Source organism: Pseudomonas sp. B21_DOA (assembly GCA_030544685.1).
Taxonomy (GTDB): Bacteria; Pseudomonadota; Gammaproteobacteria; order Pseudomonadales; family Pseudomonadaceae; genus Aquipseudomonas; species Aquipseudomonas fluorescens_AO.
On sequence record CP086683.1, the window covers coordinates 2,938,460 to 2,996,130 of the forward strand.

35 protein-coding genes, 1 other RNA gene and 11 pseudogenes (2 of these 47 running past the window's edge) are annotated in these 57,671 nt (G+C 60.5%); 22 read left to right on the top strand and 25 right to left on the bottom strand.

The genetic code is table 11. From position 1 onward, the window contains the following. Positions 1 to 288 carry the final stretch of a quinone-dependent dihydroorotate dehydrogenase gene (locus LJU32_13495; protein ID WKV90994.1) on the top strand. The gene continues 732 nt to the left of window position 1, outside the view, so 288 of the gene's 1,020 nt are visible here — the last part of the coding sequence; its start codon lies beyond the left edge, outside the window; the stop codon is at positions 286 to 288. Positions 289 to 583: 295 nt separating this feature from the next. Here the strand turns inward: LJU32_13495 and LJU32_13500 are convergent, their stop codons facing one another. Further along, on the bottom strand, positions 584 to 799 hold the full coding sequence (locus LJU32_13500) for a ribosome modulation factor (protein ID WKV90995.1): 216 nt from the start codon (positions 797 to 799) through the stop codon (positions 584 to 586). A 529-nt stretch (positions 800 to 1,328) separates the two neighbouring features. Here LJU32_13500 and rlmKL point away from each other — a divergent pair. Together rlmKL and LJU32_13510 are read left to right on the top strand one after the other, a co-directional pair. Next, positions 1,329 to 3,598, top strand: a pseudogene (gene rlmKL / locus LJU32_13505) (bifunctional 23S rRNA (guanine(2069)-N(7))-methyltransferase RlmK/23S rRNA (guanine(2445)-N(2))-methyltransferase RlmL). A 145-nt stretch (positions 3,599 to 3,743) separates the two neighbouring features. Then, positions 3,744 to 6,127: pseudogene (locus tag LJU32_13510) on the top strand (diguanylate cyclase). Positions 6,128 to 6,272: 145 nt separating this feature from the next. Here LJU32_13510 and dacB read toward each other — a convergent pair. Next, positions 6,273 to 7,733 (bottom strand): D-alanyl-D-alanine carboxypeptidase/D-alanyl-D-alanine-endopeptidase, encoded by a 1,461-nt coding sequence (dacB, locus tag LJU32_13515; protein ID WKV90996.1) that lies wholly within the window; start codon positions 7,731 to 7,733, stop codon positions 6,273 to 6,275. A gap of 233 nt (positions 7,734 to 7,966) precedes the next feature. Here dacB and LJU32_13520 point away from each other — a divergent pair, with 233 nt between their 5' ends. Next, entirely contained in the window at positions 7,967 to 8,311 is a 345-nt protein-coding gene (locus tag LJU32_13520) for a YggL family protein (protein WKV90997.1), read from the top strand. Positions 8,312 to 8,443: 132 nt separating this feature from the next. Here LJU32_13520 and LJU32_13525 read toward each other — a convergent pair. Then, positions 8,444 to 9,633: pseudogene (locus LJU32_13525) on the bottom strand (benzoate/H(+) symporter BenE family transporter). 353 nt (positions 9,634 to 9,986) lie between these two features. Here LJU32_13525 and LJU32_13530 point away from each other — a divergent pair. Next, positions 9,987 to 10,749, top strand: a pseudogene (locus tag LJU32_13530) (GntR family transcriptional regulator). Positions 10,750 to 10,923: 174 nt separating this feature from the next. Here LJU32_13530 and guaD read toward each other — a convergent pair. From guaD to xdhA, 4 pseudogenes are all read right to left on the bottom strand, one after another. Continuing rightward, positions 10,924 to 12,226, bottom strand: a pseudogene (guaD, locus tag LJU32_13535) (guanine deaminase). Positions 12,227 to 12,239: 13 nt separating this feature from the next. Continuing rightward, a pseudogene (gene xdhC, locus LJU32_13540) lies at positions 12,240 to 13,096 on the bottom strand (xanthine dehydrogenase accessory protein XdhC). A 143-nt stretch (positions 13,097 to 13,239) separates the two neighbouring features. Next, a pseudogene (xdhB, locus tag LJU32_13545) lies at positions 13,240 to 15,638 on the bottom strand (xanthine dehydrogenase molybdopterin binding subunit). After that, positions 15,631 to 17,084, bottom strand: a pseudogene (gene xdhA / locus LJU32_13550) (xanthine dehydrogenase small subunit). The pseudogenes xdhB and xdhA overlap by 8 nt, the downstream one beginning before the upstream one ends. A gap of 267 nt (positions 17,085 to 17,351) precedes the next feature. On the opposite strand from xdhA, the gene LJU32_13555 reads away from it, so the two are divergent. The 5 genes and pseudogenes from LJU32_13555 (at position 17,352) to LJU32_13575 (ending at position 26,642) form a co-directional block, all read left to right on the top strand. Beyond that, entirely contained in the window at positions 17,352 to 18,011 is a 660-nt protein-coding gene (locus LJU32_13555) for a GntR family transcriptional regulator (protein WKV90998.1), read from the top strand. 2 nt (positions 18,012 to 18,013) lie between these two features. After that, on the top strand, positions 18,014 to 21,502 hold the full coding sequence (smc, locus tag LJU32_13560; GenBank protein WKV90999.1) for a chromosome segregation protein SMC: 3,489 nt from the start codon (positions 18,014 to 18,016) through the stop codon (positions 21,500 to 21,502). A 225-nt stretch (positions 21,503 to 21,727) separates the two neighbouring features. Continuing rightward, positions 21,728 to 22,591 (top strand): cell division protein ZipA, encoded by an 864-nt coding sequence (zipA, locus tag LJU32_13565; GenBank protein ID WKV91000.1) that lies wholly within the window; start codon positions 21,728 to 21,730, stop codon positions 22,589 to 22,591. Between the two features lie 139 nt (positions 22,592 to 22,730). After that, positions 22,731 to 25,087: pseudogene (ligA, locus tag LJU32_13570) on the top strand (NAD-dependent DNA ligase LigA). Between the two features lie 274 nt (positions 25,088 to 25,361). Then, positions 25,362 to 26,642 carry a putative zinc-binding peptidase gene (locus tag LJU32_13575; protein WKV91001.1) on the top strand — a complete coding sequence of 427 codons (1,281 nt, stop codon included), beginning with the start codon at positions 25,362 to 25,364 and terminating at the stop codon, positions 26,640 to 26,642. 83 nt (positions 26,643 to 26,725) lie between these two features. On the opposite strand, the gene LJU32_13580 is transcribed toward LJU32_13575, so the two are convergent. Beyond that, positions 26,726 to 27,559: a hypothetical protein gene (locus LJU32_13580; protein ID WKV91002.1), complete on the bottom strand. Its 834-nt coding sequence runs from the start codon at positions 27,557 to 27,559 to the stop codon at positions 26,726 to 26,728. A gap of 399 nt (positions 27,560 to 27,958) precedes the next feature. Here LJU32_13580 and ffs point away from each other — a divergent pair. The 3 genes from ffs to LJU32_13595 all read left to right on the top strand — a co-directional run bounded on the left by ffs (position 27,959) and on the right by LJU32_13595 (position 30,753). Continuing rightward, positions 27,959 to 28,054, top strand: an RNA gene (gene ffs / locus LJU32_13585) — signal recognition particle sRNA small type. A gap of 201 nt (positions 28,055 to 28,255) precedes the next feature. Beyond that, positions 28,256 to 28,771 (top strand): hypothetical protein, encoded by a 516-nt coding sequence (locus LJU32_13590; GenBank protein WKV91003.1) that lies wholly within the window; start codon positions 28,256 to 28,258, stop codon positions 28,769 to 28,771. A 20-nt stretch (positions 28,772 to 28,791) separates the two neighbouring features. Further along, complete coding sequence (locus tag LJU32_13595; GenBank protein ID WKV91004.1) at positions 28,792 to 30,753, top strand: hypothetical protein; 1,962 nt, start codon at positions 28,792 to 28,794, stop codon at positions 30,751 to 30,753. Between the two features lie 107 nt (positions 30,754 to 30,860). Here the strand turns inward: LJU32_13595 and LJU32_13600 are convergent, their stop codons facing one another. Next, positions 30,861 to 31,610, bottom strand: coding sequence for a transporter substrate-binding domain-containing protein (locus tag LJU32_13600; protein WKV91005.1), 750 nt, complete (start codon positions 31,608 to 31,610; stop codon positions 30,861 to 30,863). 145 nt (positions 31,611 to 31,755) lie between these two features. Between LJU32_13600 and dnaX the strand changes: the two genes are divergently transcribed. The 5 genes from dnaX to LJU32_13625 all read left to right on the top strand — a co-directional run bounded on the left by dnaX (position 31,756) and on the right by LJU32_13625 (position 37,566). Then, complete coding sequence (dnaX, locus tag LJU32_13605) at positions 31,756 to 33,840, top strand: DNA polymerase III subunit gamma/tau (GenBank protein ID WKV91006.1); 2,085 nt, start codon at positions 31,756 to 31,758, stop codon at positions 33,838 to 33,840. 66 nt (positions 33,841 to 33,906) lie between these two features. Then, a complete protein-coding gene (locus LJU32_13610; protein ID WKV86926.1) occupies positions 33,907 to 34,245 on the top strand; it encodes a YbaB/EbfC family nucleoid-associated protein in 339 nt (112 codons plus the stop codon). 261 nt (positions 34,246 to 34,506) lie between these two features. Next, on the top strand, positions 34,507 to 35,541 hold the full coding sequence (locus LJU32_13615) for an NADP-dependent oxidoreductase (GenBank protein WKV86927.1): 1,035 nt from the start codon (positions 34,507 to 34,509) through the stop codon (positions 35,539 to 35,541). Positions 35,542 to 35,607: 66 nt separating this feature from the next. Next, complete coding sequence (recR, locus tag LJU32_13620; protein ID WKV86928.1) at positions 35,608 to 36,210, top strand: recombination mediator RecR; 603 nt, start codon at positions 35,608 to 35,610, stop codon at positions 36,208 to 36,210. Between the two features lie 207 nt (positions 36,211 to 36,417). After that, complete coding sequence (locus LJU32_13625; protein WKV86929.1) at positions 36,418 to 37,566, top strand: acyl-CoA dehydrogenase family protein; 1,149 nt, start codon at positions 36,418 to 36,420, stop codon at positions 37,564 to 37,566. A 151-nt stretch (positions 37,567 to 37,717) separates the two neighbouring features. Here LJU32_13625 and LJU32_13630 read toward each other — a convergent pair whose 3' ends face one another. Together LJU32_13630 and fnr are read right to left on the bottom strand one after the other, a co-directional pair. Next, entirely contained in the window at positions 37,718 to 38,266 is a 549-nt protein-coding gene (locus tag LJU32_13630) for an adenine phosphoribosyltransferase (GenBank protein WKV86930.1), read from the bottom strand. A gap of 75 nt (positions 38,267 to 38,341) precedes the next feature. Beyond that, entirely contained in the window at positions 38,342 to 39,076 is a 735-nt protein-coding gene (gene fnr, locus LJU32_13635) for a fumarate/nitrate reduction transcriptional regulator Fnr (GenBank protein ID WKV86931.1), read from the bottom strand. A gap of 153 nt (positions 39,077 to 39,229) precedes the next feature. On the opposite strand from fnr, the gene LJU32_13640 reads away from it, so the two are divergent. Next, positions 39,230 to 39,712, top strand: coding sequence for a hypothetical protein (locus tag LJU32_13640; GenBank protein ID WKV86932.1), 483 nt, complete (start codon positions 39,230 to 39,232; stop codon positions 39,710 to 39,712). Here LJU32_13640 and hemN read toward each other — a convergent pair. The 6 genes from hemN to ccoG all read right to left on the bottom strand — a co-directional run bounded on the left by hemN (position 39,709) and on the right by ccoG (position 46,752). Then, positions 39,709 to 41,091, bottom strand: coding sequence for an oxygen-independent coproporphyrinogen III oxidase (gene hemN / locus LJU32_13645; GenBank protein ID WKV86933.1), 1,383 nt, complete (start codon positions 41,089 to 41,091; stop codon positions 39,709 to 39,711). The two genes, LJU32_13640 and hemN, sit on opposite strands and share 4 nt — an antisense overlap. Before the next feature lie 193 nt (positions 41,092 to 41,284). Then, a complete protein-coding gene (locus LJU32_13650) occupies positions 41,285 to 41,968 on the bottom strand; it encodes a sulfite exporter TauE/SafE family protein (protein WKV86934.1) in 684 nt (227 codons plus the stop codon). After that, positions 41,961 to 42,173 (bottom strand): cbb3-type cytochrome oxidase assembly protein CcoS, encoded by a 213-nt coding sequence (gene ccoS / locus LJU32_13655; GenBank protein WKV86935.1) that lies wholly within the window; start codon positions 42,171 to 42,173, stop codon positions 41,961 to 41,963. The genes LJU32_13650 and ccoS overlap by 8 nt, the downstream gene beginning before the upstream one ends. A gap of 23 nt (positions 42,174 to 42,196) precedes the next feature. Continuing rightward, on the bottom strand, positions 42,197 to 44,647 hold the full coding sequence (gene cadA / locus LJU32_13660; GenBank protein ID WKV86936.1) for a cadmium-translocating P-type ATPase: 2,451 nt from the start codon (positions 44,645 to 44,647) through the stop codon (positions 42,197 to 42,199). A gap of 136 nt (positions 44,648 to 44,783) precedes the next feature. Next, entirely contained in the window at positions 44,784 to 45,323 is a 540-nt protein-coding gene (locus LJU32_13665) for a FixH family protein (GenBank protein ID WKV86937.1), read from the bottom strand. A 13-nt stretch (positions 45,324 to 45,336) separates the two neighbouring features. Beyond that, entirely contained in the window at positions 45,337 to 46,752 is a 1,416-nt protein-coding gene (gene ccoG, locus LJU32_13670; protein WKV86938.1) for a cytochrome c oxidase accessory protein CcoG, read from the bottom strand. A 477-nt stretch (positions 46,753 to 47,229) separates the two neighbouring features. Between ccoG and LJU32_13675 the strand changes: the two genes are divergently transcribed. Then, positions 47,230 to 48,234: a metallophosphoesterase gene (locus tag LJU32_13675; GenBank protein ID WKV86939.1), complete on the top strand. Its 1,005-nt coding sequence runs from the start codon at positions 47,230 to 47,232 to the stop codon at positions 48,232 to 48,234. A gap of 540 nt (positions 48,235 to 48,774) precedes the next feature. On the opposite strand, the gene ccoP (LJU32_13680) is transcribed toward LJU32_13675, so the two are convergent. The 8 genes and pseudogenes from ccoP (LJU32_13680) to ccoN (LJU32_13715) all read right to left on the bottom strand — a co-directional run bounded on the left by ccoP (LJU32_13680) (position 48,775) and on the right by ccoN (LJU32_13715) (position 55,668). Next, on the bottom strand, positions 48,775 to 49,758 hold the full coding sequence (gene ccoP / locus LJU32_13680) for a cytochrome-c oxidase, cbb3-type subunit III (protein WKV86940.1): 984 nt from the start codon (positions 49,756 to 49,758) through the stop codon (positions 48,775 to 48,777). After that, the gene (locus LJU32_13685; GenBank protein WKV86941.1) at positions 49,755 to 49,940 is read right to left on the bottom strand and encodes a CcoQ/FixQ family Cbb3-type cytochrome c oxidase assembly chaperone; all 186 of its coding nucleotides are present in this window, start codon (positions 49,938 to 49,940) and stop codon (positions 49,755 to 49,757) included. Before LJU32_13685 ends, ccoP (LJU32_13680) begins: the two co-directional genes overlap by 4 nt. 5 nt (positions 49,941 to 49,945) lie before the next feature. Beyond that, positions 49,946 to 50,553 (bottom strand): annotated as a pseudogene (gene ccoO, locus LJU32_13690) (cytochrome-c oxidase, cbb3-type subunit II). Beyond that, positions 50,553 to 51,995, bottom strand: coding sequence for a cytochrome-c oxidase, cbb3-type subunit I (gene ccoN, locus LJU32_13695; GenBank protein ID WKV86942.1), 1,443 nt, complete (start codon positions 51,993 to 51,995; stop codon positions 50,553 to 50,555). The pseudogene ccoO (LJU32_13690) and the gene ccoN (LJU32_13695) overlap by 1 nt, the downstream one beginning before the upstream one ends. Before the next feature lie 478 nt (positions 51,996 to 52,473). After that, complete coding sequence (ccoP, locus tag LJU32_13700) at positions 52,474 to 53,427, bottom strand: cytochrome-c oxidase, cbb3-type subunit III (protein ID WKV86943.1); 954 nt, start codon at positions 53,425 to 53,427, stop codon at positions 52,474 to 52,476. Further along, the gene (locus tag LJU32_13705) at positions 53,424 to 53,621 is read right to left on the bottom strand and encodes a cbb3-type cytochrome c oxidase subunit 3 (protein ID WKV86944.1); all 198 of its coding nucleotides are present in this window, start codon (positions 53,619 to 53,621) and stop codon (positions 53,424 to 53,426) included. Before LJU32_13705 ends, ccoP (LJU32_13700) begins: the two co-directional genes overlap by 4 nt. A gap of 3 nt (positions 53,622 to 53,624) precedes the next feature. Further along, entirely contained in the window at positions 53,625 to 54,233 is a 609-nt protein-coding gene (ccoO, locus tag LJU32_13710) for a cytochrome-c oxidase, cbb3-type subunit II (GenBank protein ID WKV86945.1), read from the bottom strand. Positions 54,234 to 54,243: 10 nt separating this feature from the next. After that, positions 54,244 to 55,668, bottom strand: coding sequence for a cytochrome-c oxidase, cbb3-type subunit I (gene ccoN, locus LJU32_13715; GenBank protein WKV86946.1), 1,425 nt, complete (start codon positions 55,666 to 55,668; stop codon positions 54,244 to 54,246). A 90-nt stretch (positions 55,669 to 55,758) separates the two neighbouring features. On the opposite strand from ccoN (LJU32_13715), the pseudogene LJU32_13720 reads away from it, so the two are divergent. Next, a pseudogene (locus LJU32_13720) lies at positions 55,759 to 56,437 on the top strand (alpha/beta hydrolase). 1,204 nt (positions 56,438 to 57,641) lie between these two features. After that, positions 57,642 to 57,671, top strand: the 5' end (the start) of a protein-coding gene (locus LJU32_13725) for a hypothetical protein (GenBank protein ID WKV86947.1). 324 nt of this gene lie beyond the right edge of the window; the window shows 30 of its 354 coding nt (coding positions 1-30); the start codon lies at positions 57,642 to 57,644; its stop codon lies off the right edge, out of view.

A 57,671-nucleotide genomic window follows, 5' to 3' on the forward strand; every position in this document is an offset into this window, starting at 1 on the left:
AACACCACCCTGAGCCGTGTCGGCGTCGAAGGCATGGAGCATGGCGACGAGGCGGGCGGTCTGTCCGGCGCGCCGGTGCGTGAGAAGAGCACCAACACGGTGAAAGTGCTGGCGGGCGAGTTGGCCGGGCGTTTGCCGATCATCGCTGCGGGCGGGATTACCGAAGGCAAACATGCAGCGGAGAAGATCACTGCCGGCGCGAGCCTGGTGCAGATCTATTCGGGCTTCATCTACAAAGGCCCGGCGCTGATTCGTGAATCGGTGGATGCGATCGCCGCGTTGCGCTGAGGATTGCGGAGGCCTTGTGGGAGCCTTTGTGGCGAGGGGATTTATCCCGCTGGGCTGCCCAGCAGCCCCAAACCTTGCACATTGATATGCCAGTTAAATTGAAATTCCGACTTCGCGACTGCTGCGCAGCCGAGCGGGGATAAATCCCTCGCCACGTGGATCCCGATTAACCTTTTTGCAGGCAATAAAAGGGCTCCTCGAAGGAGCCCCTGGGCCGTAGCCCGCCGTCCGGGAAGGACGTGCGTGGTTAATTCAATGCAGATTCAGATTGTCGTGTCGGAATAAATGCCCTGTGTCAGCCGACGGCGTGAAGTTCGTTGAGTCTGTGGATTCCCGCAGTGCCGGTCATACCGTCCCAGTTGTCGCCGCGTCCTTCTCGCCAGCCGTTGATCCAGGCTTGGCGTACCGACGGTAGAGTAAATGGGCAAAGCTCACGGGATTTGCCACCAACGCCATATTGATATCCGCGCAAAAATGCTCTTTCCAACGGATCACGCTTAAGTCTTCTCATAGGGTGTTTCCCTCACTTGTTGACTGTAGTGTCGCGTTGACCTCAATTGAGGTCTGGCAGAAAAAACCTGCCATTGTGCGGCTCGCTGCCGGCGTGGCGAGCCAAGGTGTTGACGCCGTTGCGACGTCAACCTGCGCTCAGTTCTAACCAATGAGTCACACCGAGGGAATGATCGTTTTGTCATAAGCACGTAACGTAAAGGATGCTATGGCGATAAGTAACTGCGTATTTATTCAACGTGCATTGCGCAAACCCCGGTATGATCGGCGCCCCGCTGATCCAGCGGGTCAATCCTTAGTGAGAATGACCCACGTTTGCGCTTGGGTACTATTCGACGAAGGGTCGCTTTCAGTCTTTTTGTTGCACCAACTTTTTTATCTGTCCCGGCATCTAAGCTCTTTTAACCCGAGCAGCGGGGATGGAACGGCACACCTTCGTGCCACGCGGGCGCTCTTTCAGAAAAGCGCCTGATTGAAAACCGGGTCGGCAATGCGTTGCCGGCCCACTAGCCAAAGGCTCTGGAATTACCATGTCCGATCGTTTCGAACTCTTCCTCACTTGCCCCAAAGGCCTTGAAGGCCTGCTCATCGGGGAAGCCGTCGGGCTTGGCCTTGAAGAAGCGCGCGAGCACACCTCTGCCGTGCGTGGCATGGCAACCATGGAAACCGCCTATCGCCTGTGCCTCTGGTCGCGTCTGGCGAACCGCGTGTTGCTGGTGCTCAAGCGTTTCCCGATGAAGGACGCCGAAGACCTCTACCACGGCGTGCTCGACATTGACTGGCAGGATCACATGCTCAGCGACGGCACCCTGGCCGTCGAATTCAGCGGCCACGGCTCGGGTATCGACAACACCCACTTCGGCGCCTTGAAAGTCAAAGATGCCATCGTCGACAAACTGCGCACGCCGCAGGGCGACCGCCCATCCATCGACAAGCTCAATCCGGACCTGCGCATTCACCTGCGTCTGGATCGCGGCGAAGCGATTCTGTCCCTCGACCTGTCCGGCCACAGCCTGCACCAGCGCGGCTACCGCTTGCAGCAGGGCGCGGCGCCGCTGAAGGAAAACCTCGCGGCCGCCATCCTGATCCGTTCCGGCTGGCCGCGCATTGCTGCCGAAGGCGGCGCGCTGGCTGACCCGATGTGCGGTGTCGGTACGTTCTTGGTTGAGGCGGCAATGATCGCCGCCGACATGGCGCCGAACCTGCGTCGCGAGCAGTGGGGCTTTACCGCGTGGCTCGGTCACGTGCCAGCGCTGTGGAAAAACTTCACGAAGAAGCCGTCGAGCGTGCCGCTGCCGGTCTGGCCAAGCCACCGCTGTGGATTCGCGGTTACGAAGCCGACCCACGATTGATTCAGCCGGGCCGCAACAACGTCGAACGCGCAGGCTTGAGCGAGTGGATCAAGATCTACCAGGGCGAAGTCGCGACCTTCGAGCCGCGCCCGGATCAGAACCAGAAAGGCCTGGTCATCTGCAACCCGCCGTACGGCGAGCGTCTCGGTGACGAAGCGAGCCTGCTGTATCTCTATCAGAATCTTGGCGAGCGTCTGCGTCAGGCCTGCCTGAACTGGGAAGCGGCGGTGTTCACCGGCGCCCCGGATCTGGGCAAGCGCATGGGCATTCGCAGCCATAAGCAGTATTCGTTCTGGAACGGCGCGCTGCCGTGCAAGCTGCTGCTGATCAAGGTGCTGCCGGATCAGTTCGTCACAGGCGAACGCCGCACTCCGGAACAGCGTCAGGCCGAGCGCGAGCAAGCGGCTTACGATCAAACCCCGGACGAGCCGCAAGAGCGCAAGTTCAACAAGAACGGTAACCCGATCAAGCCGACGCCAGCCCCGGCGCCAGTGATCGACCAGCCGCGCCTGAGCGAAGGCGGGCAGATGTTTGCCAATCGCTTGCAGAAAAATCTCAAGGCAATGGGCAAGTGGGTCAAGCGCGAAGGCATCGATTGCTACCGCGTTTACGATGCCGACATGCCGGAATACGCGATGGCCATCGACCTGTACCACGACTGGGTGCACGTTCAGGAATACGCCGCGCCGAAATCCATCGACCCGGAAAAGGCTTCGGCGCGTATGTTCGATGCGCTGGCGGCCATTCCGCAGGCGTTGAATGTCGACAAGAACCGCGTGGTGGTGAAACGCCGCGAGCGCCAGAGTGGCACCAAACAGTACGAGCGTCAGGCTGCGCAGGGCAAGTTCGTCGAGGTCAATGAAGGTGGCGTGAAGCTGCTGGTCAACCTTACCGATTACCTCGACACCGGCCTGTTCCTCGATCACCGGCCGATGCGCATGCGTATCCAGAAAGAGGCGGCCGGCAAACGCTTTCTCAATCTGTTCTGCTACACCGCGACTGCCAGCGTGCACGCGGCCAAGGGCGGCGCGCGCAGCACCACCAGCGTCGACCTGTCGAAAACCTATCTGGACTGGGCGCGGCGCAACCTGTCGCTGAATGGCTTCTCGGACAAGAACCGTCTGGAGCAGGGCGACGTCATGGCGTGGCTGGAAAGCAGCCGCGACGAATACGACCTGATCTTCATCGACCCGCCGACGTTCTCCAACTCCAAGCGCATGGAAGGCATCTTCGACGTGCAGCGCGATCAGGTGCAGTTGATTGACCTGGCCATGGCGCGTCTGGCACCGGGTGGCGTGCTGTATTTCTCCAACAACTTCCGCAAGTTCCAGTTGGAGGAAAATCTCGCCGAGCGTTATGCGGTCGAGGAAATCAGCGCGCAGACCATTGATCCGGATTTTGCCCGCAATACCAGGATCCACCGTGCCTGGAAAATCACGGCTCGTTGACGCTTTCGCCGGTTGGATCCACAGAGCGTTGATTTTTAACGGCTCGGTGGATCCAGCGGTGCTAGCTAAATTAGTGGCTAATAGCTATAACTCACTCACCGCCAATGGGGTTTTTCCCGGGAATCTGGCGGAGTGAGTCGTGCTTATGCCGTTGCACCCCGTGCGCCCGAAAATCCTCGGTTTCATCAGCGAAGACGTCTCAGCCTGGCTGGTCGCGCTGTTGGTATTGCTTGCCGGCGGGATTCTCACCGGGCTGCTCGCATGGGGCACCTTCAATCAGTTTCAGCAACAATCGCGTCAGCGTTTCCAACTGCTGGCCAACGAACGCTACAGCCGCATCGCCGAACGTTTTCAGGACCAGGAGCAACGTCTCGATAGTCTGCGGCGGTTCTTCGCCAACTCCGAATCGGTGTCCCGCGCCGAATTCGACGGTTACTCCCGCCCCTTGTTGCTGCGCACCCAAGCCTACACCTACGCCCCGAGAGTCGCTGGCGCCGATCGGGCCGCGTTCGAACAGCGCGTGCGTGATGAAGGCCTGAGCGATTTCACCATTCGTGAACTGGACGCCAAAGGTGAATTGCAACTGGCGCCGCCGCACGACGCATACGTGCCAGTGCTCTATACCCAGACCCAAAGTCGACTGGCGCCCCCGCTGGGCTACGACTTGCTCGCCCAACCCTTGCGCCGCGAAACACTGCAGCGCGCCGACCACCTCGGCAGCATGGTCGTGTCAAAACCGATGCATCTGGTAGGCATCGAGTCGTCCTACGCGCGCGGGGTTTTGCTGCTGGCACCGGTCATTCGCCCGGGCGAGTCGCAGCCGCTCGGTTACGTGATGGCGGTGATCAGCATGCGCCAGTTGCTCGCCGACGGTCTGCCCGATGCCCTGCACGATTATCTGTCGGTGCGGATTCTCGACTTGTCGACCCAGGGTCAGCACGAGGCGTTGTTCGAGTCGACCAACGAGGCGGTGCCCGGCGATCTGGCGGCGACGCGTTTGCTGCGCATGGCCGATCACGATTATCAGGTCGATATCTTGCCAAGTTACGCGTTCATGCAGGCCAACCATTCTTCGGTGGGCAGCGTGATCATTCTCGGCGGCTTGCTCAGCGCGCTGCTCAGTGCCTTGCTTTACGTGCTGGTCAGTCAGCGCCAGCGCGCGGTGCGGCTGGTCGAGGTGCGCACCCAGGAACTGCACGAGCGTGAGCAGGAACTGCGCGGCACCCACGGCCAGTTGCGCGGTGTATTGAATGCCGCCACCCAGGTCGCGATCATCGCCACCGACCTGCGCGGAGTGATCAATACCTTCAACCCCGGGGCTGAGCAAATGCTCGGCTACAGCAGCGCCGAAGTGGTCGGGCGCATGACCCTGGAAAACCTGCATTTACCTCGCGAGCTGGCGGCGCGTTCCGCCGAGTTGAGCGCGCGCTATGGCAAAAGTATTCCGACCTGCCACGCGATGCTGGTCGAGGGCGGCGAAGTCGGCGGCCATGAAGCACGCGAGTGGACGCTGGTGCGCAGCGACGGCAGTCATTTGCCGGTGAACATGCTCGCTACGCCGGTGCTCGACGAACAAGGCCTGTGGGTCGGGCATCTGGCGATCTGCATCGACATCACCGAACGCAAGCGCGTTCACGAAGTACTGGCGGCGCGGGACATTCTGCTAAAGAAGCTCAGCGCCCATGTTCCGGGCGGCATCTATCAGTTCAAAATGGAATTCGACGGGCGTTTCAGCGTGATCTATGCCAGCGACGGCATCCGCGAGATCTACGAGCTGGAGCCGGACGCGCTGCTGTTCGACGCCGAAGCGATCTTCAGCCGCATCCACCCACAGGATGCCATTCGCGTGCGCTCATCGATCCGTGAATCGGCGGAAAATCTCAGCCCGTGGCGCGAGGAGTACCGCGTGCAACTGCCCGAGCGCGGCTTGCGCTGGGTGCGCGGCGAAGCGACGCCGGAGGAACTGCCCGGTGGCGGGGTACTGTGGCACGGCTACATCTCGGACATTTCCGACCTCAAGCGCGTGGAAGAAGAATTGCGCGCGTTGTCGATCACTGATTCGCTGACCGGCATTCACAACCGTCGCTATTTCCAGGAACGCCTGACCACGGAAATGGCCCGGGTCGAGCAGGGCGGCGGCGAGTTGTCGGTCATCATGCTCGACATCGACCACTTCAAACGCATCAACGACCATTACGGCCACGCCGTCGGCGACCGTGTGCTGCAAGCAGTCTGCGAGCGAATTGGCCATCGTCTGCGTCGCACCGATGTGTTCTGCCGTTTGGGCGGCGAAGAGTTCATGGTGCTGTGCCCGGACATCGACGGCGAGCACGCGTACATGCTGGCGATGGAGTTGTGGGAAGGCCTGCGCAGCGCGCCGGTGGATGTGGTTGGCGTGGTCACCGCCAGTTTCGGCATCGCCAGTTGGCGGCCGGGGAGGGCGCGGATGCGTTGTTGCTGCGCGCTGACTCAGGGGTTTACGCAGCGAAGCAGAATGGCCGGGATCGGGTTGAGCGGGAGATGAGCTGAGCCGCTGATGCTCGATACACCACAAACCTGTGGGAGCTGGCTTGCCAGCGATAGGGTCATTCCAGTCAGCATATTCGGTGACTGACAGTCCGCTATCGCTGGCAAGCCAGCTCCCACAGGGTTTTGTGATGTGGCTTGGATTGCGTTAGAGCACCGAAGCGGTCTGCGGCAGTTTCGGCTGTTTGTACAGATCCAGCAGCACCTGATCGAGTACCGACGAGGCGCCGAACGGGGCCTTGTCGTTGAGGATCGCCACCACCGCCCAGGTATTGCCGTTCACGTCACGGCTGAAACCGGCGATCGCGCGCACGGTGTTCAGCGTGCCGGTCTTGACGTGGGCTTCACCGCGCATCGCTGTAGTTTTCAGGCGTTTGCGCATGGTCCCGTCGGTACCGGCAATCGGCAGCGAGCTGATGTACTCGGCGGCGTACGGGCTGTGCCAGGCGGCCTGCAGCATGTTGGCCATCTCACGCGCGCTGACCCGCTCGGCCCGCGACAGACCGGAGCCGTTTTCCATCACCAGATGCGGCGCGGTGATGCCTTTCTTCGCCAGCCACTGCCGCACCACGCGTTGCGCGGCCCGGGCGTCGTCACCGTCGGCATCGTTGCGGAAACGCTGGCCAAGGCTGAGGAACAGCTGCTGGGCCATGGTGTTGTTACTGTATTTGTTGATGTCGCGGATGATCTCGGCCAGATCCGGCGAGTACGCGCGGGCGAGCAGTTTGGCGCTGCTCGGCGTTGGCGCCAGACGGTCCTTGCCCTGAATGCTGCCACCCAGTTCCTTCCAGATCGCCCGCACGGCGCCGGCGGTGTAGGTCGCGTGGTCGAGCAGCGACAGGTAAGTCTGCGAGCTGCAGCCTTCGCCCAACTGGCCGCCAACGGTCACGGTCACGCTGCCATCGGCCTGCGGCACCGGGTTGTAGCGCACGCCGCCGGTGCATTGCTTGGACGGCAGGGCCTTGACGGTGTTTTCGATACGAATGCTGGCAATCGGCGGCTCCACCGAAATCAACACGCGGCCACCGTCATTGCGCGCGACGAAGCGCAGGGCCTTGAGGTTGACCAGCAGCGAATCGGGCTTGACCAGGAACGGCTTGTTGTCGTCGTTGCCGTCATCGTTGAATTCCGGCAATTGCGGCTGCACGAAGAAGTTGCGGTCGAGGATCAGGTCGCCGGTGATCTGCGTCACGCCGTTGGCGCGCAGGTCGCGCATCAACAGCCAGAGTTTCTCCATGTTCAGCTTCGGGTCACCGCCACCCTTGAGGTAGAGGTTGCCGTTGAGAATGCCGCCGCTCAGGTCGCCGTCGGTGTAGAACTCGGTTTTCCACTGATGGTTGGGGCCAAGCATTTCCAGCGCCGCGTAAGTGGTGACCAGTTTCATCGTCGAGGCCGGGTTGACCGAGACGTCGGCGTTGAACACGGTCGGCGTGCCCGGACCGTCGAGCGGCACCATCACCAGCGACAGCGCAGTGGGCTGCAACTTGCTGGCCTTAAGGGCTTTTTCGACGTTCGGGGTGAGGGAAGTGTTGATGGTGGCAGCGGAGACAGGCAGGGCCAGAGGCAGAAGAAGGCCGGCGAGAAACAGTGGACGCAACGATTTGATCATATGCAATAAAACCCTGCAAAAGAGGGGAAAAAGACGAGGACATGGATGAAAAGGCCCTCAGTGGTCATGAAAGTGTCGGCATTATGCCCCAAGCTGTAACTGCTTGTGCCGTGTCAGGCCCGGCCAATCGCTTATTTTTTTACAGGCGGTCGGCCGCAGCGGCCAGAGAGTCGGGCAATCGCTGGCTTAAACTGGTAAAGTGCCGGCCGTTATTACTTAAGAGGATTGTTCCAATGGCGACTAACCGTTCCCAGCGTCTGCGCAAAAAACTGTGCGTTGATGAATTTCAAGAGCTGGGTTTCGAACTGAACCTGGACTTCAAAGAAGACTTGTCCGAAGAAGCCATTGACGCTTTCCTCGAAGCATTCATCAAAGAAGCCATGGAAGCCAACGGTCTGGGTTATGTTGGCGGCGACGACTTCGGTCTGGTGTGCCTGCAGAAGCGTGGCTCGGTCAACGAAGAGCAGCGCGCTGCCGTTGAAGCCTGGCTGAAAAACCGCTCCGAGCTGACCAAGTACGAAGTCAGCCCGCTGCTGGACGTGTGGTATCCGGAAAAGCCGATCAACGCGGCCAAGTGATACTGAAAAAACGGCGACCTTCGGGTCGCCGTTTTTTCGTGGATCAAAAGATCGCAGCCTCGTTTTACTCGTCAGCTCCTACAGGGGAACGCGATCTCCTGTGGGAGCTGCCGAAGGCTGCGATCTTTGCTTTTAGTCTTTACGCCAATTCAGAATCACCAGCGTCACCACCCCCGCCACAATCCCCCAGAACGCCGAACCAATGGAAAACAGCGTCAACCCCGACGCCGTGACCATAAAGGTGATCAACGCCGCTTCCCGTTCCTTCACCTCGCTCATGGCAATGCTCAAGCCATTGATGATCGAGCCGAACAACGCCAGCGCAGCAATCGACAGCACCAGTTCTTTCGGCAACGCCGCAAACAATGCCGCCAACGTCGCGCCGAACACCCCGGCAATCCCGTAGAACACCCCGCACCACACCGCGGCGGTGTAGCGCTTGTTGCGATCTTCGTGGGCATGCGGGCCGGTGCAGATCGCTGCGCTGATGGCCGCGAGGTTGATGCCGTGGGAGCCGAACGGCGCCAGCAACAGCGAGGCGATGCCGGTGGTAGTGATCAGCGGCGAGGCCGGGACGTTATAGCCATCGGCACGCAGCACGGCGATGCCGGGCATGTTCTGCGAGGTCATCGCCACCACGAACAGCGGAATGCCAATGCTGATGGTCGCCGCCAGGGAAAAATGTGGCGTAGTCCAGACCGGCGTGGCCACTTCCAGATGAAAGGCGCTGAAATCCAGCAGCCCCATCAAGCCCGACAGTGCAGTGCCGATCAGCAGCGCCGCGAGCACGGCATAGCGTGGCGACAGGCGCTTGACCACCAGATAGGTGAAGAACATCCCCAGCACCAGCCCGGTACGGTGTTGCGCGGCGACGAAGATTTCGCTGCCGATCTTGAACAGAATCCCTGCCAGCAAGGCCGCCGCCAAAGAGGCCGGGATCTTTTTACCAGCCGTTCGAAGCTGCCGGTCAGGCCGCAGATCGTCACCAGCACCGCGCACGTGATGTAGGCGCCGATCGCCTCGCCGTAACTGACGCCGCCCAGGCTGGTGATCAGCAACGCCGCGCCGGGGGTCGACCAGGCGATGGTGATCGGTGTGCGATAGCGCAGCGACAGACCGATCGAACATACGGCCATGCCAATCGAAATCGCCCAGATCCACGAAGAAATCTGCCCGCTGCTCAGGCCGGCCGCTTGCCCGGCCTGGAACATCAGCACCAGCGAACTGGTGTAGCCGGTCATCATCGCGATGAAACCGGCAACGATGGCGGAAGGCGAAGTGTCTGCGAGCGGGCGCAGGCGGGCGTGGGTGGCGTCGGTCATGACGGCGGTGTTCCTTATACCAATGGAGATGTCCCTTTGACGCAATCCCTGTAGGAGTGAGCCTGCTCGCGATGGCGGTGTGTCAGTCGAATTATTGCTGAATGACACACCGCCATCGCGAGCAGGCTCACTCCTACGGGGATTGTGCGTAGAAGGCGGATTCTGCGATCAAGCCTAAACTCAAACCTGACAAACCGTTGCAATACAGCCGCAGGCGCAAACAGCCGTACAGTCGTGTTGCCACCATTCATTGTGTACAATCGCGCTGTTTTTTACGCGATACTTGCCAGCGACCTACTGTGCCGTATTACAGTCACGGTCTATTCGCCGCAGCTTTCCCGACTCGAGTGCCCATGAACGAACAGTTGCAACCCCTCAAGAAACAACCGCGAGCAGGCAAAGCCGGCCGCAGTGGAACCCAGGACGATATTGTCTACGCGCATATCTTCGAGGCCATCCTCGAACAGCGTCTGGCGCCCGGCACCAAATTGAGCGAAGAAGCGCTGGGGAAATCTTCGGGTCAGCCGCACCATCATTCGCCGCGCGCTGTCGCGTCTGGCCCATGAAGGCGTGGTGCTGTTGCGGCCGAACCGTGGCGCCGTCGTCGCCAGCCCGAGTGTTGAGGAAGCGCGTCAGGTGTTTCTCGCCCGGCGTCTGGTCGAGCGGGCGATCACTGAATTGGCGGTGCAACATGCCACTGCCGAGCAGATCGCCGAGCTGCGGCAGATGGTCAACGATGAGCGCGACAGTTTCTCGCGCGGCGATCGCGGCGCCGGTATTCGGCTGTCGGGCGAATTCCACCTGAAGCTGGCGGAGGCGGCGATGAACGCGCCGTTGATCAGCTTCCAGCGCAGCCTGGTGTCGCAGACTTCATTGATCATCGCCCAGTACGAAAGCGGCAACCGCTCGCATTGCTCGTACGATGAACACACGCAGTTGATCGACGCGATCGAGAAACGCGACGGTGAGCTGGCGGTGAACCTGATGATGCATCACATGGATCACATCGACAGCAAGCTCAACCTCGACGAGGAAGGCGCGTCGGATGATCTGCATGCGGTGTTCTCGCATTTGTTGCAGACCAAGAAGCCGGGGCGTCCAGCGACCAAGCTCTGAACTCATTGATGCAAAAAAATCCCCGCAGCTGGAAAGGTGCGGGGATTTTTTGCCTGACTGATCGTTCCCACGCTCTGCGTGGGAATGCAGCCCGTGACGCTCCGCGTCACTGGACGCGGAGCGTCCCTTGAGGCATTCCCACGCAGAGCGTGGGAACGATCAGCACGAAGAGGCTTATCGCTGATGCACCAGCGCCCCCGCAGCGTAAGTCTGCTGCACCGTCCGGTCATCACCCAAGGTCATCAACACAAACAACGTCTCGGCAATGTTATTGGACTGCTTCAAGCGATAACTCAGGAGCGGCGTGGCGTTGTAATCCAGTACCAGGAAGTCTGCATCACTGCCAGGTTGCAGGTTGCCGATCCTGTCTTCCAGGCGCAGCGCCCGCGCGCCACCCAGCGTTGCCAGGTACAGCGACTTGAACGGGCTCAGGCGCGCGCCTTGCAGTTGCATCACTTTGTACGCTTCGTTCAGCGTCTGCAGCAGCGAGAAACTGGTGCCGCCGCCAACGTCGGTGCCGAGGCCGACGTTGAGCTTGTGTTTTTCCGCCATCGGCAGGTTGAACAGGCCGCTGCCGAGGAACAGGTTCGAGGTCGGGCAGAACGAGATCGCCGAGCCGGTTTCTGCCAGTCGCGCGCATTCTTCGTCACACAAGTGCACGCCGTGGGCAAACACCGAGCGTTCGCCGAGCAACTGGTAGTGATCGTAGACGTCGAGGTAGCCCTTGCGCTCCGGAAACAGCTCTTTGACCCACTCGATTTCCTTGAGGTTTTCGCTGATGTGGGTCTGCATGTACAGATCCGGATATTCCGTCAGCAGTTGCCCGGCGAGGGTCAGTTGTTCCGGGGTGCTGGTGGGGCGAAGCGCGGCGTCACCGCATAGTGCAAACGGCCCTTGCCGTGCCAGCGCTCGATCAGCGCCTTGCTGTCGACGTAGCTGGATTCAGCGGTATCGACCAGATAATCCGGGGCATTGCGGTCCATCATCACCTTGCCGGCGATCATGCGCAGGTCGAGCTTCTCGGCCGCCTCGAAAAACGAATTCACCGATTGCGGATGCACGCTGCCGAACACCAGCGCCGTGGTGGTGCCGTTGCGCAGCAATTCCTTGATGAAAATATCGGCCACTTCGTCGGCGTGGGCCTTGTCGCCAAACTGGCTTTCGCAGGGAAGGTGTAGGTGTTCAGCCAGTCGAGCAATTGCTCGCCATAGGAGCCGACCATCCCGGTTTGCGGCAGGTGAATGTGCGTGTCGATGAAGCCCGGAGTGATCAGCGCATCCTGATAATGGTTGATCTCGATATCCGCCGGCAGGGTCGGCAGCAGTTCGCTGGCGTGGCCGAGGGCGCTGATCTTGCCGTCATCGACCACCAGCAGGCCGTCCTCGAAATATTCGTAGGAGGCTTCGATGCCGACTTCGGCAGGGTCGGCAATGCTGTGCAGAATGGCGGCGCGGTAGGCTTTGCGAGTCAGAGGCATGAGGGTTCTCTAATCAGTTTGAGGCTTTGAGTTTGGCGGACTGGCTGCGGCGCGAGGCGGGCAGCAGTCGGGCAATCGGTTCGGCGCGGGCGCTGTGCTGGCCGAAATTGGCGTTGTAAGTGGCGATTATTTCGCCGGCGATGGAGATGGCGATTTCCACAGGCAGTTTGCCTTTGACTTCGCCGATGCCCATCGGGCAGCGCATGCGCTGCACCACGCTCGGGTCGAAACCACGATCACGCAGACGGTGTTCGAATTTGGCGCGTTTGGTTTTCGAGCCGATCAGGCCGAACCAGGTGAAATCGTTGCGCTTGAGAATCGCGGCGGTCAGTTCCAGATCAAGCTGATGGTTGTGGGTCATGACGATGCAGTAGCTGCCGGCGGGCAGGTCATCGACTTCATCCACCGGTTCTTCGCTGACGATTTTACGCACGCCGTGGGGACGTGTTCAGGGAACTCCGCCTCGCGCGAATCGATCCAGCGCACCCGGCAGGGAAGGCTGGCCAGCAGCGGGACGAGGGCGCGACCGACGTGGCCGGCACCGAACACGGCAATCTGCGCCTGGACCTGGCCCATCGGTTCGAACAGCAACACCGTGGCACCGCCGCAGCACTGGCCGAGGCTGGCGCCGAGGCTGAAGCGCTCCAGATGGGTGTCCTGCTTGCCGCTGGCGAGCATGTCGCGGGCGATCTGCATGGCTTTGAACTCCAGATGCCCGCCACCGATGGTGTCGAACAGGCGGTCGGCGCTGACGACCATTTTCGAGCCGGCGTTGCGTGGCGTCGAGCCGAGTTCTTCGATGATCGTCACCAGCACACAGGGCTCGCCCTGGTTCTGCAGGTCGGCGAGGGCGTCGATCCAGTTGTACATATGTCACCCCTACAACATCGTTGTCTGTTCGGGCCTATTCGCTGGCAAGCCAGCTCCCACAGGATTTGTGTTGAATCCAAATTCTGTGAGCACCACAAAACCCTGTGGGAGCTGGCTTGCCAGCGAATGGCCGCGCCTCGGTCCTAGAGCGGAGCCAGCTCGGTTTCAGCTGCGACGGCTTTCACCGCTTTGAGCTGGCGCATCTGCTCACAGCCCCACAACACCCGCTCCGGTGTGGCCGGGGCGTCGATTTGCGGCTGATGCTGATAATCACCGAGGCTCGCCACCGCGTCCTTGATCGCGCACCACGCGGCGATGCCGAGCATGAACGGCGGTTCACCGACGGCTTTGGAATGGAACACCGTGTCTTCCGGGTTCTTGCGGTTTTCCACCAGTTTCACCCGCAGATCCAGTGGCATGTCCGCCACCGCCGGGATCTTGTAGCTGGCCGGGCCGTTGGTCATCAGCTTGCCTTTGTTGTTCCAGACCAGCTCTTCCATGGTCAGCCAGCCCATGCCTTGGACAAAGCCACCCTCGACTTGACCAATGTCGATCGACGGGTTCAGCGAGGCGCCGACGTCATGCAGGATGTCGGTGCGCAGCATCTTGTATTCGCCGGTCAGGGTGTCGACGATCACTTCGCAGCAGGCCGCGCCGAAAGCGAAGTAATAGAAAGGACGCCCACGCGCCTGACTGCGGTCGTAATAGATTTTCGGGGTCTTGTAGAAGCCAGTGCTCGACAGCGAAACCTGATTGAAATACGCCTGCTGGATCAGCGCTTCGAAGGTCAGGATCTGCTCGCGGACCCGCACGTGGCCGTTGCGGAATTCGACGTCTTCTTCGCTGACCTTGTAGTGCCGTGCGGCGAATTCGACCAGGCGTTGCTTGATCGTCTGTGCTGCGTTCTGCGCGGCCTTGCCGTTCAGGTCGGCGCCGCTGGAGGCTGCGGTCGGCGAGGTGTTCGGCACTTTGTCGGTGTTGGTCGCAGTGATCTGCACACGGTCGATTTCGACCTGAAACACTTCCGCCACGACCTGCGCGACTTTGGTGTTCAGGCCCTGACCCATTTCCGTGCCGCCGTGGTTCAAGTGGATGCTGCCGTCGGTGTAGATGTGGATCAGCGCACCGGCCTGATTGAGGAAACTGGCGGTGAAGGAAATACCGAACTTCACCGGCGTCAGCGCCAGACCTTTTTCAGGATCGGGCTGTTGGCGTTGTAGCGACGGATCGCTTCACGACGCTCGGCGTACTGGCTGCTTTCTTCCAGTTCGGCGGTCATCTCTTCGAGCATGTTGTGCTCGACGGTCTGGTAGTAATGGGTGACGTTGCGCTCGGTCTTGCCGTAGTAGTTGGCCTTGCGCACCGCCAGCGGGTCGAGCTTCAAGTGCCGGGCAATCGCATCCATCACTTCTTCGATGGCGACCATGCCTTGCGGGCCACCGAAACCACGGTAAGCGGTGTTCGACGCGGTGTTGGTCTTGCAGCGGTGGCCGTTGATGGTTGCATCGCCGAGGTAGTAGGAGTTGTCCGAGTGGAACATCGCCCGATCAACGATCGAGGCGGACAAGTCCGGCGAGCAGCCGCAGTTGCCGGCCAGCTCCATGTTGATCCCGTGCAGACGGCCGCTGCTGTCGAAACCGACGTCGTATTCGACGTAGAACGGGTGGCGCTTGCCGGTCATCAGCATGTCTTCGACGCGCGGCAGGCGCATCTTGGTCGGTTGGCCGGTGAGGTGCGCGACCACCGCGCACAGGCACGCCGGGCTCGCGGCCTGGGTTTCCTTGCCACCGAAACCACCGCCCATGCGGCGCATGTCGACGACGATCTTGTTCATCGACACGTCGAGCACTTCGGCGACCAGTTTCTGCACTTCGGTCGGGTTCTGCGTCGAGCAGTAGACGATCATGCCGCCGTCTTCGGTGGGCATTACCGAGGAGATTTGTGTCTCCAGATAAAAGTGCTCCTGGCCGCCAATGTGCAGCGTGCCCTGAATGCGGTGCTCTGCGGTTGCCAGCGCCGAAGCCGAGTCGCCGCGCTGATGGGTGTGGCTGTCGAGCACGAAATGGCGTTTGCGCAGGGCTTCGACGACGTCGAGCACCGGTTCCAGATCTTCGTATTCAATGATCGCCGCCATCGCCGCTTTGCGCGCGGTTTCCAGATCTTTCGCCGCGACCGCCAGTACCGGTTGGCCGACGAACTGCACGTCATCGATGGCCAGCAGCGGATCGCCCGGCATCAGCGGGCCGATGTCTTTCAGGCCCGGCACGTCTTCGTGGGTGATGACAATGCGCACGCCTTCGAAGGCGTAGCACGGCTGCGTGTCGATGCTAAGGATTTTCGCGTGGGCGCGGTCCGACAGGCGCGCATACAGGTGCAACTGATTGGGAAATTCCAGGCGATCATCGATGTACTGCGCTTCACCGGACACATGCTTGGCGGCGCTGTCGTGCTTGACGCTGCGGCCGACACCGGTGGTCAGGTCCTTGGCGAACAGTTCGGCCAGTTCAGCCTGGGTCTTCTCTACGGCGTGATGGTTAGACATAAGCGGTCACCCGAGTCTCGATGTGCGGTGTTTGCAGTTCGATGAAGTATTTGCGCAGCAGATTCTGCGCGCTGAGCAGGCGATATTCCTTGCTGGCACGGAAGTCCGAGAGCGGCGTGAAATCTTCGGCCAGCGCGGCGCAGGCGCGTTCGATCACGGCGTTGTTGAACGGCGCGCCTCGCAACACGGCTTCGCAGTGCGCAGCGCGTTTCGGAATCGCCGCCATGCCGCCGAAGGCCACTCGGGCGTCGCTGATCACGCCATTTTCCACGCGCAGATTGAAGGCAGCGCAGACGGCGGAGATGTCGTCGTCCAGGCGCTTCGACACTTTATAGGCGCGGAACAACTGCTCGGCGCTGGCGCGCGGGACGATGATTTTTTCGATGAATTCGCTTTCCTGCCGCGCGGTGACGCGGTAGTCGATGAAGTAATCTTCCAGGTTCAAGGTGCGGCGGGTCTCGCCTTTGCACAGCACGATCTGCGCGCCGAGGGCGATCAGCAGCGGTGGCGAGTCACCGATCGGCGAGGCGTTGCCGATGTTGCCGCCGAGGGTGCCCTGGTTGCGGATTTGCAGCGAGGCGAAGCGATGCAGCAATTCGCCGAAGTCCGGATATTCGGCATTCAACGCCTCGTAGCAGTCGGAGAGGGCGGTGGCGGCGCCGATTTCGATGCGGTCTGCGAAGGTTTCGATGCGCTTCATTTCGGCGACGTTGCCGACGTAGATCATCACCGGCAGGGTGCGGTGGAACTGGGTGACTTCCAGCGCCAGATCGGTGCCGCCGGCGAGCAGTCGGGCTTGTGGATAAGCGTCGTAGAGGTCGGCCAGGTCAGCGACGGTCAGCGGCACCAGGCAGCGTTTGTCACCGCTGTTGAGTTCACCGATATCGGTCGGCGCGATAGCCTTGAGGCGGGCGATGGTTTCGGCTTCGCGGGCGTCGAATTGATCCGCAGGCTTGGCGCAGCAGGATTGTTCGGCAGCGGCCAGAATAGGGCGGTAGCCAGTGCAGCGGCAGAGGTTGCCGGCGAGCGCTTCGTGGGCCTTGGCCTGATCCGGCGCATCGCTGTTCTTTTGCAGGGCGAACAGCGACATCACGAAACCGGGGTGCAGAAGCCGCACTGCGAACCGTGACACTCGACCATGGCTTTCTGCACGCTGTGCAGTTCGCCCTTGTGCTTGAGGTCTTCAACGCTGATCAGTTGTTTGCCGTGCAGGGACGAGACGAAAGTCAGGCACGAATTGAGGCTGCGATAGCGAATGTGTTCACGCCCCGTGTCATCGGTCTGCAACTCGCCTACTACCACAGTGCAGGCGCCGCAGTCGCCGCTGGCGCAACCTTCTTTGGTGCCGGGCTTGCCCACGTGTTCGCGCAGGTAATTGAGCACAGTCAGATTCGGGTCCAGGGCGTGCTCGCTACGGAGTTCCTGGTTAAGTAAAAACTGGATCACGGAAGGCCTCGCAGACTCATTATTGTTGTTAACCGACGTGAACCGAATTTAGCAGGTCTGACTTTTCGGTCAATGGTTTTCTGACTTAAAGGTCAGGAAAATCCGTTTCGTCGATCAACAGCGTGTCTATTCAGTATTGACCTTCATCGGTCACTGCGCTTTTTGCGGGATTCGTGCCAAAAACCGCTGAGTGGGCACTCCGCCATGACCGTGCTTATGCGCTACACTGCGCCGCTTGTGCAGATCGATAGAGTTTGAAGGACAACCATGACGTTCAAGGCGCCGGACAGCCTCGCCGAGCAAATCGCTCACCACCTCGCCGAACGCATCATTCGTGGCGAAATGAAGCCGGGAGAGCGCATCCAGGAACAGAAGGTCACGCTGGCGCTCAACGTCAGCCGCGGTTCGGTCCGCGAAGCCTTGCTGATCCTCGAGCGCCGTCACCTGATCGCGATCCTGCCGCGTCGTGGCGCCCACGTCACCGAGCTGACGCCGCACAAGGTGCAGAGCCTGTGCACGCTGATGAGCGAGCTGTACATCCTGCTTGGCAATTCGGTGGCCAATGGCTGGCAAGTGCAGTCGGACATGGCGCCGTTCGTGCAGATCCAGCAGCGCCTGACCGCCAATTACGAACGCGGCGATATCCGCAGCTTCGTCGATGACAGCTTTGCGGTGATGCGCGCCGCCTATCCGTTTGCCAACAACCCGTACCTGCAAGAAACCGTCGAGAACCTCCAGCCGGCGATGAGCCGCGCGTATTTCCTCGCTCTCGAACAGCGCAAGGCGGAAATGAGCGAATTCCTCGAACTGTTCGAACGCTTGCTCGCCGCCGTCCTCGCCCGTGATTTGCCGCAGATCCGCATCGTGCTCACGGCGTATGCCCAGCGCAGCTGCGATCTGGTGGTGTCTGCGCTGACGGTTGCCTGAGCGTGCGGCTAAAGTGCATCAAACTGGCGGGGTTCAAATCCTTCGTCGACCCGACCACGGTGAACTTCCCCAGTAACATGGCGGCGGTCGTCGGGCCGAACGGTTGCGGCAAGTCGAACATCATCGACGCCGTGCGCTGGGTGATGGGTGAAAGTTCGGCGAAGAACCTGCGTGGCGAGTCGATGACCGACGTCATCTTCAATGGCTCGACCAGCCGCAAACCGGTGAGCCAGGCGAGCATCGAACTGGTGTTCGACAACTCCGACGGCACGCTGCTAGGTGAGTACGCGGCCTACGCGGAAATTTCCATCCGCCGTAAAGTCACTCGCGACAGCCAGACCACCTATTACCTCAACGGCACCAAATGCCGTCGGCGCGACATCACCGATATCTTCCTCGGCACCGGCCTCGGCCCGCGCAGCTACTCGATCATCGAACAGGGGATGATCTCCAAGCTGATCGAATCCAAGCCGGAAGACCTGCGCAATTTCATCGAAGAAGCGGCGGGCATCTCCAAATACAAGGAGCGTCGCCGCGAGACGGAAAACCGTATCCGCCGTACCCACGAAAACCTCGCCCGCCTGACCGACCTGCGCGAAGAGCTGGAGCGCCAGCTCGAACGTCTCCACCGTCAGGCCGAGGCGGCGAAAAAGTATCAGGAACTCAAGGCCGAAGAGCGTCAGCTCAAGGCGCAACTGTCGGCGCTGCGCTGGCAGGATCTCAACGAGCAGGTCGGCCAGCGCGAGTCGATCATCGGCAACCAGGAAGTCAGTTTCGAAGCGTTGGTCGCTGAACAGCGTAACGCTGATGCGGCCATCGAACGCCTGCGCGACGGCCACCACGACTTGTCCGAGCGCTTCAATCTGGTGCAGGGCCGCTTCTATTCGGTCGGCGGCGACATCGCCCGGGTCGAGCAAAGTATCCAGCACGGTCAGCAGCGTCTGCGCCAGTTGCAGGACGATCTGAAAGAAGCCGAGCGCGCGCGTCTGGAAACCGAGTCGCACCTGGGCCACGACCGCACGTTGCTGCTGACCCTTGGCGAAGAGCTCGACATGCTCACGCCAGAACAGGAAGTCACCAGCGCCGCCGCCGAGGAAGCCGCCGCGGCCCTCGAAGAAGCCGAAACCACCATGCACGGTTGGCAGGAGCAGTGGGACGCTTTCAACCTGACCGCTGCCGAACCGCGCCGTCAGGCCGAAGTGCAACAGTCGCGGATCCAGCAGCTGGAAAGCAGCATGGAGCGCCTGGCCGACCGGCAGAAACGTCTCGCCGAAGAGCGCGCGTTGCTTTCCGCCGACCCGGAAGACGCGGCAATCATGGCGCTCAACGAGCAGCTCGCCGAGTCCGAAGCGACTCTGGAAGATTTGCAAACCAGCGAAGAAGCGCAGGTCGAAAAGCTCGAACAACTGCGTCAGGAATTGCAGCAAGCGTTGACCGCGCAGCAGCAGGCGCAGGGCGATCTGCAGCGGCTCAACGGGCGTCTGGCTTCATTGGAAGCTTTGCAGCAGGCCGCGCTCGATCCGGGCACCGGCACCGCCGAATGGTTGAAAGAACACAATCTCGCCGAGCGTCCGCGTCTGGCCGAAGGCCTGAAGGTCGAGGCCGGTTGGGAGCTGGCAGTGGAAACCGTGCTCGGCGCCGATCTGCAAGCGGTGCTGGTCGACGATTTCAGCGGTTTTGATCTGTCCGGTTTCACTCAGGGCGATCTGCGCCTGCTCAGCCCGGCCAGCGATGGCGTGCGGGTGGCGGGCAGTCTGCTGGATAAAGTCGAGGCGCAGATCGATCTGTCGCCGTGGCTTGGCCAGGTCAAACCGGTCGACAGCCTTGAGCAGGCACTGGCCTTGCGCGGTCAGTTGAGTGCAGGCCAGAGCCTGATCAGCCGCGACGGTTACTGGGTCGGTCGGCATTTCCTGCGCGTGCGCCGGGCCAGCGAAGCGGAAAGCGGCATGCTCGCCCGTGGGCAGGAAATCGAAGACCTGCAACTGGAGCGCGAAGAGCGCGAAGCCACGGTCGAGGCCATGGAAACCCGCCTGCAAACCTTGCGCGCGCAACAGCGCCAGCAGGAAAACGGCCGCGAACATCTGCGCCGCTTGCTGCAGGACGAAGCGCGCCAGCAAGGCGAACTGAAAGCACAATTGTCCGCTGGCAAAGCCAAGGCCGAACAGCTGACATTGCGCCGCACCCGTCTCGATGAAGAGCTGGTCGAACTCGGCGAGCAGCGCGAGCTTGAGCACGAGCAGGTCGGCGAAGCGCGCATGCAATTGCAGGAAGCGCTGGATGCCATGGCGCTCGACACCGAGCAGCGCGAGTTGCTGCTGGCCCAGCGCGACAGCCTGCGCGAACGTCTTGATCGTGTGCGGCAGGAAGCGCGGCAGCACAAGGATCACGCCCATCAATTGGCCGTGCGTCTCGGTTCGCTGCGTGCCCAGCACGACTCCACGCGACAGGCGCTGGAGCGTCTGGAGATGCAGGCCGAGCGCCTGACTGAAAAGCGCGAACAGTTGAGTCTGAATCTGGAGGAGGGTGAGGCGCCGCTGGAAGAGCTGCGTCTGAAACTCGAAGAACTGCTCGACAAGCGCATGACCGTCGATGAAGAACTCAAGACCGCGCAGATCGCCTTGGAGGACGCCGATCGTGAATTGCGCGACGCGGAAAAACGCCGCACCCAGGCCGAGCAGCAGTCGCAGTTGATTCGCGGCCAGCTCGAACAGCAACGCATGGAATGGCAAGCCCTGACCGTGCGCCGCAAGGCTTTGCAGGATCAATTGCTCGAAGATGGCTACGATCTCAACGGCGTGCTCGCGACATTGACTGCGCAAGCCAGTGAACGCGAAGCCGAAGAAGAACTCGAACGCATCAACGCGCGGATTCAGCGCCTGGGTGCGATCAACCTCGCGGCCATCGACGAATACACGCAACAATCGGAACGTAAACGTTATCTGGATGCGCAGGACGCCGATCTGGTCGAAGCGCTGGAGACCCTGGAAAACGTCATCCGCAAGATCGACAAGGAGACCCGCAACCGTTTCAAAGATACCTTTGATCAGATCAATGGCGGATTACAGGCACTTTTCCCGAAAGTTTTCGGTGGCGGGCGCGCGTATTTGGAACTGACGGGCGAAGATCTACTCGATACAGGGGTGACGATCATGGCGCAGCCGCCCGGGAAGAAGAACAGCACCATCCATTTGCTCTCCGGCGGCGAAAAGGCCCTGACTGCTCTGGCCCTGGTTTTTGCCATTTTCAAGTTGAACCCGGCGCCGTTCTGCATGCTCGATGAGGTTGACGCGCCACTGGATGACGCTAACGTTGGACGCTACGCACGCCTGGTCAAAGAGATGTCGCAGACCGTGCAGTTCATCTACATCACCCACAACAAGATCGCCATGGAAATGGCCGAGCAGTTGATGGGCGTGACCATGCATGAACCGGGTTGTTCGCGATTGGTGGCGGTGGATGTCGAGGAGGCGATGGCGATGGTGGATGCCTAGCGGCGCAGTTGCAAGTGACAAGCTCCAAGCTGCAAGTGGACGGCTTGTGGCTTGGAGCTTAAAGCTTGTAGCTGCGAAGCCTTTGATCGTGCTAGTTTAATGTCAATTTTTCGTATACGTGGGCAAAACGCCTGTCAGAACATAGAGTTGGCGCCACGTTTTAAAGCGGTTTACGCAGTGTAAACCCCTTATTTTTCAGCATTTTTTATAGAGGCACGGGATTACATGGAAATCGGTCTGCGCGAGTGGCTGATCGTCATCGGCATCATTGTGATAGCCGGTATTCTTTTCGATGGCTGGCGCCGTATGCGCGGCGGCAAGGGAAAGCTGAAATTCCGTCTCGACCGGAGCCTGTCCAATCTGCCGGACGAGGACACCAGCGCCGAGCTGTTGGGCCCGGCCCGCGTCCTGGACACGCACAAAGAGCCGCAACTGGACGAGCACGATCTGCCGTCGGTGAGCATGCCCAACCGCGAAGCCCGCGAGCCGCGTGAATCCGGTTCGAAACGTGGCAAGCGTGGCAGCAACGGCCCGGCGCAGGGCGACCTGAACCTCGACCTCGATCTGGACGGCGGCCCGAGCTTCAGCAGCCGCGATGACGATTTCGCCGAAGACAGCAAGCCTGCAGCGGCCGTGGCGGAAAAAGATCAGCCGCAAGCCGAAGAAGTCCTGGTGATCAGCGTGATCTGCCGCGACCCGGCCGGCTTCAAAGGCCCTGCGCTGCTGCAGAACATTCTCGAAAGCGGCCTGCGTTTCGGCGAGATGGACATTTTCCACCGCCACGAAAGCATGGCCGGCAACGGCGAAGTGCTGTTCTCCATGGCCAATGCGGTCAAGCCGGGTATTTTTGATCTGGACGACATCGACCATTTCAGCACCCCGGCGGTGAGCTTCTTCCTCGGCTTGCCAGGCCCGCGTCATCCGAAGCAGGCCTTCGACGTGATGGTCGCGGCAGCCCGCAAGCTGTCCCAGGAACTGAACGGCGAATTGAAAGACGACCAGCGCAGCGTACTGACCGCGCAGACGATCGAGCACTACCGTCAGCGCATCGTTGAATTCGAGCGCCGCGCCCTGACCCAGAAGCGCTAAGGGCAAGATCAAAAGATCGCAGCCTTGGGCCTTTAGGAGCTGACGAGTGCAACGAGGCTGCGATCTTTGGCCCCATCGCCGATAATGGAATAACACTGGAGCAGCCTCGGCTGCTCTTTTGCTTTATGAGAGAACACCCATGACCGCCGCCAAAAACCGCATTCTAGAGCTGCGCGCTGAGCTGGATCAGCACAACTATCGCTATCACGTTCTCGACGAGCCGAGCATTCCCGATGCCGAATACGACCGCTTGTTCCACGAGCTCAAGGCGCTGGAAGCGGCCAACCCGGACCTGATCACCAGCGACTCGCCGACCCAGCGCGTCGGCAGCATGGCGCTGACCGCGTTCACTCAGGTGCGCCACGAAATCCCGATGCTCAGCCTCGGCAACGCCTTCGAAGAATCCGACATGCGCGAGTTCGATCGCCGCGTCAACGAAGGCCTCGACGTGCCAGCTGGCGATCTGTTCGGTGGCGGCACGGCGGTGGAATACAGCTGCGAGCCGAAGCTCGATGGCCTGGCGGTCAGCCTGCTGTACCAGGACGGTCTGCTGGTGCGCGGCGCCACGCGAGGCGATGGCACCACCGGCGAGGACATCAGCGTCAACGTGCGCACCGTGCGCAACATTCCGCTGAAGCTGCACGGCGAAGGCTGGCCGGCGACGCTGGAAGTGCGCGGTGAAGTGTTCATGTCCAAGGCCGGTTTCGAGCGCCTCAATGCTTCGCAGCTGGAAATCGGCGGCAAGACCTTCGCCAACCCGCGCAACGCGGCAGCAGGCAGCCTGCGCCAGCTCGACTCGAAGATCACCGCCAACCGGCCGCTGGAATTCTGTTGCTACGGCATTGGCCAGGTCTCCCACGATATTGCCGACACCCACATCGGCAACCTCAAGCAGTTGCAGAAGTGGGGCATGCCCATCAGTCACGAACTGAAGCTGGCCAAGGGCATTGACGAATGCCTGGAGTATTACCGCGACATCGGCGCGCGCCGTGACTCGCTGGCCTATGAAATCGACGGTGTGGTGTTCAAGGTCAACAGCATCGCCGACCAGCGTGAACTGGGCTTCCGCGCCCGCGAGCCGCGTTGGGCGATCGCGCACAAATTCCCGGCGATGGAAGAACTCACCGAACTGCTCGACGTGGAATTCCAGGTCGGCCGCACCGGTGCCGTCACTCCGGTGGCGCGTCTGAAACCGGTGAAAGTCGCCGGCGTCACCGTGGCCAACGCCACGTTGCACAACATGGACGAAGTCGCACGTCTGGGCTTGATGATCGGCGACACGGTGATCATTCGCCGCGCCGGCGATGTGATTCCGCAAGTGGTGCAGGTAGTCACCGAGCGTCGTCCTGACAACGCTCGGCCCGTCGCCATTCCTGAAAGCTGCCCGGTGTGCGGCTCCCACGTTGAACGCACGCAACTGGTCAAGCGCAGCAAGGGCAGGAAACCTTCAGCGAAGGCGCGGTGTATCGCTGCGTCGGCCGACTGGCCTGTGGCGCGCAATTGAAGCAGGCGATCATCCACTTTGTTTCGCGTCGGGCCATGGATATCGAAGGCTTGGGCGACAAGAGCGTCGAGCAACTGGTCGACGAAGGCCTGGTCAGCTCGCCGGCCGATCTGTATGCGCTGAAGTTCGACGACATCGTCGATCTGGAAGGCTTTGCCGAGGTATCGAGCAACAAGCTTCTCAAAGCCATTGAAGACAGCAAGCAACCGAGCCTGGCACGTTTCATCTACGCCCTCGGCATTCCCGATGTCGGCGAAGAGACAGCGAAGGTGCTGGCGCGCTCGCTGGGTTCGCTGGAGCGCGTGCAACAGGCCTTGCCGCATGTGCTGACCTACTTGCCGGATGTCGGCCTGGAAGTGGCGCACGAGATACACAGTTTCTTTGAGGATGCGCACAACCAGCAGGTCATCAGCGAATTGCTCGGCCATGGTTTGCAGATTCAGGATCAGGGCGAACTGGGCGCGGAGTTCGCCGCCAGTACCACGTTGGGCGGCTTGCTCGACAAGCTGCACATTCCTTTCGTCGGCCCCGGTGGTGCGCAGAAACTCGCCGATCGCTTCGGTTCGCTGGAAGCGGTAATGAACGCTGACTGGCTGGACATGCGCCAGGCATTGCCGGAGAAGCAGGCCAACTCGGTGCGCGAGTTCTTCGCCTTGCCCGAGCATCGGCAACTGGCCGAGCAGGCCGAGCAGCAACTACGCGATTTCGGCATGCATTGGCAGAGCGAGAAGAAAATTGTCGAAGGTCTGCCATTGTCCGGCGAAACCTGGGTGCTGACCGGCAAGGTCGAACTGATGAGCCGGGACGTGGCCAAGGAGCATCTGGAAAGCCTCGGTGCGAAAGTCGCAGGCTCGGTATCGGCGAAAACCCACTGTGTGGTCGCAGGCCCGGGTGCCGGCTCGAAACTGACCAAGGCCAATGAGCTGGGTGTGAAGGTCATGGACGAAGAAGCGTTTATCGCCTTCCTCAAAACCCACGGCGTCGCTGTCTGAGCGGATGAACTCTTGTGGTGAGGGGATTTATCCCTCTCCGGATGGACACCTGTGGCGAGGGGATTTATCCCCGTTCGGCGACACCGTCGTCGTAAAACCGTACGACTCGGTATACCTGATTAGCCGCGTTGTATGGTTTTGGGAGTCGCTTCGCAACCCAGCGAGGATAAATCCCCTCGCCACTACGGCGGTGTCACTCAGGAGCGGGCTATATTCGGGAACGATGTTGTCTTCAGGATGATCTAGTCTTGGCCAGTCCCAGGGAGAGATCGCCATGCACCGCTTTTTCGAGCAGCTCAGTTCCCGCATCATCGCGCCGTTCGTGGCCGGATCCTCGCGCAACAGCAAAGTCTGGCCGTGCCGTTGCGGCCAGTCGCTGTTCTTTCGCAACAGTCAGTGTCTGGCCTGTAACGCCTTGCTTGGCTATCAACCCGAACACAGTCGCCTGACCTCGCTGCAACCGGGGCCGGAAGAGGGCACCTGGACACTCGACGTCGATCCCGACGCCGGTCTGTTCCGTCGCTGCGCCAACCTCGACATGCCCGCCGCGTGCAACTGGCTGCTGAAGGCCGACGATCACGACACCTTGTGCATCGCTTGCAGCCTCAACCGCACCATTCCTGACCTGTCCGTCGCGGAAAACCCCGAGCGCTGGCGCAAGGTCGAAATCGCCAAGCGTCGGCTGGTCGCGCAACTGATCACCCTCGGCTTGCCGGTCATCCCGAAAACCAAGGATGAAGAAACAGGGCTGGCGTTCGACTTCATCGGTGTCGACCTGGAAGGCAACGCGCCGATGACCGGACATGCCAATGGCCTGATCACCCTCGACATCAAAGAGGCCGACGACGCTCACCGTGAGCAGGTCAGGGCGGCGATGCACGAACCTTACCGCACGCTGCTCGGGCATTTTCGCCACGAGGTCGGCCATTATTACTGGGATCGCCTCATCGCCAACGGCCCCTGGCTTGGCGCATTCCGCAACTTGTTCGGCGACGAGCGCGCCAGTTACACCGAGGCGCTGGACCGGCATTACCAGCAAGGCGCACCACTGGACTGGCCGCAGCACTACGTCAGCGCCTACGCGACCATGCATCCGTGGGAAGACTGGGCAGAAACCTGGGCGCATTACCTGCACATGATGGACGCGGTGGACACGGCGCTCGGCTTTGGCATGAGCGCGCGGGAAATGGACTTCGACTATCAGCCCTTTCCGACCAGCACCCTTTACGACCCGGAGCACCCGGGCGGCACGGCATTCCTGTCGTTCGTCAATGCGTGGATCGAACTGGCCGGCATGCTCAACGAACTGTCGCGCAGCATGGGCCAGCCGGATTTCTACCCGTTCGTACTGCCGGCAGCGGCAATTGCCAAGCTGCACTTCATCCATCTGGTGATCCAGCAGGCCGGGGGAGGGCGGATGAGGTGCTGGCTTTATAACTGCGGGGAGTTCGCAGCACGGGTTGCGTTCTTGGTGGTTGATCAGGCCCGAAAGAAGACTTCATCGTTCACGAAGCGTGTTTTCCCTACGGCCGGGCCAAAATTTTCCTGGAAATAACTTTACTACCTGTCGTACGTTTGAATTAGTTGGTTTTTCTTATTATTAACACATTGGTGTAAATAGGTTTGCGCCCGATTGAGTTATATCGCAAATGCAATTTCTGGTCCTCTCAATTCACATAGTTTGGCGGTGTGTTTGGTGATGGAGATTTTAACGGTTTTGTTTTCGGTGTTATGGTTAAACTGAATTTTTGCGGTGCTCTCCGAAAATCCGTCATTGATTATTAATGTTGTAATCCCGCTTGGGTACAGGTTGTTCTGGTTGTCGGAAAGCGCATATCTGCCACCGTGTGAAGCGAAACCCTCCAAGATACGATTTTCCACTTTGACAAGTTTGTCATTCTGCATCATATGAATCGCAGCGGTTGAACTGCCTTCTATTGAGAAATACATATTGGTGTTGGTTGTGAATGTGAAATAGCGGTCGTTTGGCATCTCGAAGAAGTCTGTACCGAAAGCAGACTTCGATCTAGACGCCTCTCCTGCGCCTGTCAGATAAATGACGCCGTGTTCTCCATTCTTTCTCGGTTCGCCCTGATTCTTTTGCCCGTCGAATCTAAGGGAGACGTTCGCCATAATGTCCCAACTCCAATTTTCCTCAATCAATATCTTCGGGCTTGTTGAGGAGTAGGTCACTGCGCCGGCATCTTTTTTGATTTCGACTATGTTCGTGTCGGCACCTGTCAACATCAGGCTGGTAGAATCTGAAATGTACGGGCTTTCCATGTTGTAATTGTTTGTTTTGAGTTCGGTCGTGGTGGGAGTTCCCATGCTTCCACCTTGCCATGAACTGACCTTTTTCCATGTGGGATCTGTCATGCTGGTGCGCGTCCATAGTTCGGGCTCTAAAGCGAGGGTCTCCATGCTTAGTAAAGCGAAGGGAAGTTTATTTGATGCGGTCACTTGGTTGCTCATTGGATTTTCCTGAAAGAAGATATGGTTTGCTGATTCGCACAAGCGCGTCGCTGTTTGCAAATCCAAGCTAGACCGCTTGAAATCGAGAATCTACTGTCATTTCTGACAGTCCCGATGAGCGGTTGGTATTGGTTCGATTAGCGGTTGACAGATGTCGACATCCGACGGAGGTTTATCAGAGAGTCTCGGTTTTGAGCACGTACTGTCGGTCTTGCAGACTGTTTGCATGTTGCGACCGTTTTTATTGAGTCGAGCCTGATGCACCACGACTACCAAGCCCTTTCGTTTTGCATGTCATTGAACCTGTTCATGATTTATCTGCAACCAACGGTTGTAACTTCATCTCAGACAGGTACAATGGCGCGGCTCGCCGACAGGCAAGCGTCGTTATGGTGACCCCATCGGTCCCCCGCAACGATTACCCGTGAACCTGGTCAGATCCGGAAGGAAGCAGCCACAGCGGGAACATTGTGTGCCGGGGTGTGGCTGGTGGGGGCACCACCTTAACGAACCAAAGGCTGCAAACAGAACTGCATGGGTTTCGCCCACTGCGGTTTTTTATGCCTGCGATTTGGCCTTTGGCGTTGATCCGCCATCAGAAACGCGCGGAACAGCAGCGCAGCGTCCCGGTGCCCGTGCGGCTGTCGAAGCCGAACAGTGGCATACTCCCTCGCCTGGCAACGAGAGGTAAGGCAAGTGGCTGAAATTGACGATCTGACCCGAGAGAAACTGCGCGAATGGCAGTTACGTCGTCTGGAAGTCAAAGCGCAGATGCAGGATCAGCCCGAGCGCACCCTGGAGCTGTCGCGAGTGCTCGACCTGATGGACGAAGAGCACGCCGCGATTCTGGCGGCATCTGCCGCTTTCAACGCGGCCCAAGAGAGCGAACAGCCGGATCCGGTGGAGGTACAGTCGACCATCGTTGAGCATGAATCAGCCTTGGCAACCGGGAAATACGATCTGCATCTCCAGGCCACCGCTCAAAGCCCTGAACACCTGCGCAAACTGTTGGAAATGGCGCTCTACGAAGTGCAGGCGCAGATTGACGCAGGCCCGCTGACGACCGGCGCAAATCGACGCGGCATGTCCGGAACCCTGGGCGATTACTCCTTCGAACTGCGGCTCGCCCCGAGGCTGGCAGTGAGGGATGTTTGCCGCCCGTTCATGAACTGCACGACAAGAATGACCAGGACTGATCTGGTGTTGTATTAAAGCCCAGGCGGCGAGGTTGTATGCACCCGGAACATTTTGACTTGGCCACACCACTCCTTCTGCCGATCACACATGATGCGTGTACGGCGTTGTTGCAGCCCGACGGTGACGCGGCACTGGCCAACCTGAGCGACCCGGAGCTGGCGGCGGTGCTGGTCATCCAGAACCTCGCCCAGGCCACGGAACAGGACTTGAGCGCTAGCGCTGCGGAGAAGATCCTCGCCAGACTCATTGACTGGTCTGTCACCACTCGGCGCTCCGGCTCGGCGGGACTGCTTGCAGAGGCGCGGCGTCTGTTCGATTCGCGCAAATTGTACTTCGGCCTCAATGCGCTCAAAGGCCTGAACCTGCGGTTTCTCATGGCCGATGAGGTCGCTGCGCAGCACTACCTGTTGCCCGATGGGCAATGGGATGTCGACTTCAAGATTCGCCATCAGCAACAGAACAACCCGTTCCGCCAGCAGATGGTCACGCCTCGCGAGCGCGAACACTGGTTGAGCGCGGCGCAGGACAAGCTGCTGCGGACTTTTCGCGCCAACCTCGACGAAGACCTGCATGTGCAGGGTTATGCGGGGATCGGCAAGAGCTACATGCTCAGCGCGCTGATCGAGTGCCTGCGCTCGAAACGCACGCTGGTACTGGCGCGCACCCCGGCGAAACTGGCGACATTGCGCAAGCACATCGTGCAGGTGCATGACACGGAAATCGGCCAGACCTTTTTCGAATTTGCCCAGGCGCAGTTGCTTGGCCCGCGCCTGCATGTGGCCAAGGCCTCGAATCGGCTTCCGAGCAAACAGGCGCTGGCGCAGGAGCTGAATATGTTCGGCTTTCGCCACCACGACGGGCCGGGCACCCTCGAGGTCTGTCTGCGCGTGCTAGAGCTGTACTGCGCCTCAAGAGACCACACGTTGTCCGCCAGGCACTTGCCGCACTTCCAGCAGCCCTTGACCGGCGCAGACTCGCAAGCGCTGCTGGAGTACTCCAGCCGTCTTTGGATGTATCTGCAGGCCAATCCGGCCTGGGCCAGCCAGAGCGGGTTTCAGACATTGTTGATGATCAAACGCGCCAGTCTCGCCGGTTGCCGCGTCCCGCCGCGCTACACCCATGTGATCATCGATGAAAGCCAGGATGTGCCGGCGTCGCTGCTGCAAATCATCGAGCGCGGGCAGCAGGTGCTGATCACCCTCGGCGATGAATATCAGCAGGCCAAGGGCGAGCCGCTCAAGCGCAAGCGTGAAGTTCGCCAGAGCGATATCTGCTATTCGGTGCGCTCGGGGCGCAATGTCGAGCGCCTGGTCAATCCACTGATCTCGCGCCATACGCAGAAGAGCAAAGTGCCGTTCGAAGGTGCCCGTCACGCCGACGTCGATATCGAGTACTACCCGCAAGCCTTCGTGCCACCCGAAGGTTGCGTGGTGCTGACCGCGTCACCGTGGGACACAATGATGTGGGCCATCCACCTGCACGATTCCAGTTGCGCCTTCAGTTTCCCCGACAGGGAAGCGCAGGATGACATCAAGCATTTCATGGCCACCGCCATTGAGCTGTTCCGCCGCGATTTCTATAACGCCGGGTCCAGCGAGAAAGGACCGCACCCGTATTTCAGCGACATGGCTGACTGGCAGCAGGTGCGCGCCGCCAACCAGTTCGATGAAGCCTTTTTGTGGATCGAAGCACAGTTGCAAAACGGCTTCATGATTGCCGACTTGACGCGACTGAGCCAGAAGATCATCGAACCGGGCAGGGCCTGTCTGTTGATGATGGCGGAGCAGGCCGGCGGCATGGAGTTCAGGCGCGTGCTGTTGACGCGGGCGTTGCTCAGTAACGAAAAATTCAAGGACGCCTACGAGTTCGATCAGCGCATCTGTGCCGTGTACATCGCCATTTCCCGCGCCCGACAGCAGCTTTATCTGCCTTACGACGTGGTCGAGTGGATCGACTTTCACGATTATCAGAAATTCCGCGAATCGCACGGTTATTGACCCGGCCAACCCTGTGGGAGCGAGCCTGCTCGCGAAGACGTCGGCGTGTTCAACAACTGTGTCGCCTGATATACCGCTTTCGCGAGCAGGCTCGCTCCCACATGGGGTTAGGGTGTGGTTGATGAGGCGCCGGTGTAGAGCCGGATAATGTCGTCGATCTCGCCCGACATCTTCATTCGCAGCAACGTGCGCAAAATTCGCTGCACCGGCACCTTCGGGTCGTTCCTCACATAGCAACCGATATTCTGCTCCTGCAGTACCGCGACCCCTCGCAACTGCTGCTCCGGCAACAGGCGCTGGTTGGTCCAGTCCAGCGTCCACTGATTGCTCACCGCGTAGCGGTAGCGTCCGGCGAGGAGCTTTTCCAGCACCTGTTCCTGATTGCGCGCGTCTTCGCGTTGCAACTGGTCGGCGTCGAACAGCGGTTGCAGGGTAGGGTAGCTGTAGCCGAGAACGGTGCCGATGGCCTGGCGCGGCAGCTGGGCGGGATTGATCTGCGCTGACTTATCCTCGCGGCTGATCAGCAGGTCGCGCTGGAACCACAGCGGTACGCTCCAGATGTAATCGCCGGACTGATTCGGCAGCCACGACTGTGCGGCATAGCAGCGCACGTCGATGTCGCCGTGCTCCATGGCGCTCTGGACCCGCGCGCGCGGCAGGACGATGAATTGCGCCGGCGCGCCGACCTGGGTCGCCAGGCTGAGCAGGATGTCGTGCAGGATGCCCTGGGTCGGTCTGCCGCCTTGCAGTTGCACCATCGGCATCGCCCAGCTATCCGGCACGGCGAAGCGCAACGGCGCTTGCGCGGCCATCGCGTTGAGGCTGATACCCAGCAATGCCACCACGGCCCACCGCATAGACGCTCCGGTAATTCCCCATCCCGAGCTGATAAAAGCCTCTGCTGATGCAGCTTAGCCATATTAGACGAGGACACCGGATGCAATTTTGCCCTTGCTCCGCTAGCATTAGCCGCTTCTGCTTCCTTCGCTGCGACGGTTTTCGATGAGTTATCAGGTTCTTGCACGTAAATGGCGTCCGCGCTCGTTCCGCGAAATGGTCGGCCAGACCCATGTGCTCAAGGCTCTGATCAATGCCTTGGACAGCCAACGGCTGCACCACGCCTACCTGTTCACCGGGACGCGCGGGGTCGGCAAGACCACCATCGCGCGGATCATTGCCAAGTGCCTGAACTGCGAGACCGGTATCACCTCCAGCCCCTGCGGCGAATGTTCGGTGTGCCGCGAGATCGATGAAGGGCGTTTTGTCGACCTGATCGAGATCGACGCCGCCAGCCGCACCAAAGTCGAGGACACCCGCGAACTGCTCGACAACGTGCAGTACGCGCCAAGCCGTGGGCGCTTCAAGGTCTACCTGATCGACGAAGTGCACATGCTGTCCAGCCATTCCTTCAATGCGCTGCTGAAAACCCTTGAAGAGCCGCCGCCCTACGTCAAGTTCATCCTGGCGACCACCGATCCGCAGAAACTTCCGGCAACGATTCTTTCGCGCTGCCTGCAGTTCTCCCTGAAGAACATGACGCCCGAGCGTGTGGTCGAGCATTTGACTCACGTGCTGACCGCAGAAAACGTACCGTTCGAAGACGATGCACTGTGGCTGCTCGGCCGCGCGGCTGACGGCTCGATGCGTGACGCCATGAGCCTGACCGATCAGGCCATCGCGTTCGGTGAAGGCAAGGTGCTCGCTACCGACGTGCGCGCGATGCTCGGCACGCTGGATCACGGTCAGGTCTATGACGTGCTGCATGCACTGATCGAAGGCGATGCCAAGGCGCTGCTCGAAGCCGTGCGGCATCTGGCCGAGCAAGGCCCGGACTGGAACGGCGTGCTCTCGGAAATTCTCAACGTGCTGCACCGCGTGGCCATCGCTCAGGCGCTGCCGGAAGGCGTCGACAATGGCCACGGCGACCGTGATCGCGTATTGGCCTTGGCCCAGGCACTGCCGGCCGAAGACGTGCAGTTCTATTACCAGATGGGCCTGATCGGTCGCCGCGATTTGCCGCTGGCGCCGGACCCGCGCGGCGGTTTCGAAATGGTCTTGCTGCGGATGCTCGCGTTCCGCCCGGCGGATACGGCGGACGCGCCGAGGCAAGCGCTAAAGCCAGTGGGGATCAGCCAGGCCACAGTTGATTCCGCAAACTCAGTGGCTGCCGCGCCGAAGCCTGCGCCGGTGGTCGCTGCGGCTGTTGCGCCCACACCTGCGCCCGCACCCGTAGCGGCGCCGGCTGCCGAGCCAGAACCCGTTGAGCCAGTTGTCGAAGCGCAACCGCAGCCTGAGCCGGTCGCTATCGAGGCCGTGGTCGATCTGCCGTGGAACGACCCGGTGGAAGCCGAGCCCGAGCCCGCGCCGCTCCAGCAACCCGCCGTCGAGCCGGTACTGGAAACCGCCGGCGAGCAGCCTGAACTGCCGCCGATGCCGCTGCCGACCCCGGACAGCGTGGTGCCGGATGCGCCGGAGTGGGCCGCTGCGCCAATTCCCGAGCCGTCCGTCGCTGACGTCGATGCCGCTACGCCAGGCATGGACATGGACGACGAACCGCCGCTGGACGAGGATTACATCGAGCCGGACATGGATTCGGCCTACAGCTACCTCGACGAACTGGCCAGCGAACACGCCGCCGATCCCGAACCTGAACCCGAGCCGGAACCTGCTGCTGCGCCGGCAACCGGTCTGGCCCTGCAATGGCTGGAGCTGTTCCCGAAACTGCCGATTTCCGGCATGACCGGCAGCATCGCCGCCAACTGCACGTTGATTGCGGTCGATGGCGATCATTGGCTGATGCACCTGGATCCGGCCCACAGTGCACTGTTCAACGCCACGCAACAGCGTCGTCTCAATGAGGCGTTGAACCAGTTCCACGGGCGCACGCTGACGCTGACCATCGAGCTGATCAAGCCCGAGCAGGAAACCCCGGCCCAGGCCGCCTCGCGCCGCCGCGCCAACCGCCAGCGCGAGGCGGAGGAGTCGATCCACGGTGATCCGTTCATCCAGCAGATGGTTCAGCAATTCGGCGCGGTGGTGCGAAGCGATACTATTGAACCTGTCGACGCCTTGGTCACCCAAGGCTAATAACTGAAGGTGCTCGGCCTCGATGGCCGGGCGCTGTTTTATCCAAGTACGTTTGAGGTGATTCCCATGATGAAAGGTGGCATGGCCGGCCTGATGAAGCAGGCGCAGCAGATGCAGGAAAAAATGGCCAAGATGCAGGAAGAACTGGCCAACGCCGAAGTCACCGGCAAGGCCGGCGGCGACATGGTCACCGTGGTGATGACCGGTCGTCACGACGTGAAAAGCGTGAGCATCGACCCAAGCCTGGTCGAAGGCCTGAGCGAAGACGACAAAGAGATGCTGGAAGCCGTGGTCGCCGCCGCCGTCAACGACGCCGTGCGCAAGATCGAAGCCAACAGCCAGGAAAAAATGGGCAGCATGACCGCCGGCATGAACCTGCCAGCGGGTATGAAACTGCCATTCTGATTCGCCATTTGGCGGCAGATGGGCTACACAAAATGCCAGGCATCGCGCCTGGCATTTTTGTTTCTGCCTGATGGGCATGTGCCTCCAGACTGACGCTTTCGCGAGCAGGCTCGCTCCCACATTTGGAATGCATTCCCCTGTGGGAGCGAGCCTGCTCGCGAATGAACTCACCTCGGCACAACTGAAGAAACATCGAACACACCACCGCTACCAAGGTCTGCTCCCTATACACCGAATTCCCCATTCACAGGAGACGCTGACATGTCCGACCCTCTCACCCTCAACCAACGTTTCGTCCTCGCCTCGCGCCCGACCGGCGCGCCAACTCCGGAGAACTTTCGTCTGGAGCGTGAGGCGCTGCCGGATCTGCAGGACGGTCAGGTGTTGCTGAAAACCCTGTACCTGTCGCTCGACCCGTACATGCGCGGACGTATGAGCGACGCACCGTCCTACGCTGCGCCAGTGCAGATCGGCGAAGTCATGACCGGCGGCGCCGTCAGCCGGGTCGAGCAATCCAATCATCCGAAATTTCATGTTGGTGATCTGGTGGTCGGCGCGACTGGCTGGCAGAGCCACAGCATCAGCGACGGTCGCAACATCATGCCGATCCCGGCCGGCCTGCCGAGCCCGTCGATGGCCCTCGGGGTGCTGGGCATGCCAGGCATGACCGCGTACATGGGGCTGATGGACATTGGTCAGCCGAAAGAAGGCGAAACCCTGGTGGTGGCTGCGGCGTCCGGCGCCGTCGGCTCGGTGGTCGGCCAAGTGGCGAAGATCAAAGGCCTGCGCGCGGTCGGCGTAGCCGGTGGGGCCGAGAAGTGCAAATACGTCGTTGAGGAGCTGGGTTTTGATGCCTGCATCGACCACAAGGCCGACGACTTCGCCGAGCAACTGGCCAAGGCCTGCCCCAACGGCATCGACATTTATTATGAGAACGTCGGTGGGCACGTGTTCGACGCGGTCGTGCCGTTGCTCAATCCCAAGGCGCGCATTCCGTTGTGCGGCCTGATCGCCGGCTACAACGCCGCCGAAGCGCCGACCGGCCCGGATCGCCTGCCGATGCTGCAACGCACTTTGCTCACCAAGCGTGTGCGTATTCAGGGCTTCATCGTCTTCGACGATTACGGTGATCGTCAGCCGGAATTCATCAGCCACATGGTGCCGTGGGTACGCGACGGCAAGGTGAAATTCCGCGAGGACGTGGTCGAAGGCCTGGAGCAGGCGCCCGAGGCGTTCATCGGTCTGCTGGAAGGGCGCAACTTCGGCAAACTGGTGGTTCGGGTCGCCCAGGACTGAGGATTTGACGCTGGCCAGAGGCGCGGGTATAAACCGCGTCTCGTTGTTTAGTCGGACTGTGTACCCATGAGCTTCAGCCCTTTGATTCGCCAACTGATCGACGCCTTGCGCACTTTGCCGGGCGTGGGTCAGAAAACCGCTCAGCGCATGGCGTTGCAGTTGCTCGAACGTGATCGCAGCGGCGGCACCCGTCTGGCGCAGGCCTTGAGCCAGGCCATGGAAGGCGTCGGCCATTGCCGCCAGTGCCGCACGCTCACCGAAGATGACCTGTGCCCGCAATGCGCCGACCCGCGCCGCGATGACACGCTGCTCTGCGTGGTCGAAGGGCCGATGGATGTTTATGCGGTGGAGCAGACAGGTTTCCGTGGCCGCTATTTCGTGCTCAAGGGGCATCTGTCGCCGCTGGACGGCCTGGGGCCGGAAGCGATCGGCATTCCGCAATTGATGGCGCGGATTGAAGAGGCGGGAACCTTTACTGAAGTCATCCTCGCCACCAACCCGACGGTCGAAGGCGAGGCGACGGCGCATTACATCGCGCAGTTGCTCAACAACAAAGGTCTGGTCGCCTCGCGGATTGCCCACGGCGTACCGCTGGGCGGTGAGCTGGAGCTGGTCGATGGCGGCACGCTGGCGCATTCGTTTGCCGGGCGTAAACCTATCTCCCTGTAAGTCTCTATCGCCCTTTCGGGCCACATCGCTGGCAAGCCAGCTCCCACAGTGTTGGATGTGACCCACAGCATATGTGTCCATACCGAACCCTGTGGGAGCTGGCTTGCCAGCGATGGCCGCGCCGCGGTCCATCTGATTCACACAATTTCATTGATAACCAAGCAAGCGCTCGGTTAACGTCGGCGAACCCTTCCGTGGAGCTCGCCCATGCCTGCCTTTCAGGAATACTTCGACCCCAGCCATCAATTGGTCCGCGACAGCGTCAGGCGTTTCGTCGAACGCGAGATTCTGCCGGACATCGATCAGTGGGAAGAAGCCGAAAGCTTTCCCCGTGAGCTGTACCTCAAGGCCGGTGCGGCGGGCATTCTCGGTATCGGCTATCCCGAAGCGCTTGGCGGCAGCCATGAGGGCGATCTGTTCGCCAAGGTCGCCGCCAGTGAAGAGCTGATGCGCTGCGGCTCTGGCGGCCTGGTGGCGGGGCTGGGCTCGCTGGATATCGGCCTGCCGCCGATCGTCAAATGGGCGCGGCCAGAAGTTCGCGAGCGGGTCGTTCCCCAAGTGCTCAGCGGCGAGAAGATCAGCGCCCTGGCGGTCACCGAGCCCGGCGGCGGTTCCGACGTCGCCAGCCTGCAAACCCGCGCCGTGCGAGACGGCGATTTCTACCGGGTCAGCGGCAGCAAAACCTTTATCACCAGCGGCGTGCGCGCCGATTTCTACACCGTCGCGGTGCGCACCGGTGCGCCGGGGTTCGGCGGTATCAGCCTGTTGCTGATCGAGAAGGGCACGCCGGGTTTCAGTGTCGGTCGGCAATTGAAGAAAATGGGCTGGTGGGCGTCGGATACCGCTGAATTGTTCTTCGACGATTGCCGCGTGCCTGTAGGAAACCTCATTGGCGCAGAGAACATGGGCTTCGCCTGCATCATGGGCAATTTTCAGAGCGAACGCCTGGCCCTGGCATTGATGGCCAACATGACGGCGCAATTGGCGCTGGAGGAGAGCCTGAAGTGGGCGCGCGCGCGTGAGGCATTTGGCAAACCCATCGGCAAATTTCAGGTGATCAAACATCGCCTCGCCGAAATGGCCACGGCGCTGGAAGTGTCGCGCGAGTTCACGTATCGGCAAGCGGCAAAAATGGCGGCGGGGCAGAGCGTGATCAAGGAGATTTCCATGGCGAAGAACTTCGCCACCGACACGTCTGACCGGATCACCACCGAGGCGGTGCAGATTCTCGGCGGGCTCGGTTACATGCGCGAAAGCCTGGTGGAGCGGCTGTATCGGGATAACCGCATTCTGTCGATTGGCGGCGGGACGCGGGAAGTGATGAACGAAATCATCAGCAAGCAGATGGGACTCTAAAAGCAAAAGATCGTCCGATGCATGATCGTTCCCACGCTCTGCGTGGGAATGCAGCCCGGACGCTCCGCGTCCCTATCGCAAGCTGGAACGCAGAGCGTCCCTTGAGGCATTCCCACGCGGAGCGTGGGAACGATCAATCTTTAGATCTTGATTATTTATCAGTCAAAGCAAACTGCGTCAGGCAGAACGTCGGGATGCCCATGTCCTGCAAGCGCTGCGAACCTTGCAGCTCGGGCAGATCAATGATCGCCGCCGCTTCATGCACCCGCGCGCCCATGCGGCGAATCAGGTTGGCCGCTGCAATCAACGTCCCGCCGGTAGCGATCAGGTCATCGAACATCACCACCGAATCGCCTTCACACAGGCTGTCGGCGTGCACTTCCAGAAACGCTTCGCCGTATTCGGTGGCATATCCTTCGGCGAGCACGTCCGCCGGCAGTTTGCCTTGTTTGCGGAACAGTACCAGCGGTTTGTTCAACTGATAGGCCAGTACCGAACCGATCAGAAAACCACGGGCGTCCATGGCGCCGATGTGGGTGAAGTCGGCTTCGACGTAGCGGTGGGCGAAGCTGTCCATCACCAGGCGCAGCGCCGTCGGCGACTGGAACAACGGGGTGATGTCGCGAAAGATCACACCCGGTTTCGGGAAGTCGATCACGGGGCGGATCAGGGATTTGATGTCGAAGGAGTCGAAGACCATCGGGGTGTCCTGGCAGGGCTGCAAACGGCGCAGTATACCCGCGGCTGAAACGATTCGCTCAACCGCGGGTCGTGGTCAGCCTTCGATCGAGCCGCCGGCCAGCGCGCACAGCTGGATCGGGTCGAGAATATGGATCTCCTTGCCCTCGGCGGCAATCAGCTCGTTCTGCTGGAAACGGGTGAACACCCGCGACACGGTTTCCACCGCCAGGCCCAGGTAATTGCCGATTTCATTGCGCGACATGCTCAGGCGGAACTGGTTGGCCGAGAAGCCGCGAGCGCGGAAGCGGGCCGACAGGTTGACCAGGAAGGTCGCGATGCGCTCGTCAGCGGTCTTCTTCGACAGCAGCAACATCATTTGCTGATCGTCGCGAATCTCGCGGCTCATCACCCGCATCAACTGGCGGCGCAGTTGTGGCAATTGCAGGGCCAGTTCGTCGAGGCGCTCGAAAGGGATTTCGCAGACAGAAGTGGTTTCCAGCGCCTGGGCCGACACCGGGTGTTTCTCGGTGTCCATGCCCGACAGTCCGACCAGTTCACTCGGCAGGTGGAAGCCAGTCAGTTGCTCTTCACCGGCATCGCTCAGGCTGAAAGTCTTCAGGGCGCCGGAGCGAACCGCATAAACGGAATCGAAGGTGTCGCCCTGGCGGAACAGGAACTCGCCCTTCTTCAGCGGGCGGCCGCGTTTAACGATTTCGTCCAGCGCGTCCATGTCTTCCAGATTCAGCGAAAGTGGCAGGCAGAGCGGGGCCAGGCTGCAATCCTTGCAATGGGCCTGGTTGTGAGCGCGCAGTTTGACTGGCTCGGACATTTCTTCAATCCTTGTGGGAAACACACATAAGCCGTAAGGGTAACTCACGCGAGGACATTCAGGCCAGCACGCGGCGGCGTTGTCCCACAGACATAAAGCCGCAGCACCTGCGGCCGATAAACAGCTATCAGCATCCATTCAGGGAAGGCCCCGATGACCGCCATTGGCACGCTAGGCCCCGGTAGCAGCGGCGTTGCTGCCGCGCCGGAGATCAACAATACCGACGCTGCGATCAACCGCGATGACGACTTGTCGAACACGGCAACCCCGACCTTGGTCGAGGGCGTCAAAGTGTCGCTGTCTGGCGCGGCCATCGCCAAATCCGCTGCTGTCGGCGGCGAGAACAGCGACGTCGATAACAGCGGCTTGCCGGAGAACATTCAGCAATTGCTGAAGATGATCCGAAAAATCCAGAAGGAGATCATCGAGAAGAAAGCGCGCATGGCGGCGGTCATGTCCGACAGAACGCTTTCCGCTGAAGAAAAGATCAACAAGCTCGCCGCATTGCGTGGTGCCATCGCCGCGCTCAACAGTGGCCTGATCACCGCCAACCTCGCCTTGTCGAAAGTGATGAACCAGTCGGCGCTGACTCCTGAACAGAATTTCAAGGTCGGCTCGTTGCTGAACAAACCTTAAATCACTCGGGAAAAACGCTGGCGGTTCTGCTGCTCAAGGTACGCATCGAAGACCATGCATACCGAACGCACCAGTAATCGGCCCGCCGGCAACACCTCGATGCGCTCGCGCTCGAGTTTGATCAGGCCATCCGCGGCCATGCCTTGCAGTTGCGGCCACAGCGCGCCGAAATAGCCCTGAAAATCGATGTTGAACTGCTGCTCGATTTCAGCGAAATCGAGTTTGAAATTACAGATCAGCTGCTGAATCACCGCGCGGCGCAAGCGATCGTCGGCGTTGCACACCAGGCCGCGACTGGTCGCCAGTTGCGCGCTGGCGAGGCTGTTCTGATAAGCCGTGAGGTCGCTGCTGTTCTGGCAGTACAAATCGCCGATCTGGCTGATCGCCGACACGCCCAGACCAATCAGGTCGCAGTGACCGTGGGTGGTGTAGCCCTGAAAGTTGCGTTGCAGGGTGTGTTCTTCCTGAGCGATCGCCAACTCGTCATCGGGCAGGGCGAAGTGGTCCATGCCGATGTAACGGTAACCGGCAGCGGTCAGTTGCTCGATGGTGCGCTGGAGCATTTCCAGCTTGTGCACCGGGTTCGGCAGTTCGCTGCTGTTGATCCGCCGTTGCGGCATGAAGCGTTCCGGCAGGTGCGCGTAGTTGAATACCGACAGACGATCCGGTTGCAGGCTGATCACTTCCTCGACGGTGCGAGCGAAATTGTCCGGTGTCTGCTTTGGCAGGCCGTAGATCAGATCAATGTTGATCGAGCGAAATTGCAGGGTTCGCGCCGCATCGATCACCGCGCGGGTTTCTTCCAAGCTTTGCAGGCGATTGACCGCGCGCTGCACCGCCGGGTCAAGGTCTTGCAGGCCAATGCTGACCCGGTTGAAACCCAATTCGCGCAACAGGCCCATAGTCGACCAGTCGGCTTCGCGCGGGTCGATTTCGATGCCGTAGTCACCAGAATCGTCATCGAGCAGATTGAAATGCTTGCGCAGGTGCGCCATCAGCTGACGCAATTCATCGTGGCTGAGAAAGGTCGGTGTGCCGCCACCGAAATGCAGCTGCTCGACTTTCTGCGCCGGGTCGAGGTGGCAGGCGATCAACTGGATTTCCTGCTCGAGCCGTTGCAGATACGACTGCGCACGCCCGCGATCCTTGGTAATGACCTTGTTACAGGCGCAGTAGTAGCAAATGTTCGCGCAGAACGGCACATGCACGTACAGCGACAACGGCCGCTGCGCCTTGCGGCTGTCGCGCAGGGCATGGAACAGGTCGAAAGTGCCGACCTGACCGTGAAATTGCACGGCGGTCGGATATGAGGTGTAGCGTGGCCCCGCCAGATCGTAGCGGCGGATCAGATCAGAGTCCCAACGAATGGCGTCGAGCATGCGGGCATTCCCCGGATAGGCTGGCAGTGTGGCGAGTCTATCGGGGGCGGCGATGGGGCTGTTGATTTGCATCAACAGGGGAGGTGTGTTGATCCTGCGGGCCTCTTCGCGAGCAAGCTCGCTCCCACAGATTTTGTGTACGCCTCAAATCCCCTGTGGGAGCGAGCTTGCTCGCGAAGGCCACGCCGCTGGTTTAATGGCCCATAAGCCAATGCTGATGCGGCCCGGGCAAGGTCCACAAGCCAAACAGAATCACCAGCAAGCCACCCGCCATGCGCACGCTGCGTTTGCGCAAAATGGCCGTGACCCGTTCAGCCGCCAGCCCGGTGGCAAGCAGTACCGGCCAAGTACCGAGGCCAAAAGCGAGCATCAGCAACGCACTGTCCAGCGCATTGCCCTGGCTCGCGCTCCACAACAGCGTGCTGTAAACCAGTCCGCACGGCAGCCAGCCCCACAGCGCACCGAGCAGCAAGGCGCGCGGCAGGCTGGAAACCGGCAGCAAGCGATTCGCCACCGGTTGAATGAAGCGCCACAAACCGCGCCCGAGCGCTTCGATACGGGTCAGCCCGCTCCACCAGCCGGCCAGATACAAACCCATGGCGATCAGCAGTAACCCGGCCAGTACGCGCATGAACAGCGCCGCCGGACTGTTGGCGACGGCCCATCCGGCCAGGCCGATGAGCAATCCCGCCGTGGCATAACTGAGAATCCGCCCGAGGTTATACGCCAGCAACAGGCGAAAGCGCCGGCTGCGCTGCTCTTTGGGGATCGCCAGGGTCAGCGCGCCCATCAGGCCGCCACACATGCCCAGACAATGGCCGCCACCGAGCAGACCGAGGATCAGCGCCGAGACCAGCAGAGGCGCCAGTTCAAGCATGGGGTGGCGCCTTGTCGTCCGGTTTGCCGGCGTTGGCTTCGTCCACTGCAGCGGTGTGGTTGGGATCCTGATCGTCAAACAGGATGCTGTGCGCCGGGCCGTCGAGGTCATCGTACTGACCGCTGTCCACCGCCCAGAAGAAGATGTACACGGCGATGGCGACGATGAGCAAGGCAGCGGGAATCATCACGTAGAGAGCTGGCATGGGTAACTCCAGGCTCGCGCGGCTCAGGCCGGCAGCGGGCGGGTTTGGGTCGGGCTGCTGGCGGCCGGCGCGCTCGGCAGGCGAGTCAGGCGCAGGGCGTTGAGCACCACGGTCAGCGAACTGATCGACATGCCGACCGCCGCCCACACCGGAGTGATCCAGCCGAGGGCGGCGAACGGCAACATGAGGCCATTGTACAGCGCCGCCCACAGCAGGTTTTCGATGATTACCCGGCGCGTGCGTCGCGCCAGTGTGAAGGCTTGCACCAAGGCGTCGAGGCGGTTGGACAGCAACACCGCATCGGCGCTGGTTTTCGCCAGATCGGTGGCCGAGCCCATGGCCACGCTGATGTCGGCCGCCGCCAATACCGGCACGTCGTTGACGCCATCACCGAGCATCAGCACCTTGCGCCCTTCCTTGTGCAGTTGTTGCAGCACGTGCAGTTTGTCATCGGGGCGCAAACCGCCACGGGCCTCGTCGATGCCCAGTTCGGCGGCGACACTGGCGACCATCGGCGAACTGTCGCCGGACAACAACAACGTGCGCCAGCCGCGCGCCTTGCAGGCCGCGAGCAGAGCGGGGGCGTCGTCACGCAGGCGATCGTCAAGCACCAGCCACGCCAGCGGCCCGTGGCTGTCGGCGAGCAGCAGCCATTGCCCGGCTTCATCGGGCAGCGACGGCAGCGCCGCGCCGCTCAGGGCACAGGCAAATTCGGCCTGACCGATGCGCAAGCGTTGCTCACCGACCACGCCTTCCAGGCCCAGCCCCGGTGTACTGTGCACGTCCTCGGCGGCCAGTGGCGCACGGCCGAACGCCCGGGCGATCGGGTGCTCCGAACGGTTTTCCAGCGCAGCAGCGAGGCTCAGGCATTGCTCACTGTCGAGCGCGCCGAGCGGGCGAATCGAGCGCAGCACCAAGCGGCCTTCAGTGAGCGTGCCGGTCTTGTCGAAGATCACTGTGTCGATCTGGTTCAAGCCTTCCAGCACATGGCCACGGGTCAGCAGCAGCCCGAGTTTGTGCAGGGTGCCGGTGGCGGCGGTGAGGGCGGTCGGCGTCGCCAATGACAGCGCGCACGGGCAGGTCGCCACCAGCATGGCGAGGACGATCCAGAACGCCCGAGAGGAATCCAGTTGCCACCACAGCAGGCCGATCACTGCTGCCGCAATCAGCGACAGCAGGAGGAACCATTGCGCGGCGCGGTCGGCGATTTCCGCCAGACGCGGTTTCTCCGCCTGAGCGCGATCGAGCAGGCGCACGATCGCGGAAAGACGCGTGTCCTGTCCCAGCGCCTGCACTTCGACGGTCAATGCGCCTTCGACGTTGAGCGTGCCTGCAGTGACCGCATCACCGAGCGTGCGTGGCTGTGGCAGGTATTCGCCGGTCAGCAGCGATTCGTCGATGCTCGACTGGCCGTCAATGATCTTGCCATCGGCCGGCAGAATCGAGCCCGGCTGCACCAGAATCCGCTCGCCTACGCGCAATTCGCTGAGCAGGATGCGTTCGCTCTGACCGTCGCTATCCAGGCGCAGGCACGAGGCCGGCAACAGGTTGACCAGTTGCGCAGTGGCGGCAGCGGTGCGTTCGCGGGCGCGGCGTTCCAGATAACGCCCGGCGAGCAGAAACAGCGCGAACATGCCGACCGCATCGAAGTACAGCTCGCCGCCGCCGGTGATCGACGTCCAGATCCCGGCGATATAAGCGCTGCCGATCGCCAGCGATACCGACACGTCCATGGTCAGGTGGCGGGTGCGCAAATCGCGCATCGCGCCTTTGAAGAACGGCGCGCAGCTGTAGAACACGATCGGCGTGGTCAAAAACAGCGCGACCCAGCGCAGGATCGTATGCAGCTCGGGGCTGAGGTCGATGTTGAATTCCGGCCATGTCGCCATGGTCGCCATCATCGCCTGAAACCACAGCAGACCGGCGACGCCGAGCTGGCGCAGGGCCAGACGATTCTCGCTGGCCAGTTGTTCGCTGGCGCGATCGGCTTGATAGGGGTGGGCGGCGTAACCGATGTGGCGCAGTTCGGCGAGGATCTGGCTCAGTGGCAGTTGTGCATCGGCCCAACGCACGTGCAGACGGTGATTGGACAGGTTCAGCCGCGCTTCGGCGACGGCGGGCAGGGTGCGCAGGTGTTTCTCGATCAGCCAGCCGCAAGCGGCGCAACTGATGCCTTCCATCAACAAGGTGGTTTCAGCGAGGTCGCCTTCGTGGCGGACGAAGGGTTGCTGCACGTCGGCGCGGTCGTACAGCGCCAGTTCATCAGTCAGTTGCACCGGCAGCGCTTCGGGATTGGCCGAGGCTTCGCTGCGATGCTGGTAATAGCTTTCCAGACCACCGGCGACGATGGCCTCGGCCACGGCCTGACAGCCCGGGCAGCAGAACTCGCGGGCCTGCCCGAGGACGACGGCGGTGAAGCGACTGCCGGACGGGACGGGCAGGGCGCAGTGGTAGCAGGGGGTTGGGCTGGTCATGGTGCGCGTTCCGATGATCGTTCCCACGCTCCGCATGGGAATGCCTCCCCGGACGCTCCGCGTCCGCTTCGGCTGGGACGCGGAGCGTCCTGGCTGCGTTCCCACGCAGAGCGTGGGAACGATCAGAGTAAAAGGCTTAGTTTTTCAGGTCTTCCGCACCCTGCAATGGCTCATCACCCAGCAGCAGTTCCTTGTCATGGCTGACCAGCTCTTCTTCAAACATGCGCCACACGTGCTCATCCTGGCTGCCAAGCAACTCGACAAACCGCCGACCTTCAACCTTGTCGCTCAACTGGCCGATGTAGCGCCCGCTCTCGCTTGCGCTGCGGGTCAGCACGATCTTGCGATCCTTCTCCGGCTGGGTCGGCGAGATCAGGTTCAGCTCCAGGGTTTGCGGCTGGCTGTCACCGCTCAAGCGCAAGTCGACTTCACCGGTCACGTCATCCAGATGCACCGCCGCACGCAGTTTCAGGGTCTGCGCCAGCAACTCGCGATCCAGTGAACGGTTGATGCCTTTACCCGCTTCGTAATAGTTGTCGTTGACCAGATTGTCCGGGTTGTTCACCGCGATGGTCACCATGGACAGGGTCAAGGCCACCGAGCAGGCGAGGATGGCGATGATGATCCACGGCCAGAGGTGCTTGTACCAGGGACTTGCGGCGTTTGCAGCGGGCATGTTCAAAATTCTCTCAACGGATTTGTGGGCCGATGAATCGGCTCTTGGCTTCAACGTGGACGCTGTCGTCATCGGCGTCCTTGAGGATGAATTTCACCTCGTTGGTGCTCGATGGCAGTTGTTCCGGCGCGCTCGACAACTCGACCGGCATGCTGACGATATCGCCGGCGGCCACCTTGATCTCGCGCTTGCCTTGCAGGCGCAGGTCCGGCAGGCCCTCGGCTTGCAGCAGGTAGGTGTGGTCGCGCTGATCCTTGTTCATGATCTTCAGGCTGTAGACGTTTTCGATCCGCCCTTCAGCGTTTTCGCGGTACAGCACGCGGTCCTTGCTGACATCGAATCCGACCAGCGAGCGCATGAAGAACGCGGCGACCAACAGGCTGATCATTGCCAGCAGCACCACGGCGTAACCGATCAGGCGCGGACGCAGTTTATGGGTTTTCTGCCCGGAGAGGTTGTGCTCGGTGGTGTAGCTGATCAGCCCGCGCGGGTAATCCATCTTGTCCATGATGCTGTCGCAAGCGTCGATGCACGCAGCGCAGCCGATGCACTCGATCTGCAGGCCATCGCGGATGTCGATGCCGGTCGGGCAGACCTGCACGCACATCGTGCAGTCGATGCAATCGCCCAGCCCCAGCGCCTTGTAGTCGATGCCTTTCTTGCGCGGCCCACGGCTTTCGCCACGGCGCGGGTCGTAGGAAACGATCAGCGTGTCCTTGTCGAACATCACGCTCTGGAAGCGCGCATACGGGCACATGTAGATGCACACCTGCTCACGCAACCAGCCGGCATTGCCGTACGTGGCGAGGGTGAAAAAACCGACCCAGAAATACGACCAGCCATCAGCCTGGCCGGTGAAGAACTCGATGACCAGGTCGCGGATCGGCGAGAAGTAGCCGACAAAGGTCATGCCGGTGACGAAACCGATCAGCAGCCACAACGAGTGCTTGGCCAGTTTGCGCAGGAATTTGTTGGCGCTCATCGGCGCCTTGTCGAGCTTGATGCGCTGATTGCGGTCGCCTTCGGTGACCTTTTCACACCACATGAAAATCCACGTCCATACGCTCTGCGGGCAGGTGTAACCGCACCAGACGCGCCCGGCATAGACGGTGATGAAGAACAGGCCGAATGCAGCAATGATCAACAGACCGGAGAGCAGGATGAAATCCTGTGGCCAGAAAGTCGCGCCAAAGATGAAGAACTTGCGCTCCGGCAGGTTCCACCACACCGCCTGATGGCCGCCCCAGTTCAGCCACACCGTGCCGAAATACAGCAGAAACAACGCCGCACCGCCGAGCATCCGCAGATTGCGGAACAGGCCGGTGAAAGCACGGGTGTAGATTTTTTCTCGTGAGGCATAAAGGTCGACGCTGTTGTTCGCGTTCTTGCTCGGCGGCGTGACGTCGTGTACCGGAATCTGATTGCTCATCATTGCATCCCACGGCAGTGGAAAAATGCCTCGGTCGATACGTGCCAACCGAAGTCAAAAAGGGCTGTTGCAGTAGCGCGATGATACGCCTGCCGCTCTGGCTCAAGGGTGCGACCTTTGGTCGCGTTGGGTAAAAAATGCAGATGGTGTAGCGATTGCGCGAAAGCCTGACGCAGATCAATTGACTTGTTGAGTATGGACGGTTTTGCCGAAGCGGCTAGTTCATCTTTTCAATCGCATGTTCAAGTCGCAGGCGTTGATTTCGCAAAGTTGAATGATATCTGGCACTCGTTATCACTGCCATTACAAGTCCTAACAGGTTCCAATGGCGCCGCATGTTGTAAGTCGTCGGGTCTGAAATATATAAACTTGATTGTTGTTAGTGAATGCTTTGAAATTTTCGCTGTATTCGCATAAGTTTTGTTCTCGCGAAAATTCTTTTGCGCATCGACGGTTAACTTAAATGGAATTTAAAGCATGACTTTGAATAATCTAATGAGCCTCTTTATCAGTGCGTGCCTGGTCGCTTCGGCTATTTCCGCTCAGGCTGCTACTGACATGCCGAAACACATGGTATTTGCTTCGGATACTCAGTATCCGTGGACCGACAAGACCGATAGTCGCGAGCCCGAATCGGATTCAGACTTCAAGGAACGCTCGAAATGGCTGGTTGAAACCCAACTCGCGAGCATTGCCGAATTCAGAAATCAACACGGCTCTCAAACGCAGGTTCCTTTGATGATCAATGGCGATATAACCGCTTTTGGGCATGGTTGGCAGCGGTCTTATATGAAGGCCACTTTGAACAAGTATTTCGCTGGTGATTATTTGTATGGGTTGGGTAATCACGATTATGAAAATAACGTCGACGATTGCTTTACCAATAGCTGTGCTGCCGGGAGTATCGTCGAGTTCAAGGAGCATCATGAGCGTAAAGTCGATAACTTCGATCTGAAGATAGCCAGCGGCTTTCTGGGCAAGACGTATTCCGGAAGCCTCGCCTATTCGAAAAATATCGGCGAAGTGCATATGGTTCAGCTCAACAACGAGCCGACCTACACCGCCCGGATTGCTCATCCATTGAATCCGACGACATTTGAAATCAATGATGCCCTTGACTGGCTCGAGACCGATCTGAGACTGGCCCGAGCGTCGGGTTACGCCATCATCATCAATATGCATAAACCGTTGGACCACAAGGGGAGCTATACGCAACAAAAACGCTTCCGCGATATGGTCAACAAATATCAAGTGACGGCGATCTTTGCTGGCCATTTGCATAAGGATGGCGGTGATGAGTATCAGGAGGGGAACGTGCCTGTTTACCTGAGCGGCAGTACCTCTCAGCAGACCTATCTGACCGCTAGCTTCACCGAGGACCGCAAGCATCTGCAGGTTTATCTGGTGGAAAACAACCAGTGGCGCAATCGGACGTTGATCGACACCACGGCGGTGCATTCAATCTTTGCACAACGCCCATGAAAAACGCCCCGCCGATGATCGGGCGCGGGGTGTCTATCTACCAGTTATTCGCGGCGATCCATGGGTTGATCAGAGGGACGCCGCTGAGCTGGAAGTCGGCAATTTTTCGCAGCTCGGAAACTACATGGGTATCCAGTAGAAACATCAGCAAAGATCCACGCTGCGAGGCGTGATGACGGTGCGCTCGGGTTCGCCCTTGTCAGAGCAGTCGACCGCCGCCGAGGCCGTCAAGTCCGCCACCGTTACCGGGGCTGTTCATGGTCTGCTGCGAAACCTCCGGTAACGGCTTGGCAGAGGTTCGTTCGAATCTTGCCCTGTGGGCAGAGCTGGTGTGAGGCTGATTCTGCTGCGTGCGTTGATCATTTTTCGACATTAGGGCTTCATCCTTGAAGTGGACCCGATATGGCTTATCGGGGCCGAAAAACCTACCGGGCATCGCAGCTCAGGTCCATTGAACAAACGTTTCGAATCATGAATGCCGGCATGAAAAAGGCCCCGTCAATCTCATTGGCGGGGCCTTTTACGCTTCAAGCGCTGGCGTTATTCGGCCTGCGCTTCCGCTGCTTTTTCACCATGTGACAAGCTGTAAACATACGCCGCCAGCAGGTGCACCTTGTCGTTGCCCTGCAGTTGTTCCTGCGCCGGCATCTGGCCCTGACGGCCGTAGCGGATGGTCTGCTGCAGTTGCGCGAAGCTCGAGCCGTAGATGAACGCGCCCGGATGGGTCAGGTCAGGCGCGCCCATGGCCGGCGTTCCTTTGCCGGCAGGGCCGTGGCAAGCCACGCAGTTGGCGGCGAAGAGTTTCTGGCCATTGGCCGGGTCGGCCTTGGCGCCTTCCGGCAGCTTGCGCCCGTCGAGATTGGTCACCACGAAGGCGGCTACGTCAGCCACGCCTTGCTCACCGATCACTTCAGCCCACGCCGGCATCACCGCGTGGCGGCCGCCCATGATGGTGGTCTTGATGGTTTCCGGCTCGCCGCCCCAGCGCCAGTCGGCGTCGGTCAGGTTGGGGAAGCCATAGGCACCCTTGGCGTCGGAACCGTGGCACACCGAGCAGTTGGACGCGAACAGACGGCCACCCATCTTCAGTGCTTGCGGATCCTTGGCGACTTCTTCGATCGGCATCGCCGCGAACTTGGCGAAAATCGGACCGAAGCGAGCGTCGGAACGGGCCATTTCCTTTTCCCACTCGTGGACGCCGGTCCAGCCGGTCTGGCCGTTGGCGAACGCGGTCTGCTTCTCGGTATCCAGATAATTGTAGCCCGGCAGCAGACCTTTCCAGTTGCCCAGACCCGGGTACAGCACCAGGTAACCCAGGGCGAACACGATGGTGCCGACGAACAGCATGAACCACCATTTCGGCAGTGGGTTGTCGTACTCCTCGATCCCGTCGAAGGAGTGGCCGACCGTCTCGTCCGTCTGTTCGCTGCGCTGGCCCTTGCGGGTCGACAGCAGCAGCCAGGTCAGGGCGAAGATCGTACCGAGACTGAGGACTGTGACGTACAGACTCCAGAATGTAGTCATTCTTTGTTACTCCTAGAAGCTTGCTCGACGTGCTTGATGGCTTCGGGATCATCGGCAAAAGGCAGCATGGTCGCGTCGTCGAATTCCGACTTGCGCTTGGGGCTGAACACCCACAAGGCCAGACCGATGAAGGCCACCATCACGACCACGGTGCCCAGGCCTCGAATCATCCCGATATCCATCAGATTCACCGTTTGCTTTTGATGATGGTGCCCAGGCCTTGCAGATAGGCCACCAGCGCGTCCATTTCGGTTTTGCCCTTCACGGCATCCTGTGCACCGGCGATGTCTTCGTCGGTGTACGGCACGCCGAGGGTGCGCAAGACTTCCATTTTTTCGCGGTTTCCTTGCCGTCGAGCTTGTTTTCCACGAGGAACGGGTAAGCCGGCATTTTCGACTCGGGGACCACGTTGCGCGGGTTGTACAAGTGCGCACGTTGCCAGTCATCGGAGTAACGACCGCCCACGCGGGCCAGGTCCGGCCCGGTACGTTTGGAACCCCACAGGAACGGGTGGTCCCAGACGCTTTCACCGGCAACCGAATAGTGGCCATAGCGTTCGGTTTCAGCGCGGAACGGGCGGATCATCTGCGAGTGGCAGCCGACACAACCGTTGGCGATGTACACGTCGCGGCCTTCCAGTTCCAGCGCCGAGCGGGGCTTCATGCCCTCGACCGGCTTGTTGGTGACGTCCTGGAAGAACAGCGGAACGATTTGGGTCAGGCCGCCCACACTGACGGCGATGACCATGAAGAAGGCCAGCAGGCCAATATTCTTCTCGACAGCTTCATGCTTCATCAGTGAGCTCCAACGACGGCAATCTTGGCGGCGGCTTCGGCTTCAACCGGATCCGACGCACGAACGGTGCGGTACACGTTGTAAGCCATCAGCAGCATGCCGCTGGCAAAGAAAGCACCGCCCAGCGCGCGGACGATGAAGCCCGGGTGGCTGGCCTGCAGCGCTTCGACGAACGAGTAGGTGAGGGTGCCGTCATCGTTGATTGCCCGCCACATCAGGCCCTGGGTGATGCCGTTGACCCACATCGAGGCGATGTAGAGCACGGTGCCGATAGTGGCAAGCCAGAAGTGCGCATTGATCAGCCCGGTGCTGTGCATTTGCGCCCGGCCGAACAGTTTCGGGATCATGTGGTAGATCGCGCCGATCGAGATCATCGCCACCCAGCCGAGGGCGCCAGCGTGGACGTGGCCGATGGTCCAGTCGGTGTAGTGCGAGAGCGAGTTGACGGTCTTGATCGCCATCATCGGCCCTTCGAAGGTCGACATGCCGTAGAACGCCAGCGACACCACGAGGAAGCGCAGAATCGGGTCGGTGCGCAATTTATGCCAGGCGCCCGACAGGGTCATCATGCCATTGATCATGCCGCCCCAGCTTGGCGCCAACAGAATGATCGACATCGCCATGCCCAGCGATTGTGCCCAGTCCGGCAGGGCGGTGTAGTGCAGGTGGTGCGGGCCGGCCCAGATGTACAGGGTGATCAGCGCCCAGAAGTGCACGATCGACAGACGATAGGAATAGATCGGGCGTTCGGCCTGTTTCGGCACGAAGTAGTACATCATCCCGAGGAAACCGGTGGTCAGGAAAAAGCCCACTGCGTTGTGGCCGTACCACCACTGGATCATCGCGTCAGTGGCACCGGAGTAAGCCGAATAAGACTTGAACAGGCTGACCGGCAGCGACATGTGGTTGACGATATGCAGCATCGCGGTGACGACGATGAACGCGCCGTAGAACCAGTTGCCGACGTAGATGTGCTTGGTTTTGCGCTTGGTGATGGTGCCGAAGAACACCAGACCGTAGGTGACCCAGACAATCGCCAGCAAGATCGCGATCGGCCATTCCAGCTCGGCGTATTCCTTGGTGGTGGTGTAACCCAGCGGCAAGGTAACGATGGCGCCGACGATGACCGCTTGCCAGCCCCAGAAGGTGAAGGCCGCGAGGCTGTCGGAAATCAGTCGCGTCTGGCAGGTTCGCTGCACGACATAGTAGGAAGTGGCAAACAGTGCACAACCGCCGAAGGCGAAAATCACCAGGTTTGTGTGCAACGGGCGCAAGCGTCCAAAGCTCGTCCACGGCAGACCGAAGTTCAGTTCCGGCCAGACCAGTTGCGAGGCGATGAAGACACCGAGCCCCATGCCAAGGATCCCCCAGACCACCGTCATGATGGCGAACTGGCGGACTACCTTATAGTTATAAGCAGTCGGACTGATTGCTGTGCTCATTCTAAGGTTCCACGGTTTGGGTATTTTTATAGGGATAAAATCGGCCGCAAGTATGTATAAAGCAGGGGGTCATTGCAACGCGCCATGACCTGGGTCAATGCTTTCCAACGCTGATTCTGCGGCCTTTCCATGCGCCGCGTAGGGTCAAAAATGGCCTCTGACAAAATGTCGCCGTGAGTGAAAAAACTCCGGGTCCGGATCGCCGTCAACGATGCCCGCTGACAGGTCTTGATCGGGTTTCACAAGGCAATCGGCGTAACAGCCGTTAACTGCCTGCCTTTGCGGCAAATCCATCGGCCGGTTTATCGGACGCATCGCTTGAGAGTCATCGGAAACCGTCACGCACCGGTCCGCTTTCGAACAAGCGTAGACCCGAATCAGGCGAACCGAAAGGTGAGGTGGCAAGGGGTGCGACAATGCGTCGCAAGGGGCGGAAACTGCCGCGACGAGAAAGTCGCGGCAGTTATGTGCGCAAGATTTATTTGGCTGTGTCTTCAGTTGCAAGTTTTTCTGTATTCAAACTTTTGCTCAAGCTGTACACATAAGCTGCGAGCAATTGCACTTTATCGTTGCCCAACATCTCGTTCTGCGCTGGCATGTGCCCTTGGCGACCATGGCGAATGGTCTGCTCAAGCTGGGTAAGGCTGGTGCCATAAATGAAGCCGGCCGGATGAGTCAGGTTTGGCGCGCCCATCGCTGCAGTGCCTTGGCCGCTGGCGCCATGACAGGCAACGCAAGTAGTGCTGAACGCCTGCTGCCCGGCTTGCAGATCTGCCTTGCTGTCGGCGGGTAGCGGCAGGCCGGCGAGTTCGTGGCGCACATACGCGGCAACGTTTTTCACCCCGGCCTCACCGAGCACTTCGCCCCAGGCCGGCATCGCCGCCATGCGGCCGCCCATGATGGTGGCCTTGATCGTCTCGGCATCGCCACCCCAGCGCCAGTCGCTGTCGGCGAGATTAGGGAAGCCGAACGCGCCCTTGGCATCCGAGCCATGGCACACCGAGCAATTGGAGGCGAACAGACGACCACCCATTTTCAGCGCCTGTGGATCCTTGGCCACTTCTTCCAGCGGCATCGCCGCGAATTTGGCGAAGATCGGACCGAACCGGGCGTCAGCCTTGTTCATTTCCTTTTCCCATTCGTGCACGCCGGTCCAGCCATCCTCGTAACCGGGCAGGATGCCTTTCCAGTTGCCCAGGCCCGGATACAGAATCAGATAACCCACCGAGAACACCAGCGTGCCGGCGAACAGCATGAACCACCACTGCGGCAGCGGGTTGTCGTATTCCTCGATGCCGTCGAAGCTGTGGCCCATGGTCTGGTCGACGCTGCCCTTGGTCTCGCCCCGGCGGGTGCCGATCAGCAGCCAGGTCAGGCCGATCAGGCTGCCAATGGTCAGTACGCAGATCCACGTACTCCAGAAGGTGGTCATGGCCGGGTACTCCTTGTTTCAGGGGCTGAAATTGTTTCGGGTAGTGGTTCGTCGGCGAAGGGCAGCAGCCGTGCTTCGGCGAATTCCGGGGTGCGCTTGCGGTTGAACACCCACAAGGTCAGGCCGACGAAGGCGACGAACACCACGACCGTGCCGAGGCCGCGAATCAGGCCTGCACTCATTTCAATGACCATGACTTACCTCTTGCTCTTGATTGCAGTGCCGAGCACTTGCAGGTAGGAAACGAGGGCGTCCATTTCGGTCTTGCCCTTGAGGCTGGCGACCGCGCCGCTGATGTCGTCATCGGTGTACGGCACGCCGAGGGTGCGCATGGTTTTCAGCTTGGTTTCGGTGTGGCTGCTGTCGACCGCTTGGGTGACCAGCCACGGATAGGCCGGCATCTTCGATTCCGGCACGACGTTGCGCGGGTTGTACAAGTGCGCACGGTGCCAGTCATCCGAGTAGCGCGCGCCGACCCGGGCGAGGTCCGGCCCGGTGCGTTTCGAACCCCACAGGAACGGGTGATCCCAGACGCTTTCACCGGCCACCGAGTAGTGCCCGTAGCGTTCGGTTTCGGCGCGGAACGGGCGGATCATCTGCGAATGGCAACCGACGCAGCCTTCGCGGATATAGATGTCGCGGCCTTCCAGTTGCAGCGCGGTGTAGGGCTTCATGCCTTCCACCGGTTTGTTGGTGACGTCCTGGAAGAACAGCGGGACGATCTGGGTCAGGCCGCCGATGCTCACGGCGAACACCATCAGCAGCATCAGCAGGCCGACGTTCTTTTCAATCGTTTCGTGTTTCATGGCGGACTCCTCAGGCCATCTGCGCGGCAGCGACGACGTCGGCAGGCTGCGAGGCCCGCACGGTGCGCCAGGTGTTGTAAGCCATCAGCAACATGCCGCTTAAGAAAATCGCCCCGCCGATCAGCCGCACGACAAAGCCCGGATGGCTGGCCACCAGGGTTTCGACGAAGGAATAGGTCAGCGTGCCGTCCTCATTGACCGCGCGCCACATCAGGCCCTGGGCAATGCCGTTGACCCACATCGAGGCGATGTAGAGCACGGTGCCGATGGTCGCCAGCCAGAAATGCGCGTTGATCAGGCCGACGCTGTGCATCTGCGCCTTGCCGAAGATTTTCGGGATCATGTGGTACAGCGCGCCGATCGAAATCATTGCCACCCAGCCGAGCGCGCCGGCGTGAACGTGGCCGATGGTCCAGTCGGTGTAGTGGGAGAGGGCGTTCACAGTCTTGATCGCCATCATCGGCCCTTCGAAGGTCGACATGCCGTAGAACGCCAGCGACACCACGAGGAAGCGCAGGATCGGATCGCTGCGCAACTTATGCCAGGCGCCCGAGAGCGTCATCATGCCGTTGATCATGCCGCCCCAGCTCGGTGCCAGCAGGATCAGCGACATCACCATGCCCAGCGACTGCGCCCAGTCCGGCAGCGCGGTGTAGTGCAAGTGGTGCGGGCCGGCCCAGATGTACAGGGTGATCAAGGCCCAGAAGTGCACGATCGACAGGCGATACGAGTACACCGGACGCTCGGCCTGTTTCGGCACGAAGTAATACATCATGCCGAGGAAGCCGGCGGTGAGGAAAAAGCCCACGGCGTTGTGGCCGTACCACCACTGCACCATCGCGTCGGTTGCACCGGCGTACACCGAGTAGGACTTGGTGAAACTTACCGGCAACTCAAGGTTGTTGACGATGTGCAGGATCGCCACGGTGATGATGAACCCGCCGAAGAACCAGTTGCCGACATAAATGTGTTTGGTCTTGCGCTGCATGATCGTGCCGAAGAACACGATGGCGTAGGCAACCCAGACGATGGTGATCAGGATGTCGATCGGCCATTCCAGCTCGGCGTATTCCTTGGAGCTGGTGTAACCCAGTGGCAGGCTGATTGCCGCCAGCAGGATCACCAGTTGCCAGCCCCAGAAGCAGAATGCGGCGATTTGCGGCGCGAACAATTGTGTCTGGCAGGTGCGTTGCACCGAATAGAAAGAGCTGGCGAACAGCGCGCAGCCACCGAAGGCGAAGATCACCGCGTTGGTGTGCAGCGGGCGCAGACGGCCGAAACTGGTCCAGGGCAGATTGAAGTTGAGTTCCGGCCAGACCAATTGCGCCGCGAGAAAAACCCCGAGGCCCATGCCGACGATGCCCCACACCACCGTCATAATGGCGAATTGGCGGACCACCTTGTAGTTGTAGGCGGTACTGATAGAAGTGTTCATGGTTCCCCATCCACGGTTCAGCCGAAGTGAGCGCGCAAACGGCGCGAATCCTTCGCCTGGAGTTATAGGCAGACTAAAAGCGAGGCAAGCATGGACAAACAGCACAAGGCCAGTATTGACGGGGATCAATGGGCGCAGTGTGTGCGCGATCATGGGTGGCTTTGGGATGCCGCTGTTGGTGAGGCTTCGGCGACTTTGATCCTGGCCCACGGGGCGGGGGCGCCGATGGATAGCGACTGGATGAACGACATGGCTGGGCGTCTTGCCGGGCTTGGGGTCAACGTGTTGCGGTTTGAGTTTCCCTATATGGCGCAGCGGCGGGTGGATGGGGTGAAGCGGCCGCCGAATCCTGCTGGCAAGTTGCAGGAATGTTGGCGGGAGGTGTTTGCGCTTGTGCGGCGTCATGTCGCTGGGGTTTTGGCTGTTGGCGGCAAGTCGATGGGCGGGCGGATGGCGAGTCTGGTGGCGGATGAGTTGAGGGTGGATGCGTTGGTATGTCTGGGGTATCCGTTTTATGCGGTGGGGAAGCCGGAGAAGCCTCGGGTTGAGCATTTGGCTTCGTTGCGCACGCGGGCGTTGATTGTGCAGGGGAGCGGGATGCTCTGGGGAATCGCGAGGCGGTTGAGGGGTATTCGTTAGCGCCGGGGATTGAGGTGTTTTGGTTGGTGGCGGGGATCATGATTTGAAGCCGCTCAAGGCTTCTGGCTTTACGCACTCTGATCATTTGGCGGGTGCTGCGCAGAAGGTGGCTGAATTTCTCCGTGACTGATTTTGAGTCGGGCCGGACTTTGCGTTGCGTGAAGATCGGCTCCTTTCCCCCTCGCCCCTTGGGGGCGGTCCGACGTTTCGGGAGGGTTGGGGTGAGGGGGAGCTTTTGATCTTGCTCTTGGGGGCATATCCGTTGCTTCGGGAGCTGCGGCTGGCGGTTTCGCCTGACGGCGACTTACTTTTTACAAGCGCCTAAAAAGTAAGCAAAAAACGCTAGCTCCTACGTTCGGCCCTCGCAGGCTCGGGTCCCTTCGCTCCGGGACTGATCCGGGCGCAGCGGCTACGGTTTGCTTCGCTGCACCTCCTTCCGCTGTGTCTGGCTGCGCCAGACGGTCGCTACGCTCCCACCCCCGGATCAATCCCTCCACTCAGCCTTCCGACGTCGCCGGTGGATCAAGATCAAAGCACTCGAGCTTGCGCTCATTGTTGAGTGGGGCGGCTTCGCCGCAGGCAGCTGCGCTGCTTTGCTTTTCTGCTTTTTGTGGGAGCGAGCCTGCTCGCGAAGGCGGCCTGACAGCCGACCATTATCCACCGGCCGGACTCAATCCCTGTGGGAGAGCACTCGAGCTAACGCTCATTGTTGAGTGGTGCGGCTTTGCCGCGGGCAGCTGCGCTGTTTTGCTTTTCTGTGGGAGCGAGCTTGCTCGCGAAGGCGGCCTGACAGCCGACCACTATCTACCGGCCGGACTCAATCCCTGTGGGAGCTGGCTTGCCAGCGATGGCGACCTCCAAGCCGACCAGTCCCTCACTGATGTACCCGATCCAAATGTGGGAGCGAGCCTGCTCGCGAAAGCTCCCTTCCAGACGACATCAAGCCACCTGCCTGTCAGAGGCAATCCCTGCAGTTAAACATCATCAAATTCCCACGTTTAAACTACACGACCCGTTACGCCATCCCGGCTACAACTCCTTGCGCCATTGCCTACGCCTACGCCAGAATCCGCCGGCTTACGCGGCTATGAGGTTGGCTATATCGTTTCTCGGTCACTGACAAAAAGCAGTGATCGGGTTTGGTAGCCCGTCTCTAAGCGTCATGACGCCATATGCAGTCTCTGTAGAGACTCGATTTATGGTGGCCATGCGTGGGGCTCCTTCGGGAGCGCCGGGTTTCCTGCTTAGACCGGTCTACCAACCTGCGTATGGTCGCCACCCTCGTTTGGTAGCGAGAGTGATGACTCCTCATTTTCTAAGTAGGAGCTTCACCTATGTTCAAAGTAACCCCCAACCCGCCAACC

Bases quoted from the DNA above. Each gene is read 5' to 3' on its own strand.
- LJU32_13650 (WKV86934.1), bottom strand. From the start codon at position 41,968: ATGCTTGAACTGGCGCCTCTGCTGGTCTCGGCGCTGATCCTCGGTCTG.
- LJU32_13595 (WKV91004.1), top strand. From the start codon at position 28,792: ATGCACCCGGAACATTTTGACTTGGCCACACCACTCCTTCTGCCGATC.
- LJU32_13555 (WKV90998.1), top strand. From the start codon at position 17,352: ATGACGTTCAAGGCGCCGGACAGCCTCGCCGAGCAAATCGCTCACCAC.
- ccoO (WKV86945.1), bottom strand. From the start codon at position 54,233: ATGAAACACGAAACGATTGAAAAGAACGTCGGCCTGCTGATGCTGCTG.
- ccoP (WKV86940.1), bottom strand. From the start codon at position 49,758: ATGACTACATTCTGGAGTCTGTACGTCACAGTCCTCAGTCTCGGTACG.
- LJU32_13610 (WKV86926.1), top strand. From the start codon at position 33,907: ATGATGAAAGGTGGCATGGCCGGCCTGATGAAGCAGGCGCAGCAGATG.
- ccoG (WKV86938.1), bottom strand. From the start codon at position 46,752: ATGAGCAATCAGATTCCGGTACACGACGTCACGCCGCCGAGCAAGAAC.
- zipA (WKV91000.1), top strand. From the start codon at position 21,728: ATGGAAATCGGTCTGCGCGAGTGGCTGATCGTCATCGGCATCATTGTG.
- LJU32_13675 (WKV86939.1), top strand. From the start codon at position 47,230: ATGACTTTGAATAATCTAATGAGCCTCTTTATCAGTGCGTGCCTGGTC.
- cadA (WKV86936.1), bottom strand. From the start codon at position 44,647: ATGACCAGCCCAACCCCCTGCTACCACTGCGCCCTGCCCGTCCCGTCC.
- LJU32_13520 (WKV90997.1), top strand. From the start codon at position 7,967: ATGGCGACTAACCGTTCCCAGCGTCTGCGCAAAAAACTGTGCGTTGAT.
- ccoN (WKV86946.1), bottom strand. From the start codon at position 55,668: ATGAACACTTCTATCAGTACCGCCTACAACTACAAGGTGGTCCGCCAA.
- LJU32_13615 (WKV86927.1), top strand. From the start codon at position 34,507: ATGTCCGACCCTCTCACCCTCAACCAACGTTTCGTCCTCGCCTCGCGC.
- dnaX (WKV91006.1), top strand. From the start codon at position 31,756: ATGAGTTATCAGGTTCTTGCACGTAAATGGCGTCCGCGCTCGTTCCGC.
- ccoN (WKV86942.1), bottom strand. From the start codon at position 51,995: ATGAGCACAGCAATCAGTCCGACTGCTTATAACTATAAGGTAGTCCGC.
- LJU32_13625 (WKV86929.1), top strand. From the start codon at position 36,418: ATGCCTGCCTTTCAGGAATACTTCGACCCCAGCCATCAATTGGTCCGC.
- LJU32_13685 (WKV86941.1), bottom strand. From the start codon at position 49,940: ATGGATATCGGGATGATTCGAGGCCTGGGCACCGTGGTCGTGATGGTG.
- LJU32_13640 (WKV86932.1), top strand. From the start codon at position 39,230: ATGACCGCCATTGGCACGCTAGGCCCCGGTAGCAGCGGCGTTGCTGCC.
- LJU32_13575 (WKV91001.1), top strand. From the start codon at position 25,362: ATGCACCGCTTTTTCGAGCAGCTCAGTTCCCGCATCATCGCGCCGTTC.
- recR (WKV86928.1), top strand. From the start codon at position 35,608: ATGAGCTTCAGCCCTTTGATTCGCCAACTGATCGACGCCTTGCGCACT.
- LJU32_13665 (WKV86937.1), bottom strand. From the start codon at position 45,323: ATGCCCGCTGCAAACGCCGCAAGTCCCTGGTACAAGCACCTCTGGCCG.
- LJU32_13630 (WKV86930.1), bottom strand. From the start codon at position 38,266: ATGGTCTTCGACTCCTTCGACATCAAATCCCTGATCCGCCCCGTGATC.
- fnr (WKV86931.1), bottom strand. From the start codon at position 39,076: ATGTCCGAGCCAGTCAAACTGCGCGCTCACAACCAGGCCCATTGCAAG.
- ccoS (WKV86935.1), bottom strand. From the start codon at position 42,173: ATGCCAGCTCTCTACGTGATGATTCCCGCTGCCTTGCTCATCGTCGCC.
- dacB (WKV90996.1), bottom strand. From the start codon at position 7,733: ATGATCAAATCGTTGCGTCCACTGTTTCTCGCCGGCCTTCTTCTGCCT.
- LJU32_13600 (WKV91005.1), bottom strand. From the start codon at position 31,610: ATGCGGTGGGCCGTGGTGGCATTGCTGGGTATCAGCCTCAACGCGATG.
- LJU32_13580 (WKV91002.1), bottom strand. From the start codon at position 27,559: ATGAGCAACCAAGTGACCGCATCAAATAAACTTCCCTTCGCTTTACTA.
- ccoP (WKV86943.1), bottom strand. From the start codon at position 53,427: ATGACCACCTTCTGGAGTACGTGGATCTGCGTACTGACCATTGGCAGC.
- hemN (WKV86933.1), bottom strand. From the start codon at position 41,091: ATGCTCGACGCCATTCGTTGGGACTCTGATCTGATCCGCCGCTACGAT.
- LJU32_13500 (WKV90995.1), bottom strand. From the start codon at position 799: ATGAGAAGACTTAAGCGTGATCCGTTGGAAAGAGCATTTTTGCGCGGA.
- LJU32_13705 (WKV86944.1), bottom strand. From the start codon at position 53,621: ATGGTCATTGAAATGAGTGCAGGCCTGATTCGCGGCCTCGGCACGGTC.